The organism is Paenibacillus sp. O199, from assembly GCF_001636635.1.
Classification (GTDB): domain Bacteria; phylum Bacillota; class Bacilli; order Paenibacillales; family Paenibacillaceae; genus Paenibacillus; species Paenibacillus marchantiae.
In genome coordinates this window covers 285,941-343,179 of the sequence record NZ_LGRP01000006.1, presented here as the reverse complement: position 1 = coordinate 343,179, position 57,239 = coordinate 285,941, and the positions used below count along the sequence as shown (strand labels likewise).

Here is a 57,239-nt window from a genome sequence, read left to right as displayed (position 1 = left end):
TGTATACTGTTCTCCCCAGTCTCGCATGCTGTAAATAATCGGCTGGAGCGTTTCTCCAAACGGTGTAAGCGAATATTCCACTTTGGGTGGAACCTGAGGATAGATTTCCCTGTGAACAATTCCGCTGCTTTCCAGCTCTCTTAATTGGAGAGTTAACATCCGCTGAGTAATATCAGGGAATAACTTTCTAATCTCGTTGAATCTTAACGAGCCGGAGAATAGGTGATATAGAATCGCACCTTTCCATTTGCCTCCAATGACGCTCAGCGTGACTTCGACGGAACAGCCATAAGGCGAGGGGCACCCATCGGCCGGGTTTTTTCTCATTATAATTGCACCTCCAGTTCGTGGTGGTTATTTATAGTATCAATTTTAGTACTACAGCACATAAATGTACATATCACTCATCTATGAGCATATCACTTCTCCCTTGGATTATAAACCCCATCCCATACATCTGCATGAAGATAAAACAACAAAGAACCCCGGTTTCGTATCACGAAACACCGAGGTTCTCAGGAATGAAAGGCTTGATTAGAATAAAGTGTCCAGGGAGTAAGCTCCTGCACCCGCAAGTGCAACACCGATCAGTGATCCGAGCATAACCAGATTGTACTCGAATCCTCCGTTCAGATTCCAAAGTCCTTTACCTGCATGAACTTTTGCTATGGCAACAACCATAGGGATGATGAGCAAAATGACAGCAAAACCAGTCCACAGACCTGCTCCAAACAGGAATCCGCCGATCAACTCAATAAGGCCTCCACAGACAGCCATAACTCTTGCGGGCCTCAGACCAATCGCCCCGAAAAATTCGGCTGTTCCTGATATGCCTTCTCCACCAAACCAGCCAAACAGTTTCTTGCATGCATGACCCATCATAATGAAACCAATAACAAGTCGAATGATAAGTAATCCGGCGTCTAACATGTGCTTCTTTCCTCTTCTCTAGTTGTATAAAATGATTGGTCTTATATCGTATGAATGTCAGATCAGCGACGCCAGAATGGTATCACATAACGCCATGGTTTCAATATTATCCTTACCACTGGAATGTGGATCAGATTTGTTCTGACAGCATTCCATAAAATGAGCCATCTCCCCTACAAATCCTCGTAAGTAGAGGTCGCGATAAGCGCCTGACATAGGAGAGCCGGAGGGAGTGAAAACAGTATCCTGCTCCTCAAGGGATTTCCAGGGAAGGTTATCCCCTGTACGAGATTGATGAACCGTAAGTGTATTAATCTCATCTGCTAACGCAAATCCGTCGTCAAAGGTGACTAGTACACTTTCGCTTTCGCGTGACCATGCACTCATGCCAACAAAGTAGGCACTGCCCACCACACCATGATCAAATTTCAGGGAAATGCCCTGGTTAATATGTTCTCCGTCCTTAACCGTTGTGCCTGTGACCTGTACGGCTTCCCCGAACAGAAAACGCATCAGATCGACCATATGAATGGCAGCGAGCTTCATGAATTGTTCCTCATCCTTGCAGAATGGTGTGCTATCTACAGCAAATTTCATTTGGAAAGAACGTGCTCTCCCCAATGATCCACCATCAATCAGTTCCTTGAGTTTCATGTAGACCGGCGCATATCGTTTCATGAATCCAACCATAACAACCACACCGGCCTTTTGGGCAGCTTCAGCCACAGCAGCAGCTTCGGCAGCGTTCCATCCGAGGGGTTTATCCACGTATACATTTTTGCCAGCCCGGATGCATTCAAGGGCAAGTGCTGTCTGATCCTCTGGTTGCGCCACAACAACGACGCCGTCACAGTCTTCATTCTGCAGCATCAGCTGAGTATTGTCATAGGCTTTCCCTCTGCTCCCAAAACGAAGGAGAGCCGCCTCGGACCGTTCAATACTGCGGGTGGCGATGGCCTGAATGTCTGCTCCTGCTTCAACAGCAGATGGATATATATTCGTGGATGCATGGAATCCTGCACCGATAAAACAAAGTTTGGCTTTTCTCATACGGACCTCTCCTTTAAATTCATATCACCATTTTTAATGATTAGATTTTGTAGCTTAAATGCTTCAGCATCTGTCCGGCAATGGTGTTGTTAACGCTATGAGGAACCGGCTGTGGTCCGAGGGTGAGATGTTGGCGTTGCTGTACAAGATATAGGAGGGAGGCGGCTTGCAGGGACAAGCCTAGATCCATCGTTTCGGCAGGGTTGCCGCTGCCACCAGCCAGGTTCAGCATCTCGCCTTGAGTAAGTAGCATGAGTCGACGTCCGTTGGTTAATGTAAATTGTTCGATATCCGCTGTCAGTTGTTCCGTATGCTCCGCCTCCTGACGGAGACTTTCCAGATCCATCTCCCAAGAAAAATGTCCGGCATTGGCGAGGATCGTTCCATCATTCATTTGATTAAAATGTTCCTTCAGAATGGCGTTAGGACGGCCAGTGACAGTAATGTACACTTGGGCAAATGCAAATGTATCCTCCAATCGTGCCACTCTGAACCCATCCAGCGCCGCTTCCAGACCGGCAATCGGATCGGTTTCAACAACGACGACCTGACTGCCCAGATTCCGCAAATATCTGGCGATGCCTCGTCCACAGGTTCCATAACCTACGATGACGAAACGACGTGTAGGCAGAATCAGGTTTGTAGTACGCATGAAACCTTCAATAATGGTCTGTCCGACACCATGTTCATTTTCCATGATTCGTTTGAGTGGACTATCATTAATAACAATGATGGGGAAAGGAATGTTCTCATCCGTCTCTTCACGCAGAAGATTGGCCCCGGTCGTTGTCTCCTCCGTACCACCAATAAGAGAGTTAGTATCATACTGTTGAATGAAGGTACGCGCCAGATCAGCTCCATTATCCATGAGGAGATGGGGTTGGTGACCAAGTACACTTTGGATATTTTGCAGGTGCTCATTGCGCCTGTCCGCACGTTGACCATATACCGTGATGCCTTCTTCTTGCAGAGCTGCTGCGACGGCGTCTTTGGTTGTACCCGGGCTGCCACTCAATACAACGTTGGCTCCACCTGCTTGGAGTGTGCGGCATAATACAGCTGTTTTAGGTTCTACATGAATACATATACCGATGGTTAAACCAGCAAAAGGCAGCTCTTTGGCAAAATGGGATTTCAATTCCCCGAGCAGGGGCATATGCATTTCCGTCCAGTGAATGCTGCGTTTTCCTTCTTCAATACGTTCATGTGTTGTGTTCTTGATCGTCATGCAAAACTCCCCTTTTCTATGCAAGGTATAGCGTGTCCAACAGGACACTTGATCTGCTTAATGTCTACGATAGGGAGTTTGATGGGGTTAAAAAAGGACATATGTCCTATTCATTGCAGCTTGGAAAAAAGGTATTGCAAACTTATTACAGAGCATGTATACTCTTAATTACGGTAAAACAAGCAATTGCTTGACCGGAGTACTTTTCATCCATGATGAGAAGATACATATTATGCGGTCGTGGCGGAATTGGCAGACGCGCACGGTTCAGGTCCGTGTGGGCTAACCCCCGTGGAGGTTCGAGTCCTCTCGACCGCATCGAAGAAAAAAGCTCGCAAAATTGCTCTAAAGGCAATTCGCGAGCTTTTTTTGTTTTTTTTATTTATTGAAAATGAATTGTTGCACACATAGGCCTGCAATCGCTCCAGCAATACCAAAGAGCGCAACACTTGCCATCACCTCATATGCCTGGAAGCGAAACAAAAAGGCGATGCCGCTGCCAAATGTCGTTCCTGCGAGAAATCCGAGAGAAATTCCTATTTCTTTGGTTAATTTCATAGGTTCACCTGCTTGGGAATGTGAGTTTGGGGTTTGCAAATTTTTAATACAGGAAGTAAAGTGTGATCAGGAAAATACTCACATTTTATTTCCTTTTTTCATTTTGTGGTTTTAACCATGTAATTATGCATGATATTTCTTAAGGGAGGTTAAAAACGGATGAATATGAACAACCGAATTGCCGTATGGAACGAAGAAGCGCAAAATTGTACTTGTGGGCATGATCATCGGTTGGTGCAAATGCAGGTCTATCTGGAGCATGGAGCTATTCAGCGGTTACCTGGCTATTTGTCCGAGCAAGGGTACAGACATGTAACAGTGGTATATGATCGATTTACAGGTCCGGCAGCGGGACACGAGGTGGTAAAGAACATCCGAGAAGCGGGCGTTCATGTGGATGAGATATGCATGCCAGAGAACAAAGCAGGCGACGTGATCGCCGATGAGGGTGGGATTGTGCAGGTACTGCTCGGTGTGAAACAAGAAAGTCAGGCGATCATTGCTGCTGGTTCAGGGACCATTCATGATCTGGTGCGATTTGTTTGCTCCAAAATGAACAAGCCCTTTCTGTCAGTGCCTACAGCAGCTTCGGTTGACGGATTTACCTCAGCGGGTGCACCTCTTATTGTAAGCGGCGTCAAACAGACGTTCCAGGCGGTACCGCCTAAAGCTATTTTTGCGGACATCGATATTTTGGAGCAAGCCCCCCAAGAGATGAATGCAGCCGGATTCGGAGATATGCTTGGTAAATATACATCACTGGCGGACTGGGTGGTTTCCAGGGATCTGGGTGGAGAACCGTTCTGCCCCGTAGCTTATCGCATGACAGAAGAAGCACTAACTTCCTGTGTGGAGCATGTACAAGGGATCGCTGAAGGACGGGCCGATGGTGTGAGTGTATTGATGGATGCGCTGATTGCTTCCGGCATTTCCATGCTAATCATTGATCATTCTCGTCCGGCATCCGGTGGAGAACATCATCTGTCTCATCGGTGGGAGATGGATCTGATGGAGTCAGGGCACAAGCCTGTTTTGCATGGTGCCAAGGTGGGAGTGGCCTGTGCACTGCTTACCATAAAATACAAAGATCTTGCACAAAAATCCGACGAGCCGGTATTCCAGGTATACAATAATCTGCCGGATGCATCTCAGCTTATAGCTTGGCTTGAGCAAGTTGGGGGACCTACAACGACTGAACAACTAGGTGTATCCATGGAGATGGTGGAACATGCTTTCAACACAGCTCATTTGCTTCGTGATCGTTATACGGGACTGAAATATATCAACGAGATTCTAAACGTGGGTTCGAAATAAGGATGGGAAAAATAATATGAACAAGTGTTATCTTATGCATTTATTTGTACGTACAAATTATGAGTGGATCCTGTAATGTACGAGACAAGGAAGTGTTGTTGTTTGCGCTAGAGGTGCTTGTGCTTAATTCGATAGCAACAAATCACATGAATTTTTGGGAAACACAGTCATACAGCGAATAAGGATAGATCGAACCAAACGTTATACGAGCTGAATTAGAGTTTGAATTAAGCCTACTCCCTTAAGGGACAGGCTTTTTTTATACTTTATATAAAGTGTTGGGTTAAATTGTTCGTACAAATATATTATGAAAATGAAGCTAACGACGAAGTTATATTTCTTTAAATGATCCATAATTTAATGGACTGGTTGGTTATCATCAATGAGGTACATATGGGTATAAGTCGTCACGCATTTCGACAATGGGATTTTCGCCTCGTTCAGAGAGCACGCTGTACCGGCCCAGGTTAAGGAGTGACTGGGAATGAAGGAATGATGCATCCAAAGCTGTTTGGAGGGCAGGAGGGCCGCTTATCGCCCCTGAGAGACGATGCTGAGTACACCCGACTGGAGAAATGGTAACCTAATAAAATTTGTACGATGAAAGTGGTATTTTAAAAAGGCTCTGTCTTTCCCAATGGGGAGAGGACAGAGCCTTTTGGTAGTTCGCTAATTTAGTTATTGTGGCGATCTTTCAAGATGACATCTGCGAACAAAATAGTTTTCGGGATGCGGAAAAATTGTTCCGCTTGTTCCTGAAACGCAGCAGAAGGCAGCGTTCCCTGATGCAGCCATTTGCGGAAAGTGCCGGGGTGAACCCCGATCCAGTGGCTGACATCTGTCACCGACAAATCATGGACCATACACAAGCCTGTCAGAATACGGTTGCTAACCGGAGAACGGGTCACCGTACGCTTCATGAAGCGGGAAGGCTCGGGCTGACAAATGACAGGGCTTTTGCGTACCACTTCTTCATTAAAAAGAATGTGGCGCGGGTAGCCGAGCAATTGGCATGCCTTGTCCAAATTGGTACTGCCGGGTATCCGTCCTTCATACACCCACGCGCTGACGCTGCGTGAAGAGATGGATAGATCTTCGGCGAGCTGAGACAACTTGATATCATTGGCCATCAGCACGGCAAGAAGAACACGGTTGCGGATTTGACAGCGTGTCGGTTTTCGGAATCGTTTAACACGGACGCCTTTTCCCAAATATTTACGGTTGATCAGAGACCACGCCTGGATGGAATGTTGTTCTGGTTGATTAGGCATATTTCCTCCGATTTTTTTAACCAAATACTACAATAAGTACGGGGGTACTTTCAAGTGCCGGGTGCACCTGTTTCAAATGAGTGGATGCGCGAATCCGCTACAAAGGAGGAATTATGAACTAGACCAGACGCAATTCACATCCTAGTATATTCCTAGATTACAATGTTTCACTAAATTTAAGGGATCAAATAGATAATGAATAAAAATAAAATGAGTCTAATTACCTATTAGTGAGACTTTAGTACTTTTATCTATTTTTTGTTGATATGATGCGGTTTATTTCCCTGATTTACCCATAAATATTCGAATCCCGTTAAAGGAACCCATTTCCAATGTGCACAAATCTGAAATTAGAAATCCGCGTGTTCAGCAAGGCATGTGGACTGTCAAAATCTCTTATTCTTACATATCTTGTATGGAGATCAAGTGAGAGGGAGAGGTGAGAAACGTGAGTCCATCCGTAAGTACCTTTGCTGCCATTTCAGGGGCGTTCATGACGTTTGCTTTTGGTGGATGGGATCAGCTGCTTAGCTTGCTGGCGGTTGCAATGGCTGTGGATTATATTACGGGTCTCGCTGCGGCAGTAAGAACGGGTAAAGGATTGAATAGTAATGTTGGATTCTGGGGGCTCGCGCGCAAAGGTCTCATGCTAACAGTTATTCTGCTTGCCCACCGAATTGACATGCTCATGGGAACTGACATCATTAAAGGGGGAGCCATCTACTTTTATCTGGTGAATGAGCTGATATCCATTACCGAAAATTATGCCCGCATTGGGCTTCCATTGCCTGACAAGCTCAGACAGGCTATAGCGGTGCTGAAAAAACAGGAGGGGTTGTCTGACAGGGAGTGGCCTCAACCACAGCCGAACGTGGAGAATAAGGAGACAAAAGAACAAGCAGCAGAAGTCGTACCGGAAAAACAGACAAACCAAAGTGAACAGACGGATAATATGTCTCAGGAGAAATCCAAAGGGAATGAAAGCAGCACCGATTAGATTGTCTTTGAAGAGAACGTTTCCAAGTATCCTTTCGTAATAGAGGACGTTATGATATATTTTGGATACAAGAAAATTCATTCATACTAATTATTATACTTAAATGAGGTGCTTGTCTGATGATTAAACATATTGTTCTGTTTAAAATGAAAGATCGTTCTCCTGAAAGTATCGAAGCGGCTGCGAATGTTCTTCGCAATCTGCAAGGGAAAATTGATGTTCTGGTCTCGCTTGAAGTGGGTATCGACGTGCTTCGTTCGGACAGATCTTTTGACATCTCACTTACGGCAGAATTTGCATCACTGGAAGATCTTCAGGCATATCAGGTGCATCCGCTGCATCAAGAAGTCATCAAGTATATGAACGAGGTCAGAGAGCAGTCGATTGCAGTGGACTACGAAATCTAATCTGTTATTCATTCTACTTTGGATAGGGGACTCTGCATGAGCGATTTAAGAGACGTTATGGAATTTTTATATATTTTTGTCGTGTTTCTGATCGCTTGTCCTGTGATGTTATTTTGGCTGAAGCGAAGAGGAAAAAGGAACCGATAATTCACTGAACGGGAAGTGAACACATTGTATTACGTAAACAGAGAACAGATTGCCCGCCGGCTTGCTGCCGTACCGGAGGTGGCTGAAGGTCTTCGTCGCGCGTCACAAGCTTGGGATGGCAGTCTCATGCTGGGTCTGGTACAGGAACGCTGTCTTCATCTGGCGATTGAAATCGTTACGGATGTTGGGAGTTATCTCATTGATGGCTTCATCATGCGTGATGCGAGCAGTTATGACGATATTATTGAAATTAACCACGAAGAGAAAGTTTTTGATCATGCAACCTATGAGGTGCTTAGTCGCCTCGTATCGTTGCGCAAGCCGCTCGTTCAGGACTATTACAGCTGGGAGCGGTCTGAACTGCATCCGCTGAGCAGTGACTTGCCGGGCGTGCTTGAACATTTTTCCCATCAGGTCAATACCTATGTGGAAAAAGAACTCGGACCTTTCCAGACTGCACAGGCCGAGGGACAGAGCAAGGAATGAGGGGAAACAGCATGACGAACGAACGGAAAGAAGCTCGAGAAGTAAATAATGAAACGAATGACATACCTTCCGGGTTTCATCCGGTATATATGATTGAGCTGTTATTTCAGGAACGTCCCGTTATAGATCAGGGGCGTTTGCATGATGCACTGAGCCGTCATACCGGACAAGTCCGGCTTGACGTGAAGCAGGGTAATGAGGAGCATAATCCTGAGATGCTGGTTTTCTACCACCTGGATTATAAGGTTTCTTTTCAGGAAGGTAATATTCCAGCACAGACTTGCATGCTCCCCATTACTGAAATTGTAGATCGTGCCCGCTTTGGAGGGGCTTTACAGCAAGCCTGGCATTGGCCAGAAGCAGGACAAGCTATGGAAACGATCCAATATTCTATCCGACTTCATGATATGTTCACTGCTGCCATGCCGCGCAAACAACGACTCGAATTGTTCCAAAAGACGATTCAGGCTGTCATGGAAGTGTTGCCTTGTGAGGCGTTATACTGGTACGGCAGTGACAAATTAGTTGAACCAGAAGCCTATGTGCTGTCACAGGAGCGTGAGGAGCATCTCTACGCTGCGATGAATGTGCGCATGTATCAGGCTGGGGGCACGGAGGAACAGCGTCAGCTGGTTATGGACACGGTAGGTTTGTCGGCACTTGGTGTGCCTGATGTACAGTGTCATTTTATTGGACTCGATCCGGATACGGTAGCCCAGACATTACTGGGTGCCGCCTATTACATATTTGATCAGGGAGATGTTCTACAGGATGGACAGACGCTGGGATCTTCCGGCGGACGACGCTGGCGTTGTGAGCATCAGGCGGCGTTGATTGCACCAGGACGATATGTAATTGATCTGGACCCGGGTGATGAACATGCTGCTGCTCCGCTTGAGCCGGCGCGGCAGACCTGAGACATATCTCGATAACGTCAGAAGGTGCGAAGACGACATCCAGAATTTTTTTTGGTATCCGAGTGTCAGGTCAAGCCCTTGCTGCTTATACTGCATCAACAGAGTAGGCATTCGCCCGGATTGACGAGCAACAGGCCGTTGCTTAGTTATTCGGTACTTCATTTAAGGTAAAGGGAGAGATGAGACGTGAAGGATTCTAACAAAAGTTTGTTGTGGGGAGCATTAATCGGCTCGGTTGTAGGTTCAGTGACAGCTTTGCTGCTGGCGCCAAAATCCGGACGCGAACTTCGTCAAGATATTTCGGAAGGTGCACGTCAGGTGAGTGAGAAGGGTCAGGAACTGGCTAGCAAGGTAGGAGAACAAAGCGCACAGATCGTATCCAAAGTAAAAGAGACGGCAGATGTCGTTATCCAGGATATCCAATCGTGGCGCAATTGCGCTGAAGGTAAAGAAGTGCGCGTATCCGCCGTCATTACTGATTCCGATTCTTCCATCGATGCAGATGCAGCAAATGAGTCTGGCATTGAAGTCATTGCGAAGCTTCCTGCCGACGACTCCAAAGATAACATCTAAAGCTAAGCTTGAACGCGAGCAGGCTTTCCTCCATCTGGAGGGGAGCCTGCTTTGTTGTGCGTGGTCGTGCAGGAGTTGTACGATACGGCATTTTGTTTGAACCCTGCGATGAAATCGGGTAAGATGTAGGTACCTTTTTGCCTGAAAATTCATACGGTAGGAAGAAAGCTCTGGGAACCAATATGTTAACAGAACCAATTCAATGAAGAAGGAAGCGGTGTGTTCGTGCAGCAAGCAATCGCTATATTAGACTCCGGTGTAGGGGGATTGACGGTCGCCAAGGAAGTGATGCGTCAGCTCCCACGGGAAAAGATCATATATTTTGGAGATACTGCCCGGACACCGTACGGACCCCGTTCGTCCGAACAAGTTAAACAATTCACGGAACAAATCGTTGATTTCTTGATCCAGTTCGATCCGAAGGTTATCGTTATCGCCTGTAATACGGCTACGGCAGCAGCGCTCGACTATATTCGAGCCAAGGTGAATGTGCCTGTCATTGGTGTCATTCATCCTGGAGCACGAGCAGCCATCACTGCGACACGCACAGGACGCATCGGTGTCATTGGCACCGTGGGGACCATTGGAAGTGGTGCATATACGTCTGCACTCAAACAGTTGTCTCCCTATATTGATGTGGTCAGTCAGGCTTGTCCGGCACTTGTGCCACTGGTGGAGCAAGGCGAATTCCGTTCCGAGCAAACGACAAGTACGGTGGAGCAATCTCTAGGCCAGATTAAACAACAGCCGATTGATTGTCTTATTCTGGGTTGTACGCACTATCCTTTTCTCATGGATACCATTCAGGAGGTTATGGGGCAGGAAGTGAAGCTGATTAGTTCGGCAGATGAAACGGCAAGGGAAATCAGTACGATTTTGTATGATAAACGAAAGCTGGCCAGTGGGGATGAGACGCCGGTCCATCAGTTTTTTTGCACAGGGGACCCCCGCATGTTCCAGAATATTACCCGCCAATGGCTCGGAGAGCAGATCTCCAAAACGCCAGTTGTGTGGCAGGTTACCCAATTACCATAACTTTTTTTGATTTCAATGCTTATAAGAATCCCGGAACACTAAGTGTTCCGGGATTCTTTTGTTTATATCCGAAAGTTTAAGAAGCTCAGAAGTATCATAACGTTTTTCTTATGTTGGAGGGATTTACGCGATTCATGTCACATGACGGACAACCAGACCCGCATACATATTACATACAGTAAGGACACAGGCGAGAAAAGGACGGGAGATTACACAATTTCCTAAGGGAAAGGAGATCGACATGGAGCTGCAATGGATTATTGTTCAACAGGGAGATACCTTGTCGCGTATTGCGGCAGCGAACCATATGACGAAGGAGTTACTGGCTGCTCTCAACCCTGAAGCAGCGTCCCAGCCCTATTTGCTAACAGGACAGATGCTGCGCATTACGCCGGGAATGGGACGAAGGTATGCAGTGCAACCAGGGGAGAAAGTGGCTGTGATTGCATTACGTTTTGGAATGAATGAAGAAGAATTGCGCGAGGTCAACCCAGAAATAGCGAACATTCCGGACTGGTGCGGACGATGTATTCATATTCCAGATTCAAATGGAAAAACTATCGTCAAGTTGCAGGGAGAGTATGGTTATCGTGAAATGAGCCGTGATATCGGTTTGCTCGAAAAGAAGTATCCATTTATCGAGATTGGCTCCATTGGCAGCAGTGTCATGGGCAAGGATTTGCCTTATCTGCGTTTGGGTCAAGGCCCCAGACATATTCATGTCAACGCATCAGTTCATGCAAATGAGTGGCTGACAACGGCGGTTCTGATGCGGTTCATTGAAGAATATGCGAAGGCCTACAGTACACATACGCCATGGCATCAATTCCAGACGGAACGCTGGATGCAGGAAACTACGCTGTGGGGTGTGCCCATGGTCAACCCGGATGGAGTTGAATTGGTGCAAGAGGGCGTGGTCAATGATCATCCCCATGCAGAAGAATTGTTGGCATGGAATGCTGGACGCTCCCATTTTACGCATTGGAAGTCTAATATCAGGGGAGTAGACCTTAACGATCAATTCCCGGCTTATTGGGAGGAAGAAGCAGCTAGAAGAGGGATAACGACACCAGGGCCCAGAGATTATGCAGGAACCGCTCCCTTATCGGAACCGGAGGCATGGGCACTTGCACAGTGGACCGAGCAACATCATTTCGATGCTGTCGTTTCGCTGCACAGTCAGGGACAAGAAATTTATTGGAACTACCGAGATTTGGAGCCAAAGGAGAGTGCCCCGCTTTCACGCAGACTGGCAAGGGCTTCGGGGTACAAGGCAGTTAAGCTGGGTGGAAGTGATGCAGGGTACAAAGACTGGTTCATTCAGAAGTTTCGAAAGCCCGGCTTCACGGTAGAAGTGGGACTTGGGGTCAACCCGCTGCCCATGGATCAGTTCGATGACATCTGCGTAGAGGTTGGCATGCTGTTGGCTGAATTACTAACAGATCGAGAGCACTAACAGGGAAGACCGGGAATCCATGAAATCTGACTTCACATAATCTGGATGGGAAGACATGAAACTTAAAGGTTGTCCACTCGTATAACAGGAACGGGCGCTGTGACCGGCGTTCGTTTTTTTAATCTGCATATTGCATCATTCGTTCCGGATCGCTCTGGAACGGGTAATGATGGGTGTGAATATAACGTGTTCTGTTTTATTTCAGTGCAATAATCATACGGAGGGGTTCATATGAAGTGGAGAAGACTGCTGTCATTCAAACGATGGACACAAGTATTCAAACGGCTGCCGCGTCTGTTGCGGGCTCCTCAGATCCCTTTGGGTGAGAAGCTGCTGTTCATCATCCCGGCGCTGCTCTACTGGGTGCTTCCTGACGTGATGCCGTTTATGCCTATAGATGATATCGGGGTTACGTTGTTGCTGATGAACTGGTTTGTAAGTCGTGCGGAGCGCAAATATCCGGTACTTACAGCGGGTGCGTCGTCTTAATCCGACACAAAATGGGTGGTTTTAACATCGATTTTGCATCAATGTTATTGCGAAGCGCAGTAATTTTCTTTACAATAGATGCTGGAGTTTAGAAATACTGAAAATTGTTGGAACCAGCAATTACGATATAGGAGATGAATGAAATGAACTGCAAAATTACACGTAATGCCGCGAAAGTATTGAAACTTGAACTGGACAAGCCTGAGAACGAAGGTAAATTGCTGCGCGTTGTGATCACACATGCACATGGAGATCATGCCCACTACGGACTCGATATCGATACGCCAAAAGAAAATGATACGGTTGTATCTACCGATAAAGAGATCGACGTTATTCTTGAGAATGATCAGCCTTTGCTGGATGGCGTTAAAATTGATTACCTTTACTTCCCTGAAGAAGGCTTCGTTATTACGAACCCATCCCAAGGCAACCACGGCGACCACTAAGGGAGCGAAGAAGGGGAACTCATGGCTAACGATATCCGCGTATGCGAAAAATGTAATCATATCAGACTAAAATCGATTGTAGCCAAGTTGGAGAAAATGGCTCCGGATACGGAGATCAAAATTGGTTGCAAATCGTATTGCGGTCCCTGCGCGAAGCGTGCTTTTGTCTTCATCAACGGTAGGTACATCAGTGCTCCGTCAGAAGAAGAAGTGCTTGCAAAAGTAGCGAAATTCGTAAAGTAATTGTATGAATTTACATTGGGCAAACTTGTCCACGAACGGAAAAGAGAGGCCGCGGCCTCTCTTTTTTAGTTGTGATTAGGAACGGTACAGGGTTAGAACGTAAAGCCCTGCATCATTTCAAAAATCTTAAAGGTATCCTCTTGAATCTCAATGGCGATGATAGTATCGCTTTTTTTAAAATAATGAACATTCCCCATTCGCTCTTCTTCCACTTCAACCCATCCGGCTTCGGATAACTTCTCGAAATAATCGGAGGGTACATATAATCCCTGTTCTCCCCCGATATGTTTCAATTCATATTTAATGCCCGTTTTAATGTTTGGATTGTCTGAATATGTCGTTACGTTCAGCTGCTTTGCATTCACGGGGACCGGAATCTCGTTATTAATAGAGGAGCCTGTATATCCCGTTATTTCATACGTCGAAGGTGTACAGCCGCTGATGAGCAGCAATAAAGATAGCAGTATGAACATAATCCCAAAGTTCTTCAAACACACGCCTCCTTGTGAAAAGGTACTTATCAAATAAACGCAGTCAGACCGGAAAAGGTTATACACATCATGATATTTATCACTAATCGTTTAATGGGAACAGTGAAGCGATCCGTCATTGTTTTAGCAAAAGAAGAATAAGGAAGGCCGATGTCAACCATCCTAATGGGGTAACAGGAACATGATCCCAAGGAGGAATACTCATGCCGAAGCGTTATGATTCCAGTTTGCAAGCCGATACAACCGTATCCCAGGCGCAGAATGCAGTGAACAAACTTCATTATGCCGTTTCACAGGCAATGTCACATCCAACAGAACAGACCATTGAACAGGCAGAACGCCGTTTGGCGCATACCGAGCAGGCTATGCTTCAAGCTGAACGTTCGCTTGGAGGTCAGGGCGTTGAGCTGGCAGAAGAGATGTTCATTGAGGAGAAGAGAAGATTGAACTCGATCCAGAGTCAGAATGGGCAAGGGGATCTATAGGCGTTCCTGTCACACCAGAAACCCGCAGAGCAGCAGTGCTTTGCGGGTTATTCATGTCTCTTTTGAATGACCCCAAGAAGTGGATCTCAGTCAAACTGTGTGTAACGTGCCGCTTAAAATTTTGTGAGAAGGTTAATAGACCATGAGCAGGCAAATTTCACACAGGAGGTACAGAATGACAAAACATATTACAGATTGTACGATTCTGAACAACGGAGTGACGATGCCATGGCTGGGATTTGGGACTTATCGAGCAAAGGGTAAAGAAGTACAGCAAGCAGTGGAGACTGCATTGGAAGTTGGATATCGGAGCATTGATACGGCGTCCGTTTATGGAAATGAAGAGGAAGTGGGACAAGCCATTGCGAGCAGTGGTGTTGCTCGGAATGAGCTGTTTGTGACAACCAAGCTGTGGAACGAGGATCAAGGCTTTGATTCGACCTTGAGAGCATTTGAGGCCAGTCAAAAGGCGCTTGGATTAAATGTCATTGATCTATACTTAATTCACTGGCCTGGTAGAGACCAGTATAAGGAGACGTGGAGAGCTTTCGAACGTCTATATAGCGAAGGAAGTGTACGTGCCATTGGTGTAAGTAATTTCGAAGTACACCATCTGCGCGATATCATAGATGAAGGTGGAACGGTACCTGCGGTGAATCAGGTGGAACTGCATCCAGGTCTGATTCAACAGGAACTGCAGGATTTCTGCGGGGAGCAGGGCATTCAACTGGAGGCATGGAGCCCCATTATGAGAGGTAAACTGAACAAGGAATCGGCTTTGAAAAGTCTGGCCCAGAAATACGGAAAAACACCCGCACAGGTTATTCTGCGTTGGGATATTCAGAACCAGATCGTGACGATTCCGAAGTCGGTTACCCCGGAGCGAATTCGCGAGAATGCGGACATCTTTGATTTTGAATTGACTCCTGATGAGCTGAAACTGATTGATGCGCTGGATTCGGATAAACGGACGGGACCACATCCGGATCAGCTGTTTTGGGATTGAGCGTGTAGCTCAATTCCAAAATGAGTGTTTAATGATCTGCGTGGAGTTGTTCCGGATACGGATCATTCTTCGTGATATAAAATGAAAGCATAATCCTTTACAGTAGGCCACTACGTGTGCAGAACAATCTTTCGATCGCCGTTATCCCCGGATTTTTTGGAATTCCCTATCTTCAAAGGGTAAAATCCAGTGATAAATGCGAAGTATATGCTTCCGTTGCAGCTTTCTTTCAGAAAGCTTTTAGCGCCGCTTCTCCAGATTTGTTCTGCCCTCTCCGTTATAGTGTAAATTATGAGTTCATCTTAAGTGGATGGATTTAAAAGGGAAAAGTGAAAAAAAGCAGCAGGTTCAGGGGATAACCCTTGATCCTGCTGCTTTTGTGTTATTTGGATTGGTCCGGTTGCGGAATCTCGCAGCCGTCTTCGGTGCATACTCCACTGCCATCTGCGTCAGTGGTGTTGGACTCTACCATGGTGAAGGGGGAACGCTCGTCCCATGCTTTCTGGATAGCGTCAAGGAACACCTCATCCGGTTGAGCGCCAGATACAGCGAACTTGCGATCAAATACGAAGAACGGTACACCCCGGATGCCTAGCTGTTCGCCTTCTGCCTGGTCGGCACGCACTTGGTCTGCGAATTGATTACTGGACAACACTTCTGCTGCTGCATTGCGATCTAGACCTACTTCTTCAGCCAACTCGATCAGTACATCGGAATTGCCGACATGTTTACCTTCAATGAAGATCGCTTGAAATAGTCGTTCGCTCAACTCAAGCATTTTTCCTTGTGTTTCTGCCCAATGCGTCAGACGGTGAGCAGAGAAGGAGTTGGTAGGGATCATCTCATCAATGTTGTATTCCAGTCCAGCCGTACGAGCATTGGCATTCATTTGGGCATTCATGCCGCGTGCCTGCTCCACACTCATATTGTATTTGGCAGCCAGATATTCTGCGTTGGTTTTGCCACTATTCAATTCAGCATTTGGATCGAGCTCAAAACTTTTGAACTGTAATTTCACATCATCGCGGTGGGGGAATTGTGCGAGTACATTCTCAAGACGACGTTTGCCAATATAACAGAAAGGACACATAAAGTCGGACCATATTTCAATATTCATTCATTAAAACCTCCATCATCTATAAATGAAACCAATACAGTTACAATTATATAGCGACTTTCCATCATTCGCAAGGTTGTGGTTATTACCAGCCTCGAAAAAAGAAGTGCCGAAGCATGCAACGGATTGCAGCCTCAACACTTATAATTTAACTTCTTACTTATCCCGGTATGCCTTGGTCCAATGGTAAGGCTGAATTTCGTCCAACCTCTTGTAAATTAAAGCTCCATCCGGATCGTACACGGCAGCCTTCACGTCTTCTCCCCAGAAAAACAATCGTTCCTGGCACACACCACAAGGGGTGAGGACCTTGAATTCTGAGTGCTCATCGTCACGTGCCACACAGATCGAGTGGGTGACCCGCTCGTTTAATTTGTGTGCTTCCAGGTAGGCTCCTGTTTCCATACATAAGTGCGTGGCGTCGTTAATCACTTCTGGAGCTACGCTGATTAACAGCGATCCAGCTTCGGTATAAACAGCAGCTGCGCCGCCCCACCCTTGAGGGTAGCGATGTTTGACAAAGTTTGCAGCTTCTTCGAACAGCTTTTGTTCGATATTGAATTGGTCAGGATGTGACGTCATGGTCATGCACTAGCTCCATTTCATTGTAGTATCGGGTTAACTTTAAAAAATGAATTATACAGTTCCGTCAGCTACAGTTACATTCTGTTAGGATTCGGACGCAGGCGCTTGCTCCTCGCGAAAACGCGAGATCAGGTCAAACGTATTAACCGTATCTGACACATGCAGTCGCTTTGTTGCTTCATCATGACCAGATCGGCAAGCATTAATATCCGTTTTGGTACCAGTAGACAGATCGTAACAGGAGCCGCTGTCATAGATGTAATCATCCGAAGGGATATAGAACAGGGAGCCATCTGTAAATGCACCACTGCGCAATACCACCATACGGGAGGAACCGTCGTACACATCGTTGCCCATGTGGTAGTAGGATTGATCTGAAATACCGAGCAGATGCAGTACTGAAGGTGTAACATCCAGTTGTCCGGCAGGCTCGTCAATCGTTCCCGCTGCGGCTCCGTCAGGCAGATGCACCAGCAAAGGCACTTCGTTCATAATCTGCTCCATATCCAGATCAGTTAGTGAACGTCCGAGAAATTTCTCGTATTGTGGCTGCTCCTTAATGGAATTATCGTGATCCCCATAGAACATGAAGATCGTTTTGTCCCATAATCCCCGATTTTTCAGGTCTTCCACCATGTTACCGAGCGCAGAATCCACGTAATGAACGGATTGCAGATAGTTGCCAAACATCGTTCCTTTGAATTCACCCACATCCAGCTGCTGTTTATCTTGGGGTAACGCGTATGGATGATGACTGCTGAGCGTAATGAGGAATGAGTAGAAGGGCTCTGTAACCTCACTGCTCATTTTTTCAACCGATTGGCGGAAAAAGGACTCATCCGACAGCGACCAGCCAAGCGGGTCATCCTGTTCAAAATCATTTTTACTGTAAAACTTGTCATACTTCATATTCTGATACATCGTATAACGATTCCAAAATCCGCTCTCATAGGCATGAAATACATTCGTACTATAACCATGATCCTTCAAGATAGAAGGCAGAGAATCATAACTGTGGTCTGCGTAACGGACAAACGCGGATCCAACCGACAGTGGATGCAATGAAATATTGGCCCCAAAGTCAGCATCCGATGTTCGCCCCTGACCTGTCTGGTGATAAAAGTGACTGTAGTACTGGCTTTCCTTCATCAGCTCGTTAAAATGAGGCGTAATTTCCTGTCCGCCAATGCTCTGACCAATCATGAAATTCATGAAGGCTTCACCTTGGACAATGATCACATTGCTGTCTTTGTACTTGCCAAACATCTCATCCTTCAGTGGATCAGCCTGCTGTCTGCTGGCGAAATAAGCTTCCGCCTGTTCGAGATCGGCAGGATCGACCTCCGGTCCAGAGCCGAGCTGGTCTTTGGCATAGTTGTACAGATCATAGCCATGAAAAGCAAGAAGTCCGGTAACATTGTACATGGATACGTTCCACCAGTTGTTATCGAACAACCCTTTTGCCCAGGTTTTACTATAAAAATATATCGGACCAACCGCGAGCCCCAGACCCAATACCAGAGCAATGCTGCCTGCGGTGAGTCGACGACGCACACTTGATTTGCCTGAATTTGACGAGTAGGAGTTCAACCCGTTCGAATATGCGCTGGAACGTCCACGACGGTTACGTTTGCTGAACAGCAGGATCGCTGCGTATGGGATAATCACCAGCCAATCGACGAAGAACCACAGATCACTGGCATAAATAAGCGTAGCAATACTGTCTCCCAAAGCGTCAACCTGTCTGGCTTGCATCAGCACAGGGATTGTTAGGAAATCCTGAAAGTAGCGATAATAAACCATATCCGCATAGATCAGTGCAGTGAGCAGCAGATTGAGTATAACGAGTGATATAATCATGCCCCGGCGAGGCAGCCACCAGGTCCAGAAGGACAGAAGCAGCAGCGAACCGATGGCAATCACTTTGTCCAGAAGACCCATCGTAATGTTGTAAGCGTGCAGATTGTGGTGGAGCCACATTAATTTGAGCAGCATGAGTACAAGAAAAATAAGATATAACGTAAGTGGATGATTCAGAAGCCCACGCGGCGTAAGGCTGCGTGTTGGCTTAGTGACAAACATATATGTCTCCTCCCTGATGAATGGTTTTGTTAACGGAATGTAAAATAGGACTTTATCCATTATAGCGTGGTGTCATGGCTTTTCAACTATGCCCAGGGGAGAAAATCTTCATGCGGAAGCAATGTTAACAAGATCATCCATAAGTATCCCGAAATACATACAAAAAAACGCCCCAGCCGTGAACGGCAGGAGCGCTTGATCATTCCAATATTATTATTGTTGTGGTGTTTTATTACGTGGAGGCAGTGGGCCCAAATACTGATAATATTGGGTTTCAATGCGTCCATTGAACAACTTACGGCGCTTGTCTGCCTTGTGTCCAAAGTCTTCCTCGAAAGATTTGGTCGACGTGATGGCAAAAAAGGACCATGTCGGTAAATCGAGGTAACTGCGCCCTAAAGAACGTAGCAGCTTCTGCACTTCTTTCTCTTCACTCAAACGTTCACCATATGGAGGGTTGGTAATAATGACACCATATTCGCCCTGTGGTCTTGCACGATGAGCGGGCAGGACGCTGACTTCAATATCTTTGGCGAAGCCGGCACTCTTGATTGCTGCCTGTGCTACTTCAATAGCTTCCGGATCGATGTCGCTGCCCGAAATTTGCAATGGAATATCGTCGCGAACCGCGTCAAATGCTTCTTCGCGCGCCTGTTCCCACAATTCTTCAGGAATGACAGCCCAGTTCTCGGAGTTGAAGGTCCGACGAAGTCCAGGTGCAATGTTCCAGCCGATCATGGCGGCTTCAATCAGCATGGTGCCTGAACCGCAACATGGATCATAGAATGGACGGGAAACATTCCAGCGGCTGAGCTGAATAAGTGCCGCAGCAAGCGTTTCTTTGAGTGGTGCTTCGGTTACGAGTTTACGATAACCCCGTTTATGCAGACCTGGTCCCGTCGTATCTAAAGTAAGCAGGGCGCGATCGTTCAGCAGAATGACCTCAATCACATAACGAGACCCATCCTCTGGGAACCACTCCGTGTCATAAGTCAGCTTCAGTTTCTCTACGATTGCTTTCTTCACGATCCCTTGTGATGCAGGCACACTGCTCAACTGAGATTTTTGGGAGCGACCTTCAACCGGAAATTCGCCATCGGCTGGAATCCATTCCTCCCAAGGTAATGCTTTGGTACCTTCAAATAATTCATCGAAAGTTGTCGCCGGGAATTCACCCATTTTGACCAACACCCGGTCGGAACTTCTCAGCCACAGATTACACCGGCAAATATCAATATAATCTCCAGTGAAGAAAACCCGGCCATTGTCGATCGTAACATCCTCATACCCCAGTTGCTTCAGTTCCCGGGCGACAACAGCCTCGAGTCCCATCGCCGAGGTCGCAATCAATTGCAATTGAGCCATGTGATTCATTTCAACTCCATTTCAAGCTGGGGAAGGAATATCCTTCTCTCAGCTGTATAGTGACGGTGCGGCCTTGCCGCTTTCCGTGAAAAAACTTACAATGAGAAATGCGGTGAGCTAATGCATTCATCTTTCGAGCCGATGCAGCAGTTCAACCGCCTGTGTTTGACAACAAACATTTATTATAGAACATTGGCATCCATATGGAAAGCAGTCCAAGTGTCCAAGGAGGATTTTAGCGGTGAATCTGACCCCTGACGAATATGTAAATCAATTATTTCAAGAGGATGATCTCTTGTTAAAGGTAAAAGAAGCCATCCGATCGAACGGCATGCCGGAAGTTTCGGTTGCAGCGGCTTATGGCCGTTTGCTCACTTTTCTAGCGAAGACATCGAAAGCGGAGGCTGTACTCGAAATCGGCGTGCTGGGCGGATACAGCGGAATTTGTCTTGCTCGCGGTTTAAGTGACGGGGGAACCCTGACTTCGCTTGAATTAAAAGAGCAATACGCAGCGATGGCTCGTGGTCATCTGGAGGAAGCAGGCTTTGGGGATAAAGTCGAATATCGAATTGGCCCCGCAGCTGACAGTCTGGAGCAGCTGGCACAGGAAGGACGTACCTTCGATTTCTTCTTCATTGATGCAGACAAGGAGAATTATCCCGTATACCTCGATTACGCCATTAAGCTCGCGCGGCCCGGGGCGGTCATTGTGGGAGATAACTGTTTCCTGCGCGGCCGTACGCTGAATTCAGACAAGCAGGGTCCGGCTGTCCTCGCGGTTCGACGCTTCAACGAGCAGATGGCCAGTGACCCGCGCCTCGTAACGACGATGCTGCCGGATTATGATGGTCTGGCTCTGGCCTGGGTGAAGTAAGAAAAGATGCAGATCCGTTAAAACGGATGGAATGCGCATTCAATTCGAAAAGAAAGAGACGATAACACTCCTGAATCTCAGGGTATTATCGTCTCTTTCTGCTTATTGGAGTGAAGTGATGAGAGCCTTATTAAACTTCCGGCGTTCCGTAAGTCTCAAACCATTTTTGGATCGTGTCAAAATCGTCGCTAAAGGACAGGCCGAGCATCAACAAAATGCGTGCTTGCTGAGGACTAAGGTTGTCACCGGCAATAACGCCTTTCCCACCGCCATATACACTGCCTGAACCTGTCCGAGTGGTCGTTACGAAGATTACGCCATCCTCGACCGCTTTGGTACGTGCTTGTCCCATCGCTCTGGAGATACCGCCTGCTCCGGTACCGGACGTTACGATCCCCTTGGCGCCGCCCTTCACAAATCCTTCAATAGCTTCGCCGCCAGCTTCCTGATAGGAAATCGCAATTTCCACCTTGGCGAGATCTGCCTTCGTGATTTTGCTCAGGTCGAATGCCGGTTTCAATGTACCTTCAGGCTTCAAGGCACGTGCAGGAGCACGGTAAATTCGAATGTTTTCTTCATCAATGTAACCTACTGCACCAAGCATCGGAGTTTCGAACGTGTCTGTTCGATAATCATTCGTTTTGGTCACGCCGCGTGCCAATTGAATGGTATCGTTCAACATTAGCACGGTCCCAAATGAAGTGGTGCGCCCGCTGCCTGCGAGCTTGATGGCGTTGTACAGATTGGCTTGTGCATCTGAGCCGATAACTGTCCAAGGGCGCATGGACCCTGTAATGATGACGGGTTTATCACTTTGTACGGTCATGTCAAGGAAGTAGGCGATTTCCTCCATGGTATCTGTACCGGTGGTAACTACAACGCTGTCATACTGAGCCAGAGCCTTGTCTACGGTTTGAGATAAGTCATAGAGATCAGCCATGGTATAAGAACCTGAACCTGAATTTCCGAATTGGAGTGTGCTAACATCTGCAATCTTCTGTTTGTCCGGTAAGGCGTCGACCATTTCTCCAATCGGGAGTGTGCCAGCTTTATAGTTCTGGAAGCTGGTTGCATCCTCGGATTGACCTGCAATCGTACCACCCGTTCCAATGACCAGAACATTAGGCAGAGCGGATTGTTTGAACGAATCTGATAGAGCAGGGATGGTCGTATTGCGAGCCGGAGTGGATGATGCGGCCTGAACCGCACTAGTTGTACCGCTCACTTCTACCGTAGCCGCCTGAGCCGCATAGGTCCCGATGGGGGACAGGGAAATGGTCAGAGCTGTCAAAGCGGCTGTGCTCCATACAGCCCAAGGACGAAGATTTGAAGTTTTTTTCATGAATAGCACTCTCCTTCAGGTTAGTTTCGTGTGATGTTTGTTGAGGTTGATATGTATATGAATTCAAATTGATTGTATTTCATGTTAAATAATATGACAATTGTAGATATAGATAGAGTAATCGGTTACATTGATAGAAATGTAGAGTATATAGCGTATTTATGAGGTTTTATGGATAAATATGAGAAGGTAAAAAAGAGAATGAGGAATATGAAATCATAATAAATAAACTTTTGTGTCATATTTTATTACATTTGAGTCTTTTGACCTGATAGATTTAGAAGGAAACTTTGGGGAAAGTGTTGCAGTATCGTCCATAGCTGAAGTGATCTTATCCAAAACGAATAGCGGGGGTATTAGTTAGCAAGTCTTGACGATTTTTGTAATACGTTCTAGGAAAAGAGGCTCAATTATTGCCAAATATTTGTATGCCCGCAGTGTTGAGTCTATAATATATGGTGATTTCAATATGTAAATAAATATATATTAATGATTGGAGGAGAAACGATGAACCGAGCACCCAGAAAGTATGCCAATTACATTCCGATCCGGGAGCTGGAGGCGGTGGAGCAGCAATTATTTCCCTTCCAGGTGTACGCTGAACTTCGTGACAATACTCCAGTCCGCTATGACAACCATCGAGAATGCTGGGATGTTTTCCGTTATGAAGATGTGCAATATGTGTTAAAAAATCCTAAACTGTTCTCTTCTGAACGTGATCGCGCAAACGCCAGCATGCTTACTACAGATCCGCCGAAGCACAAACAACTACGGGATCTGGTTAATCAGGCGTTCACACCTAGAGCGATCGAAGCGTTAGCTCCGCGTATTCAGGAAATCGCTGATGAATTATTGACTCCGCATTTTTCAGAAGGTCGTATGCGTCTTATCGATGATCTTGCTACTCCACTTCCAGTTATCGTGATCGCTGAATTGATTGGAGTCCCTGCAACGGATCGCCAGAAGTTCAAAGACTGGTCTGATGCACTCGTGAAGGGGGCGCGGGATGACAGTGACGAAGCTTTCCAGGAATTGATGGAAGAAAAGAAACGGAACCAGCAGGAGTTGGCGAGCTACTTCACGGCCATAATGGAAGAAAGACGTCAGCGACCAGAGGATGATCTGATCTCTATACTGCTTGCTGCAGAGATTGAAGGGGAGAAGCTAACGGCAGAGGAAGTGGTCGGATTTTGCATCTTGTTACTTGCTGCCGGTAATGAAACCACAACCAATCTGATTACCAATGCCGTTCGTATTCTGTTAGAGCAGCCTGAGCTTCAACAGCAGCTGCGAGAACATCCTGAACTTATCCCCACTGCGGTAGAGGAAACGTTGCGTTATTATCCGCCAATTGTGGCTATAGGGCGTATTGCCAAAGAAAACGTAGAATTGAACGGACAAACGATTCAGGCGGGGGAACAGGTGATATCCTGGGTAGGATCGGCCAACCGGGATAGCGCTCAATTCGATCAGGCAGAGAAGTTCGTGCCCGACCGCAAGCCGAACAGACATATGGGTTTTGGTTTTGGTATTCATTTCTGTCTCGGTGCGCCGCTTGCACGACTTGAGGCGAGGGTTGTACTTCAGACGATGCTTCGGCAAATGGAAGACATTCAGCTTGTGCCGGAAACCGTTCTGCAGCCGATTCAAAGTGCTTTTGTATTTGGAGTTAAAGAATACCCGATTCAATTCACAAGCCATCTGACTTAATGACTCAATGAATCAATTTTAAGGTTTGAACAAATGAATGCCAAAAGCCGCTTTCATGCCTAATAGGCGCTGAAAGCGGCTTTTTATAAGAACAAATAACATTGAATCCAAGCGTCAGGATTCTCTGATCAGAGGGGGCTTTTTGTACAGCTTGAGTCTTACCCACACCATGTTGAGCAGCAGCAGCCCACCAGAGACGATGAACAGTCCTTCGATGCCAATGAACCCGGCCATAAAGCCACCGATTACGGCTCCAAGCATGTTACCGAGCGCGAGTGTACTCGTATTAAAGCTGAAGGCCCGACTAATCATGCTATCTGGCGTATAGGAGCGAATGAGCGCGTTGACACTCGGAAGCAGGCCGCCCATGAACACACCCATCATGAAACGGACGATGATGAGCTGCCATACCGTCTGCACGAAAGCTTGAGGTATAAGCATGAGCCCTGTTCCTATGAGAGAGAAGGTAAGTACCTTGTGTGAACCTACCCTGTCACTGAGTTTCCCGAGTATCGGGGACATGGCCATGTTAGATAGTCCCGTGACTGCACCGACAAGCCCTGCCCAGAAGGCGACGTTGACATCCGAACCGTGTAACTTCTGTACATACAGCGGCAAGAGTGACATCGGGCTGATCATGGCAAATTGCAATAGGAATGTTACAGCGAATAGCGCAGGTAACTGGGGAGACTTGTTCAGTTCCTTCAGACCGGACAATACGGATTGTTCCGGCAGTTTGGCCGCTTCCTTGCGGTCAAACTTCTCTCTGACCAGGAACATGGCGAGCATGGAAGCCGCAAAGATCAGTCCGCCAGTAATATAGAAGATAGGGCGGAAGCCCACTGCATCAGCAAGCAAACCGCCGATCAGCGGACCTAGAATCGTACCGGCCACTTGGCCGGATTGGCTGATGCCCATGGCAAAACCCATGCGATCCTTCGGCGTTGTACCCGAGATCAATGCAACTGCTGCCGGGTTGAATCCGGAGATCGTACCGTTGAGCAGTCGTAATAAAAGGAGCTGCCATGGGTTCTGTGCAAAACCCATCAAGGCAATAACAATCGCCATCCCGAATCCGGAACGCAGCAACATAATTTTCCGTCCGTACTTGTCAGACAATTTGCCCCACAAGGGCTGGAACAAAAATGAGGTGAGGAAGTTGGCAGCAAATATAAATCCCGCCCATATGCCAATTTCATGCTCACCAACCACGCCAAGATCCCTGGCGAGATAAAGGGACAAAAACGGGGTAATCATGGTCATGCCCGAGTTGACCAGAAATTGTCCAAACCAAAGCACAATGAGGTTTACTTTCCACGTTTTCAAAGTGCTTTCACTTCCTTTCCGATCGTTTCTGCAACGTTTCAAAAAAACACGATTCTTTCATTATAACATAATTTGCATATAGATGAGGGGATGTAAGGAATGTCATAGTATTGTCATCGGAACAGATCGACACGTGGTTGTTACCGCTCTTTAAAAAGGGCATAATGTTATTTATGAGTCCAAAAACTATTGGAGGCTTCTTACATGAGTTATAATGATCGTCTGATTCAGGCCAGTTTCAAACAGCAGGTGGACCGTGTTCCCGTGTGGTACATGCGTCAGGCTGGGCGTTATGATCCCGAATATCGCAAGATTAAGGAAAAGTATTCTTTGCTCGAAATTTGCCGTCAACCTGAGCTAGCAGCTGAAGTTACACTCATGCCGGTACGTAAACTCGGTGTGGATGCGGCTATTTTGTATTCCGATATTATGAATCCGGTTGCTTCCCTCGGTATAGATTTTGATATTGTTAAAAATATTGGACCTGTTATAGACAATCCAATCCGCACGGCGGCAGATGTGGATCGTTTGCGTCCCATTGATGTTGAAGGAGATCTGTCTCATATTCTGGAGACGATTCGAATTCTGGACAAGGAACTGGATGTACCCCTGATTACGTTTGCCGGTGCACCGTTTACCATTGCCAGCTATTTGATTGAAGGCCGACCTTCCAAAGGGTACATACGGACCAAAACGATGATGTACAGTGAACCGGAAGTGTGGCATAAATTGATGCAAAAACTGGGCGATATGGTGATTACATATGTCCGTGCTCACATTGCGAACGGCGGCAAGGCATTCCAACTGTTCGACAGCTGGGTGGGCGCACTTTCGCCAAACGACTTTAGAACGTATGTGTTGCCGACGATTACTCGTATCTTTACCGAATTATCGGATTTGAATGTACCGAAAATTTATTTCCCGGGTGTGGCTTCTGGTGAATTGCTGCCAACCCTGCATGATCTGCAAGCTGATGTGATTGGGCTGGATTGGAGAGTATCGATCTCCGAGGGACGTAAACGACTGGGCGGAAAATTTGCTGTGCAAGGTAACTTGGACCCTTATGTGCTGACTGCACCGATGGATCTGATCAAGCAGCATGCCAAATTGATTATTGACGAAGGTATCAAGGAGCCAGGGTATATTTTCAATCTGGGGCACGGACTATTTCCTGAAGCGTCTTTGGATAAATTAAGAGAACTCACGGCGTATATTCATGAATATTCCGCTGAAGCATTGAAGACTGGGGTGACGGTTACTAATGACTAATACGGTAGGTGTACTGGTGATGTCGTATGGCACACCTGAGAATATGGAAAGTATCGAAGCGTACTACACACATATCCGGAGAGGACGTCCGCCTGAACCGGAACAACTGAAGGAATTAACCGACCGTTATGAAGCGATCGTTGGGGGTGTATTCCCTCTTCGAGAAAACACGGATAATCAGGTTAAGGCCCTCCAGGAGACGTTAAACAAGGATGACCGTTCCAATGAGGTTGAATTCCGTTGTTATCAAGGGTTGAAGCATGCGTATCCGTTCATTGAGGATGGCGTGGAACAGATGGCGAAGGACGGAATTCAGACTGCAATAGGCATCGTACTGGCACCACATTTCTCCACGATGAGTGTAGGGAGCTACATCAAGCGTGCTCGTGAGAAAGCGGAAGAACTCGGTATCCAGATGTCATTCATTGAGAGTTATCATCTGCATCCGAAATTGATTCAGGCTCTCTCCACACGTGTTAGCGCCAAATTGGATGCTTTTGAGGAAGCGGGGGCCAAGCGCGGGGATGTACGAGTGCTGTTCAGTGCACACAGTCTGCCTGCGCGAATTGTAGATATCGGTGATCCATATCCGCAGCAACTGCTGGAGACTTCGGAAGTCATTGCTTCCCGTTTAGGAATTACGAACTGGCAGTTCACGTGGCAAAGTGCGGGGCGGACGGCGGAGCCGTGGCTGGGCCCTGATATTCTGGACACACTTCAGGATCTTGCTCGTGAACAGGTGGAAGATGTGCTTGTAGCACCGATTGGATTCGTATCGGACCATCTGGAAGTGCTCTATGATCTTGATATTGAAGCTAAAGCGATTGCCAAAGAGATCGACATGCGCCTTATGCGTATCGATTCTCTCAATAGTGACCCACTTTACATGGAAACGTTAAGTGACGTCATTATTAGCAAGTGGCAGCAAGGAACGGATGAGTAATGGAAGACCATAAACGTCGTGTCGTTGTTGTCGGCGGAGGTCTGACCGGCCTAAGCGCGGCATTTTATATTCGGAAGCATTACCGGGAAGCAGGGGTTGAACCTGTCATCACCTTGGTTGAGAAGAGTTCTTCCATGGGTGGCATGATTGAAACGCTGCACCGGGATGGGTTCGTCATTGAGAAGGGACCAGATTCTTTCCTTGCCCGCAAAACGGCGATGATTGATTTGGCTAAAGAGCTGGAAATTGACCATGAACTGGTCAGCCAAAATCCGGAATCCAAAAAAACGTACATCATGCAGCGTGGCAAGCTGCATCCTATGCCGGCAGGACTCATTCTCGGTATTCCGACGGAGTTGAGACCTTTTCTGAGAAGTGGTCTTGTATCTCCGGCAGGCAAGCTGCGCGCATTAATGGATTTTGTCATCCCTCCCCGTCGTACAACAGAGGATGAATCGCTTGGTTATATGATTGAGCGCCGCCTTGGAGCGGAAGTGCTGGAAAACCTGACTGAACCGTTGCTCGCAGGCATCTATGCAGGTGATATGCGGCGATTGAGTCTTCAGGCAACCTTTCCGCAATTCGGTGAAGTGGAGCGGGATTATGGTAGTTTGATCCGAGGAATGATGACGGGCCGCAAACCGACAGAGACCCATACGGGAACGAAGAAAAGTGCTTTTCTGAACTTCCGTCAGGGCTTGCAGAGCCTGGTTCATGCGCTTGTACATGAGTTGCAGGACGTGGATCAACGGCTGAACACTTCCGTGAAATCTCTGGAGGTTCAGACTGGAGATGCGGCCAAGTATAGCATTCAACTGGATAACGGAGAACGTCTTGAAGCAGATGATGTAGTCATTACCGTGCCTACGTATGTTGCATCTGAACTGCTGCAACCACATGTGGATACAGCGGCTCTGGATGCAATCAATTACGTATCGGTAGCGAATGTGGTGCTGGCTTTTGAGAAAAAGGATATCGAACATGTATTTGATGGGTCTGGTTTCCTCGTTCCGCGTAAGGAAGGTCGAAATATTACAGCATGTACTTGGACATCAACCAAGTGGCTGCACACCAGCCCAGATGACAAAGTACTGCTTCGCTGTTATGTTGGCCGTTCCGGAGACGAACAGAATGTGGAGCTCCCGGATGATGCACTAACAGATCTGGTACTCAAGGACTTGCGTGAAACAATGGGCGTTGAGGCCGTTCCGATCTTCTCGGAAATTACTCGGCTCCGCAAATCCATGCCACAGTATCCGGTAGGTCATCTGCAGCAGATTGCAGCACTGCGCGAACAACTTGGCAGCAAATTGCCGGGGGTATACATTGCCGGCGCTGGTTATGAAGGGGTAGGCTTGCCTGACTGTATCAAACAGGCTAAGGAAATGTCAGTTCAAGCTACGCAATTGATTGCTGCAAAGTAATTAACGTATTTGGCTGTCTCGAACGTAGATTTTTTCTACAGGGAGACGGCCTTTTTTGCACCATAAAGCGAAAAGGGGAGAGGTCTGAACTCTTTCAATATTTGCAGTTCCAAGGAATGATGGAAATCCAGAATATGCCTGATATAATATGATAAGGATTGCTGTGAAGAAGAGGAGCTGCCTATGTATCCCCCAAGATCAAAACGAAGTGTACAAAAGAAAAAAGTGAAACGTGCCCGAAAACGCCGGATTTGGATCATTAATCTGGTATTGATTGCTGCAATTGGACTCGTCGGCATCTATTACGCAGTAGGCATGCAGGAGCAGCAAATAGACCCGGCGGTGACAGAAACGGCTGTGAATCAGGAACCTGTGAATGAAGAAAGCCCTCAGGGCGGTGATCAGGTGAATTCACCTGACACGGATTCGGAGGCAAGTAATACCCCGGATGAAGAATCGGAGGATTCTGATAAACAGGTAACTGAAAATTCCGGCGCTACGTCGGGTGAGAAAAAGCCTGATGCTACAGGCTCCGAGGCAAATGGAAAGACGGATACAGGAACGAAAAAACCGACGGATACTCCCGCTTCTTCCGGCTCAAAGGGAAGCGAAGGTGCCGGAACTGGGGCGACACAGCCATCTCATTCGGCGAAGGATGTAACCATTAACTTTGTTGGGGATATTCAGTTTTCCGGCAAAGTGGCTGAATTGTTGGAGAAGAACGGTTATGACTATCCCTTTGCAAAGCTTGGCAACTTGTTCAAGGAAGATGATTTGACCATTGGAAACCTTGAAACTCCCGTAACCCTTGGTGGAACTGGTGCTGTAGACAAAACCTATGTATACAAGTCTTCGCCAAAAGCGCTCGAAGCAATGGCTTCAGCAGGATTTGATGCTGTGAATTTGGCCAACAATCATATTTTGGATCAAGGTGTAGAAGGTTTGGTCGATACGTTAACTTACCTTGAGCAATATGGTATAGCGCATACAGGAGCCGGTATGAACAGGGATGAGGCTTATGCACCTGCATATCTGGAACGCAAAGGCATGAAGATTGCACTGCTTGGATTCAGCCGGGTTGTACCTGAAACAAGCTGGAAAGCGGAAGGGAATCGGGCCGGTGTTGCCGAAGCTTACGATTCTACAGGTGCAGTAAAGGCGATTCAGGAAGCCCGTGAAAAAGCTGATCTGGTTATCGTTGTTGCACATTGGGGAGAGGAACGGGTCAGCACTCCAAATAATGATCAGACTCGACTGTCTCATGAATTTGTAGATGCCGGAGCGGATCTGGTCATAGGTGGGCATCCCCATGTCTTGCAAGGGGTAGAGTACTACAAAGGCAAATGGATTGCATATAGTACAGGCAACTTTATTTTCTCGAAATCAACGACAGAGGAAACGTGGAAAACAGCGGTTTTTCAGGCGAGCTGTAGTAAGGATGCCAAATGCAGCATGAAGGTTATCCCTTATGAAGCGGGGTTGGGTCAGGCCATTCCGATGGTGGATCAAGCCAACAAATTGTTACTGGAGCAGATGGCCCAACTCTCGCCAGGTATTCGTTTTGATGCGAACGGATTCGCATCGCCAAATTAAGATGCATTTTTTTGAGGAGGGGATGGAATGAACAACCTTTGTGTAGCGCACCGTGGATTTTCGTCCATTGCACCAGAAAATACGATGGCTGCATTTCTGCTTGCCATGGAACAGCCAGAGGTTCAGTGGATGGAACTGGATGTACAGTTATCACGTGATGGTGTGCCGGTTGTTATTCATGATTTTACGTTAAATCGGACCACGAACGGTGAAGGCTTCGTACGAGAGACGGACTGGGCGGATATACAGCAGCTTGATGCGGGATCATGGAAAGGAAAAGCCTATAAAGGGGAACGTGTTCCTGCGCTTAGTGAAGTGCTGGACCGCACCTGTGGCAAAGTGAGATTGAATATCGAATTGAAAACGCAAGGTAATATGTATCCCGGTCTGCCGGCAGCGGTTATTCATGAGGTGAGGAAGAGACATATGCAGCATGATGTGGTCATCACTTCGTTTGAACCTGCGGCTCTGGTTGAAGTGAAGAAACTGGCCCCTGAGTTCAAAACAGGTTTGATTATTGATGCACGGCCAGGGGATCTGGCAGCAGTGCTGCGGCAGATGAATTGCAGTTTTCTTTCCATCGGGTACACCAATGTGGACAAATCGCTGATGCGTGAGATGCGTATGGAAGGCATTCAGGTAATGGCTTGGACAGTGGACGACAAAATCATCATGAAGCGGCTTGCGGCGATTGATCCGGAGCTGATGTTATGTACAAACCGGCCTGATGTGTGGGAACAGGCTTTTCAGGAAACGAGCAGCCGATTTTTCAGACCATAAACTCCAATTTTTTGAATAGCGAAAATATGATATGTACTTATATAATAAAAAGATGAACATGATCCATATACGCTAATGAATCCGATAAAGGTGGTCGTAAACCCATGCTGACAAACATTCGAAATGTATACTGTGTAGGACGAAATTATAAACTTCATGCAGAAGAATTGGGTAACGCGGTTCCGGATGAACCGATGATCTTTATGAAGCCTACCCATGCGGTTGTGGCCTTGAATAGTGAAACGCTGCAATTGCCTGCGACAAAGGGCGAAGTTCATTATGAGGCTGAACTAGTAATCCAAATCGGGCGCAGTTATGAGCCGGGTATGGCAGTGGATGAATTGGTTGACTCGTATGCGTTTGGCATTGATTTTACATTACGTGACGTACAGACGGTTATTAAAAAAAAGGGCCATCCGTGGACAGCGGCCAAAGGGTTCAAGAACTCGGCTCCGGTTACTGCATTCCAGCCATTTCCGGGGGCCCAGGCTCTACTTGAGAAAGACTTTACGCTCACCAAGAACGGTGCCGAGGTTCAACGTGGCAATATTCGTAACATGATCTTCAGTCTACAGGACATTGTGGATTATGTAGGTCATCATTACGGCCTGGGACCTGGAGATGTCATCTTTACAGGTACACCAGAAGGGGTTGGACCAACGGCAGCAGGAGATGTGCTTGAACTGGCCTGGGACGGAGAACCTTTGGGTAAATGCACGATTGCAGCAGCAGTTCAGTAAGTATCATGCATCATCAATCTGCTTACTTAGAGTAAATATGAAACAGATAAAAGGGGCGCTTCGACGCTCCTTTTTGCCATGCCCTCATTCTCTGCCATAGCACATGGGAGACTTTTCATTTACGCCAAGTTGTATGCTGTATTGGCACTCTCCGTGACCAACTCCTCCAGTTCACTGCTTTGCACTGCGTGTTGCTCCGCGCTAATACTTCCACTTGCAAGTCGTTGATCTAATTGCTCCTTGAGATGCCTTATTTGCAATGCGACAACCTCGTTGAAATCACCATCATTTTCATCTGCAATCATCCTCAGCGATTTACCCGCGTAGAGATCCTGAGCTAAGTCATCTTCCGATTGTTGATTCAGAGCACTCAACAACTCATCTCCGCTCTCGTCTTTGGTATCGATGTTAACGATGGACCATTTCGTCAAAGGTATAGGGGATATCGCTGATCTGCCCCAGGCTGTTCCGGCGAAGGACATGGTAACAATCATTGTTCCGACAATGATTACGCGCTTCATATTCATATGTGTTATCCTCATTTCTATGGTTAAGTACGAACTGAATCGTAGCTGGTTTGATGTAACGCTCTGAGGATAGTGTAACCGGGAAAGCTGAAGTGAAACTTAAAACCGGATAAGTTATCTAAATATGAGGGACATCTGGCTACGAAAAAACAAATTTAAATTCACACTTGACAGGTTGGGTTAGTGGGTTATATGATGAACTCAATTATTTTAACACTAATTAAATGAACAGTGAAATAATTTGAACTGAAGCGAGCTGATTGGACCACCAAAGGCTCCCGGGACTACTCCACTATGGAATGTCCACGGGAGCCTTTTTTTCGTATTTGCTGTCGTTTCAGTTAGACAGGGAGGATGAAATGAGCAATAACGACTGGGAAGCGTTGGAGAAGACAGATTGGTTGTTTCGTAAAATGGTCAGACGATTCGTGAAAGAACGAGATCGCATATCGGTAGAGGGGGTCAGTTTACCGGGTATGCTCATCCTGCACAAAATCATTCGTGAAGGGGAACAGCGGTTGGGGGATTTGGCCGAACAACTGGATTTCACTTCAGGTGCCATCACAGCTTTAACAGACAAGTTGGAGAAAAAGGGACTTACGATCCGCAGACGCAAGGAAGATGACCGTCGGACGGTTTTGCTCGACATTACTGCAAGTGGACGGGAGATGTTTGCGCGGAACAGCAATATCGGTGCCCGATGTATCACGCTTCTGTTTGAGGGCTTTACGACGGAGGAACTGGAGCAGCAAAGCCAATTTTATGAGCGAGTGATAGCGAATCTGGAGGGGTTCTCGGATACGCTGCTGGAATTGGCAGAGAACAACGGGAAGCAGGGACCCGATCCGTCCATCAAAAGTGACCCTGAACAGAAGCAGAGGGAGAATACCGGAAAGAGCAATTATCTCAGTTATTAACGTTTGATCCGATGTGAAAACAAACAAACCAAGGGAGAGATGATCAATGGGGCATTCAACAATTTATCCAACCGGGGCAACCGTATATAACCCTGATAAGGCTTGGGGCGGTTATACCGTCTATCAGGCAGGCGAGGAAGGTGTTGTACTGATTGATATGAATGGTAAGGAGGTTCACCTGTGGAAGGGGCTGCTGGGCTTTCCGGCCAAAGTTTTCCCCGGTGGCTTCGTATTGGGAAGCACGGGGCGAAGAGATCCGAAGTTTGGTATCCAGGACAACGTCGATTTGGTTCAGGTGGATTGGGAAGGCAATATTGTATGGAAATACAACAGCTACGAACACATTGAAGATCCAGGATATGAACCATTGTGGTACGCACGTCAGCACCATGATTTCCAACGTGAAGGCAATCCTGTCGGATATTACGCCCCCGGGCTTGCACCAAAGACACAGAGCGGGAAGACTTTGATTCTTGCTCATAAAAATGTGAACAACCCGTCCATTTCGGATAAGCCTTTGCTCGATGATGCGATTATAGAAGTGGATTGGGAGGGCAATGTATTATGGGAATGGCTGCCGAACGAGCACTTTGAGGAACTTGGATTCGATGAGGCCGCCCGTAATGTTCTGTTCCGTGACCCGAACACACGCTCATTTGGACATCTCGGTGGTGGGGTGGGGGATTGGCTACATATTAATTCAGCTTCTTATGTTGGTCCAAACCATTTCTATGAACATGGAGACGAGCGGTTCCATCCCGACAATATTATCTGGGATGCCAGAGAAGCAAATATTATCGCAATAACCGACAGACAGAGTGGAAAGATCGTATGGAGACTAGGGCCGGATTACTCTTTGCCTGAAGTGAAGCATATTGGCACCATTATTGGACAGCACCATGCACATATCATTCCCAAAGGTTTGCCTGGAGAGGGGAATCTGCTGGTATTCGACAATGGCGGCTGGGCCGGTTATGGCCTGCCCAATCCGGCTTCTCCATACGGCTTGAAACACGCCGTTCGCGATCATTCACGCGTACTGGAGATCAATCCGGTGACCCTGGAGATCGTTTGGCAATATACATCCGCAGAAGCCGGATTTTCCGTTCCGACAGATTCCTATAAATTTTATAGTCCGTATATCAGCTCCGCTCAGCGCTTGCCTAATGGAAACACGCTAATTACGGAAGGTTCCAATGGCAGACTGTTCGAGGTTACATCCGAGTATGAGCTAGTGTGGGAATATGTATCCCCTTATAAGGATGGACGGAACACCAATATGGTCTATCGTTCGTATCGCGTGCCTTATCACTGGGTACCACAGCTGGAGAAGCCGCAAGAGGTTGCTATTGAAGCCATTGATGTTTCCGCCTACAGAGTGCCGGGAGCAGCGCCCAAAGGTTCTTCATCCGTTGTAAGTGTTGAAGTAACACTGCCGTTTGTTGAAGGTGCAGCCTGTGTGGCAACGTCAGGTGAAGGCAAGTAAGGTGGCGAAGAGCGATGAACAATGATTAGAACGAATGGGGTGCATATTGTGAGAAAACCATCCACCTTAACTGGTGCGTTATTAATGCTCTTATCCATGTTATTGATATTATCGGGATGTTCTGCAAACGAATCGGTATCCGAAGCAAAGGGTGCCTCCGGCACAGAGGCCCAAAAAGTGAAAGTCCGGATCGCAGATACAAGTACGAACCCAACATTCAGGGTAGCCATTGCCAAAGGTTTCTTTGCAAACCACGGCATTGATGCAGAGAGCATTACGTTTGGTTCGCCAGCGGAAGGTGTAAATGCACTGTTTATCAAGCAGGTGGATATTGCGTACGGAGCTGACTTTCCTGTATTGAATGCTTTGGCAAAAGGGGATTACTCTGTCATTGCTTCCGCAGGTCAGGCTACGAATGAAGCGGCAGCTGCGTGGAAGTTGTATGCCAAGAATGATATACAGAGTGGAGCCGATCTGAAAGGTAAAAAAGTAAGTTTCATCCGCGGTACGTTTATTCCTTATCTGTGGTATGAATATTTGAAGGACCAGGGACTGGAACTAACTGATGTAACCCAGGTGGGTCAGGGAGCATTTGACGAAGCCTACATTGCACTAAAGCAGGGTGATCTAGATGCAACCTGGGTCATTGGTTCCGCCTTGACTGATAAATTCGATGCGCTTGAAGGCGTGCATCAGCTCACCGATATGTCCCAAACCCCTGTACGTCTTGGAATGGGACTCGTAGCAAGCAATGAATTCATCCAGGGGAACCCTGAGACGGTGAGTGGTTTTCTCGCGGCGCTGAATGAAGCCTCCGTGTATGCCCAGGCACATCCTGAAGAGGTTGCAGACCTGATGTATAAGGAAACCAAGCAGCCTAAGGAGGCCACATTGAAGGATCTGCCAATCAATCCATGGGAAGTTGGATTTACCCAGGCAGCTTATGACAGTCTGGCAGGGCAGAAGCAATATATGATGGATAACGGGATCATCGAACACGATTTCGATCTCGATAACAAACTGAACCTGGAGCTCCTGAAGCAGGCACTGCCAGATAAAGTGACTTATAGCAAATAACTCGCAAATTGCATTGGAGGTGTTCTCATGTCCTTACCTGCAGATCAGCATACGATTCGTATTGAGCAGCTTCGTAAAACATACAATGCCCCCACCCATGGGGATGTACACTATATTATCAAGGATGTCGATCTGGTCATCAAGGGAGGGGAATTCTTTGTCCTGCTTGGTCCCAGCGGATGTGGCAAGTCCACGCTTCTAAATATGATTGCAGGCTTTATCTCTAAGTCGGGCGGTCAGCTCAAGGTGGATAATAAGGAGATTGATAGGCCAGGCAAGGATCGGGCCGTGGTATTCCAGCAGGCGGATTCTTCTCTTTTCCCGTGGCTTACCGTAAGGGAGAATGTGGAGTTTGGACTTCGGATGTCCAAGGTGCCAAAATCTCAGCGGCGTACGATATCAGACCGATACATCGAGCTTGTTGGACTGGGTAGTCATGAAGCCAAATTTCCGAAGGAGCTGTCAGGTGGCATGAAGCAGCGGGTGCAATTGGCCCGGGTGCTAGCCAACGATTCGGCCATCCTGTTGATGGATGAACCCTTTGGAGCATTGGATGCAATGACTCGGCGTACGATGCAGAAAGAGCTGGTCAATATTTGGCAGGAAACCCACAAGACCGTTATTTTTGTCACTCATGATATTCAGGAGGCGCTCTTGCTGGGTCAGCGGATAGGAATTATGTCAGTAGGGCCTTCTTCCAAGATAACGGATATTTACGACAATACTCTGTCTTATCCAAGGAACATTGCCTCCTCTGAGTTCAACACGCTATATGATCAGATTCAAAGCCATTTTGAAGAATAATTGAGGTGATAGCAAGATGAGATGGTTGGAGAAGAAGTGGGTGTCTATCCCTCTATTGTGGGTGACGGTTATTCTGATTTGGCAGCTTGGAGCCATGCTCTATGGACCCGACGTGATTCCCGGTCCTTGGGATACGATTCTTGGTGCTCGCGAACTGATTGCTGACGGTACACTGATGCAGTATATCGGAATTAGCTTTACACGTGTGCTTGCAGGTTGGGTACTTGGCAGTGTGATAGCGATCCCGGTAGGGCTGATTATCGGCAAGGTTCATATGATCCGGCTGTTTGCCGAACCTTTCCTTAATTTTATCCGCTTTATTCCGCCGATTGCATTCATTACTCTATTCCTGGTCTGGTTCGGAATCGGGGAGCAATCGAAGATTGCACTCATCATGTATGCAACGTTCTTCATCGTTGTGTTAAACACGCTGACAGGTGTACTCTCCATTGAAGAAGACAAGGTCCGGTCAGCCCGCAGTATGGGAGCCAACGAATGGCAGATTTTGCTGCATGTCGTTGTTCCGGCGACGACTCCGTATATCTTCACGGGGGTACGACTGGCAATGGGCACTTCCTATATGGCTATTATCGGCGCAGAGATGATTGCTGCGAATGAAGGCGTGGGTTATCTGATCTGGAATTCCCGATTATTCTTTCGCACAGATTGGATCTTTGTCGGCCTGATTTCTCTGGGCTTTATGGGCTTCCTCACCGATCGGTTGTTCAATTGGTTTGGTCGCAGCGTGCTCTACCGTTATGGTGTAATTGGTGGGACGAAGCGGGTCTGAACTGGAACTTGAGGTGATGTAATCCTCGAATTCTTGGTCAAACGGAAGAAGGATCACTCATCTCAGTTTTATCGCAATATCATAGACCTGATTTGGTAGCTTTCAAAGCTGCTGAATCAGGTTTTTTGTATGCGGGGCTAGGGAGTTTCGGCATTGGGATCAAACCGTGGTATAATTGAATTTCAAAAATATAAAACGTCATGTGGGCCATGGATGCTGCCACATGCAGGAGAACTTATGGACTGGATTATTGGCGCCGTATGCGCTTTTATTGTGGCGGGTGCTGCCTACGCGAAGAAGTCGCTAACCCTGTCCGGCTGCCTCGCGGCTGTGATCATGGGTACGATATATTACGGAGCGGGCAACCTGTTCTGGTTTGGAACACTGCTGTTGTTTTTTATTACCTCAACGCTGTTCTCCAAATTTCGCAAGGATCGCAAGCAGGAGCTTGAGAAATCGTATGCCAAGACGGGTAATCGTGATGCTGGACAGGTTATGGCTAACGGTGGAATCGGCATGTTTCTTGTTCTGGGGAACTGGGTCCTCCCACACCCAGCCTGGATGTATGCTTTTATCGGTGTCATGGCTACAGTTACTTCAGATACATGGGCAACCGAGTGGGGAAGTCTCAGCCGTAAGCCACCACGCTCTGTCGTGACGTGGAAGGTGCTGACTCCAGGTACCTCTGGAGGTGTTTCATTACTTGGGACACTAGCTGCTGCCATAGGCGGAGCTCTAATTGGGGCAGGAGCGTTCTTCTTTTCCTCGATTGCCGGGATCGAAGGCTTGAGTCTGCTTAGCTGGACGTGTGTCGGCCTTATCGGCGGATTGGCTGGAGCTTTTGCCGATTCCTATCTGGGCGCAACGGTTCAGTATATGTATCGTTGTACTGTGTGCGGCCGTGAGGTCGAGGTAAGTGAGCATTGTGGACACAAAACCGTTCGATCGCGTGGCTGGTCTTGGATGAGTAATGATCTGGTAAACGTGCTCAGTTCATTGATCGGCGGATGTTTGGCGATCGGTTTGGGTATCATTTTGGCGTCGTAGGGAGGGAGTGCGTTTGAGCACTGTGCAAGGAGACAAATCGGAGGCTATTCTGGATGCAGCTTACGGTATTTTCGGTTCAAAAGGATTCTATGAGACGAAAATGTCCGATATTGCGGACGAAGCGGGCATCGCGAAAGGCACCATTTATTTATATTTTAAAAATAAGGAACAATTATTTGTTGCTGTATCCAAGCGTGACTGCGACAATTTTATCAGTCGCCTGGTTTATGCGTTAAACTCACATCAGAGTACGGGGGATAAGCTCGGTGCGATAGCCAAGACTCACCTGACGTATTATTATGAGCGTCGCAATCATACCAAGATGTTTTTCATGGCACCCAATAATGATCCGGATCTGATGAAATTCATGAAGGCATTTATGAATGAATATATGAGCATGGTGCGTGAGGTGTTAGAGAATGCTGGCGTACCTGAGCCTGTGCTGCTTGCAGAAGCTTATATCGGGATTCTCGATCGGCTAAAGATGGATATTATGCTGAATCCAGAGTTTAACGAGGAACATCTGAACAAACGAATTGCCTTTGCAGCAGCTCTGTTTCTGGACGGATGTCGTTCCTTTTTGCAAGTATAGCGTGAGTGAGCGTAGTTGCATTGCATCTTAAGTGCAGCTTCATATTGAATTTATTTTACAGAGAAGTAGGTTACGACCAATGAACATAATGACGGTAGAGCAAGTTGCGAAAAGCTATGGCGAGAAAATATTGTTTAAAGACGCCTCATTCGGTATGGGCGATCAGGACAAGATTGGTGTCGTTGGTGTCAATGGAACCGGGAAGTCCACATTCTTGCGTGTCATTGCAGGTATGGAGCCAGCGGATGAGGGACAGATCTCGATTGGTAATGACGTGCGTATACAGTTCCTGGCACAGAATCCGCAGTTTAACCCGGATAATACGGTCTTGCAACAAGTATTCGAGGGCGACAGCCCGGAGATGAAAACGGTACGTGAGTATACAGAAACAATGGAGCTACTGGAACTTAATCCTTCCGATCCGGCGCTGCAAGAGCGTTTGCTGCGCTTGAACCAGGAGATGGAGCAGCTTCAGGTCTGGCAGATGGAAAGTGAAGCGAAGAGCATTCTGTCCAAACTGGGCATTCGTCAATTCGATGCGCTGATGGGTACGTTGTCTGGTGGACAGCGCAAACGGGTAGCGCTTGCCTCTGCACTGATTCATCCCTGCGAACTGCTCATTCTGGATGAGCCTACGAACCATATTGATAATGATTCCGTAGTTTGGCTGGAACAGTATTTGCAAAAACGACGCGGCGCCCTGCTCATGATCACGCATGATCGGTATTTCCTGGATCGTGTAGCAAATGTGATGCTGGAGCTGGATCATGGACGTTTATTCCGATATGAGGCCAACTATACTCGCTTCCTGGAACTGAAGGCTGAGCGTGAAGAGCGTGAATCCGCATCTGAACAAAAGCGGCAAAATCTGCTGCGTACGGAGCTCGCCTGGATTCGTCGCGGTGCAAAAGCACGGACCACGAAACAAAAAGCGAGAATTGATCGTTTCGAAGAGTTAAAGGATCAACAAGGACCAAATCGGTCAGGCTCTTTGGAGGTATCGGTAGGTTCCACTCGTTTGGGTAAAAAAATACTGGAGATCGAGCATCTGTGCAAATCGGCAGATGGCCGCAAATTGATTGAAGATCTCAGTTACATTGCGGTACCTGGTGACCGGGTAGGTATTGTCGGTCCGAATGGCAGTGGTAAATCAACCTTACTGCAAATGATCTCCGGCAAGCTTGAACCTGATGCCGGGGAGGTTGTTGTGGGCCCGACGGTTAATCTGGGCTACTTCACTCAGGAGCATCAGGAGATGAATGAATCTCTGCGGGTTATTGAGTACATCAAGGAAGTGGCTGAGAATGTGAAAACGGCCGATGGATCTCTCATTACTGCAGCTCAGATGCTGGAACGTTTCCTCTTCACCCCTGCGTCACAGTGGACACCAATCTCCCGTCTGTCTGGCGGAGAAAAGCGTCGTCTATACCTGCTGCGTGTACTGATGGCTGCACCGAATGTTCTGCTACTGGATGAGCCGACAAACGACCTGGACATTCAGACACTCGCTGTACTCGAAGATTACCTGGATGATTTCCCGGGTGTTGTATTTGTCGTATCCCATGACCGGTACTTCCTGGATCGGACGGTGGATAAAGTACTGTCTTTTGAAGGTGGCGGTGCTGTGCGTGTACATGTCGGGGACTATAGTGAATATGCAGAATGGATGCTGAAAAATGCCCCTGGATCTTCTCAGGAAAGTGCGACGGGAACAGCAGCTAAAGTGAAACCGGCTACGGTGGAAAGTAAACCTGCTGCCTCGGCGGCGAAACCTAAGCTGAAGTTCAGCTTCAAGGAACAGCGTGAATATGACCAGATTGATGAGAATATCGAGAAGGCTGAAGCCAATCTCGCCCGAATTAATAAAGAGATGGAAGAATCGTTCAGCGATTCAGCTCGTCTGCAGGAGTTAATGGCAGAGCAGGCGGAGGCGGAGCGTCATTTGGATGAACTGATGGAACGCTGGACCGTTCTGAATGAGCTTGCGGAACAGATTGAAAACAGCAAGTCTTAAAGTATATTTTATTGAATCGTCCTCTCTTCAAAAGCGACTTGCAGTTGTCTTTTGGGGGAGGGCGATTTTTTTTGAATTGATGTAAATGAATTTATATGAAACGTTAACCATATTCAAACCGTTTATTAAATAAAGAATTCCATAGAAGGGGGAGAACTCCACATCCATGTACAGAGAACTGAATGAACAATTGGCAGTGATCAAGGAAAAGGGAAGAATGTACGAGAAATGGAATGATCGGCTGGAGACGCTGAATCAGGAGGAAGCGGAATGGAAAACGAAAGTACAGCAGCGTCTGGAGCACCTACAGAAGGAACAAAACGATGTTGATCGACTCAACAGCATGACTTTATCAGCATTCTTTTATCATTTAATCGGCAAAAAAGAGGATCGACTGGAGAAAGAAGAACTGGAGTTGATGGAAAGTAAGGCAGAGTACGATACAGCAAGCCAGATGTTAACGGATATCCAGGAGCAGCGTTCGCGTGTGCAACAGGAGCTGGACGGACAGCGGCAATATCAATTCTGGCAAAGTGATTACAAGGTGTTATGGGGCAAAAAGGAAAACGATCTGCTGGAGAAAGATGCAGAATTGCAGCAAATGGCTGAGGATCGGGAACATCTCTCAGGAGAGCTTCAGGAGCTGAATGAGGCGGATCGAGAGGGGCAGTATCTGCTCGATGCACTTGAACGCGCTGAAAAGGCTTTGTCCTCTGCGGGAAATTGGGGAGTATACGACATGATGGGTGGGGGTATGATCTCGACTCATATTAAGCGCAGCAGAATGGATGATGCTCAGGTTGCCATTATGGATGCCGGAAGACGTCTTCGCCGATTTCAGAAGGAGCTAGAGGATGTGAAGATGGCTGTAAACACGGAATTACACCTTGGAGGCCTGCTTTCATTCGCAGACTATTTCTTCGATAATCTCTTTGTAGACTGGATGGTTCAAGACAAAATTCGCAAAGCAGAAACACAGGTGAAGGATGGACTGAGTGCAGTGCGAAGCACGATGCGTGTACTGAAGAATCAGATTCGGGAGCACAAGGTGATGTTGGAACTTCTGGAACGTAGGTATTGCGAACATATTGAACGAGCGAATTAAGCCATCTCAAAGAAGAAGGACACTTCCAGCTTGCCTCTAAACGGAGAAGCTGAAGTGTCCTTTTTTATATGATATAGGTGAATTATAGATGATCCATGTCGGCATGCTCAACAAGATCGAGATCACAACTCTGATCATTTATTCAAATGCTGTATTGCCATTCTACTTGTCCATGTGTGTGTTCACAATTTACTTGGTTGTAATATATGCAGCGAGCAGTCTCGCTGTATTCAGGACAGCGTCTTTATGCGTGCGTTCCATGGAGTGAGAAGCGTGAACGCCCGGCCCAATCAATGCAGCGCGAATGTTATTTCCTCCACGTAATGCTGCACTGCCATCGGAGCCGTATTGTGGATAAATATCAACGACATAATCAAGACTTGCTTGTTTGGCCAGTTCAATCAGCCGAGTGGTCATATCGTAGTCATATGGTCCGGACGAATCCTTGGCACAGATGGATACATCCGTCTCTTTGCAGCTAAGGTCGTCACCCATTGCGCCCATGTCTACAGCAATCAATTCGCTGATTTCGGCAGGAATATAAGAAGCTCCGTGTCCAACTTCTTCGTAGTTCGAGATAAGTAGCGAAACGTTATGTATTGGTTTCCAGTTTTCTCGATGTGCAGATTCCAGTATACCGAACAAGGCAGCTACGCTGGCTTTATCATCAAGGTGACGCGATTTGATATATCCGCTGGGGGTAATGACCGCACGGGCATCGAAGGAAATAAAGTCCCCTACAGAGATACCCAATGCTAGAACATCTTCCTTGGAAGAGACCACTTCATCAATACGCACTTCCATATGGCTCTCGCTTCTCTCAAACGTGCGTGCATCTGGATAGACGTGTACAGATGGGTGCAGGGAGAGGATGGTGCCTGTATAGGTCTTTCCATCACGTGTGTGGATGTTGCAATACTCATTCTCGATACTGTTCATGGTAAACCCACCGACAGAAGTGAGCTTCAGTGTGCCGTAGGAAGTGATGGAACGCACCATGGCTCCCAATGTATCCACATGTGCGCTCAGTCCGATCGTTCTGGAAGAATCCTGCCCAGGCAATGTGAGCACAGCTCCGCCTTTGTTGTTCAATTCAAAAGCGATATTAAGTGATTCAGCTTCCTTGCGGATCATCTCAATAATATCGTGGGTATAGCCACTAGGGCTGGGAGTATCGAGTAACTTTTTCAGAAAAGATAGGACATAGGATTCGTCAATGGTAAAACTCATATAGAAATTTCCTCCTCGTTAATAAATATGCAGAAAGTTGTTCTAAAAAGAGAATACAGCCTGTCTGGCAGAATGTACAATTCCATTCTCGATAGCCAGCAGGCTGCCTCTGATGTGTTACAGCGTACCCGAAGGATTTCCTTTTCGTTGACTCTGAATGGAATCGGACTCCACAGAAGCGTTGTCCGAATCGGTCGTTCCGAATGTATCCATCGATTTAAACGAATCCAGAGAGGAGGAAGAGCTGCTTGCTGCGGAGCTTTCCAATTCGGATACACGCAGCTTCAATTGCTTGTTCTCGCGTTGCAGTCGATATTGGCGGAAGATGCCATAAGACCCTACAATGATTCCACCGATTAGGGTGCAGCCAAGAATGAGCAGAATCAGCGGGATTTGAACCGTGTTAAATAGCAGGTTGACTTGAACGGAATCCACATTAATGACCGCAAAAATTCCGGTAAGTAATGCAAAAACGAGACCTGCGATGAGTGCCCATTGCATTTTCATGGTGGTGCCTCCTTGTTGAACAATTCAGAACTATGTAAGCAATTACCCTAATTCATGGAGCTTGCATCTTGCTTGATTATAAAATCCCTTGCCCATTTGGGCAAGGGATCAGGTCACATGGACGAGAAAGCAACCTTATTTCGTTAGTTGTTCCATTTGCTCAATCAGTTCCTTGAACACACTCATAGCTTCGCGAATCGGCTCTGGCGTAGACATATCCACTCCTGCTTTTTTCAGGATGTTGATGGAATAGTCACTGCCACCGCTCTTGAGGAATCCAAGATAACGGTCCACGGCAGGTTGGCCTTCTTCCAGAATTTGCTTGGAGAAACTGGTCGCTGCTGAGAAGCCGGTCGCATATTTGTACACGTAGAAGCTGTTATAGAAGTGGGGAATTCGAGCCCATTCCATCTCAATATCTTTGTCCACAACCATGCTGTTTCCATGGTATTTGACGTTAAGGTCATAATAAATTTCCGAAAGCAACTGAGGTGTAAGAGCTTCACCCTGTTCAGCACGCTCGTGAATAATTTTTTCGAATTCTGCAAACATGGTTTGACGGAATACGGTGGTACGGAACTGATCTGCATAATACGTCAGCAAGTACAGCTTTTCCTTCGGATCCGTCGATTTATTGAGCAGATAATCCATCAACAAGGCTTCATTCGTTGTTGATGCAACCTCAGCCAGGAAAATGGTGTACTGTGCATCACGATACGGAAGTGTAGTGTCTGAATAGTGGGAATGTAGTGCGTGGCCCATTTCATGTGCCAATGTAAACATGCTATTCAGGTTATCTTTGTGATTCAACAAGACGTAAGGGTGGGTGCCGTAGGCTCCCCAACTGTATGCGCCTGAACGTTTATTCTCATTTTCGTATACATCAATCCAGCGATCATCATAGCCGGCCTGTAATGCGTCTGCATAATCCTTGCCAAGCGGCTTCAAGCCATCTTTAACCGTTTGTTTTGCTTCCTCGTAGGTAATGTCCATTTTGTATTCATCCACCAATGGGGCGAAAAGGTCATACATATGCAACTTATCTACGCCGAGCAATTTTTTGCGAAGGTCCATATAACGGTGTAACAGCGGAAGGCTCTCATGAATCGTATCCACAAGATTGGTATAGACATCCTTCGGAATGTTGTCGCCGTAAAGGGACATTTCCATGACGGAAGGGTATTTCCGAACATCGGCATAAAACATGTTTTTAGTTACGTTAGCGTTCAGAGCTGCAGCAATGGTGTTCTTTTGCTTAGCATAGGTTTCATACACCGCTTTGAAGGCACGTTCGCGAACTTCCCGATTCGGATTTTCCAAGAACTGAATATAGCTGCCATGAGTCAGTTCCACTTCGTTTCCATGCTCATCCTTGATTTTCGGGAACTTGAGATCTGCGTTGTTCAACATGCTAAAGATGGTCTGTGGTGCCTGGGACAGGTTACCCACCTGTGCGAGCAATGCTTCCTCGGCTTGGCTCAGTACATGAGCCTTTTCACGTTTCATCTCTTCCAATGTGAACTTATAGGCAGAGAGTTTCTCGTTGGAGATGAGGGCATCCAACTGATCATCCGGAAGGGACAAGATTTCGGGTGTAACATAAGATAGTGCTTCACCAACCTGCACGCTTAACTTTTGTGCTTTTTGGGACAGGTTTTGATATGTAGGGTTAGCTGTGTCTTCATCTTGATGCATCCGTGCATACACAAAGAGGCGTTCGGTTTTGAGACTGATCTCATCTTCGAGTTCAAAACAGCTTTTGAGTGTCTCAGGTTTGTTCAGTTTGCCCTTGAATTCGGAGGCTTTCTTGGTCAAAGACGATACTTCTTCATATTCCTGATCCCAAGCTTTCTGATCGGCAAATAGATCTTCCAGTTTCCATGTTTGTTCAGTAGGTACCTCGGAACGTTTCAATAGTTGACTCATGGGAATCCTCCTTTGATGAAGTGAAGAATATATAGACGAAGCTGCCTTCGTCCCACTCGCTTGTGCGGAGAGAGACGAAGGAATCAGACTAAGTACCAGCAGAATGAACAGCGATTTGCGGTATTTCAACGGCCTTCCTCCTCACTATACGAATAATCCCGTATAGTATGACCTGAGGGGCATTGAAATATTTGAAGAAGCTAGGCTCCCATATTGACCAAAAAGTAAACGATCAGGAAAAATGCGAAACAAATCAGCAGGGTGGCAATCAGAGCCATGCCCCGTCTTAAACGATCCGGGATGGAGTTGCGTCCCAGAATCAGCACGATTCCTAGGGAAAAAGCAAGAATAATAAAGATGACAACATTGCTTGAGTCAAGCTGCATGGGCTAGACCCCTTTGAAGGCAGCCATCAGTTGACGCCATTCGTCCTCGCGGTTCTCAAAATCTTCTTTTGGGAAGCGACGTTCAGCCCAGTGCATCAACGCAGGACGGCTGAGGAATGTATGGCATTCTTCTCCCCATTCTTCCGAGATTTCACGAAGCACCAGATATTTGCCTTGAACTTCTACGGTCATCATATTCCACTTGTCTGTTTTGTATATTTCATGTTTTTTTATCATAGGTAGTCTCCAAACTAACGGTTTTGGTAAAATGATACCGTACCCTTGGATTCAAAGCAAATTTTTTCGACTTTTATGGAAAAGATAAATTGCAATGTAGAAGGTCATACAGTATAATAAGGGTATTCGCCATAGATGGCGATATTTTTAGGAGGTTGTTCATTTGAAAGGTACAGTTAAATGGTTTAACGCAGAAAAAGGCTATGGCTTTATTTCAGTTGAAGGCGGCGAGGACGTATTCGTACATTTCTCCGCAATCCAAGGCGACGGCTTTAAAACATTGGAAGAAGGTCAAGCGGTAGAATTCGAAATTACTGATGGAAACCGTGGTCCTCAAGCAGCTAACGTAAACAAATTGTAAGAATATTTCCGGTTAAACGGATTTCTTATAAATGATTGGCTTCTAGCTGAATATATGAACCCAAGCGCAGTCCCCCCCATGGGAGGCTGTGCTTTTTTTGATATGTTTTGATATGTTGAGATCCATAAGGGAAATCCTTGTTGGATGCTTATGTGCGGCTAGTCATGCTTGACCAAAGCTTCATGGAAAATCCAACAAGTGCGGCCAGGGAAAACGCCATCGCAGTGAGATAGAAGGTGTTTCTGTTGGTATGCTCCAGCAGCAATCCTCCCAGTGTTCCGCTGAGCAGACCGGAAGCGCTGGACCACACAATGGTGAACAGGGCCATACCAGTGGCGCGATAGCCATCCGGAACAAGGCGGGTAATATAACGGACTGCAGTCACGTAGAAGATGCCAAAGGTCACGCTATGCATCGTCTGAATAGCAACGACTGCCGCGGGTGTATCTGAGATGGACATCAGAAATAAGCGAATCGTATACATCAGTGCAGCGATCGTGAGCAAAGGAAGTTCTTTGTAGCGATTGCCGTATCTGCTTAGCAGCAAAAACACTGGAATCTCACTGACCGAAGAGATCAACAGGGACCAGCCGATCAGCCCTTCACTGGCACCTAGATCTTTCAGCGTAATGGTAAGAAAGGCTTCATTCATCCGGTGACCCAGAGCGAGCAGGAAAACGCAACCGAAAAAGGTGAGGACATCCCTTCGTTTCAAGATGGACCACAGACCCGAAAGATCCATTTTAGTGCTGCTGCCCGAAGGCTGCTCTTTTAATCGAAAACCGATCAGAAGAGTAGTCGCGGCCAGGGCGATACATACCCACATCGTCCATCCCGGTCCGAAAGATCCGAGAAAATATCCAATGCTTAACGCAAAGAACGCATATCCGATCGAGCCAAATACACGAATGGAAGTGAAATTACGTCCATACTTGCTCGCGGTTGTAATCGCCATCGTATCGGAAAGTGGATAAACCGGGTAGTAGAAAAAGTAAAACAGGGCCACCAGTACAAACACCTGACCAAAGGTTGTGGCATTGGCAAGCATGACACCTGTGATCAGTTGCCCGGCAAGCAAGATGATCATCACTTTGCGTACAGTTTTGTAGCGGTCACTGGCCATACTCCAGAACATGTTGGAGAATACGGAGACGAGAGGACCGATTCCGTAGAGGTAACCGATTTCGGCCCGACTGAATCCCAGATGACTGAAGTAAAGCTGGAAATACGATACCACCAGTACAGTGGAACCGAAGATGGTGAACATAAGTGCCCGCAGCCAGTTTTGATCTGGCCGGGCGGTATGACTTGATTTCATGATGAAAGCTCCATTCTTGATTACAGTTCAAATTTATTATCCCTTGAGGGAAGATGATTTTCCGGATGAGGGTACAGACATGGTAGGTTCCTTCTGTGTACGCCGGATGACAAGCCAGACAATGACAAGCTCGGCAAGCAGTCCGAGGGATTGAGCCACTGCACCGATCATGCCGTTCCACGCAGGGAATATGCTGACCAGAATGAGCAGGACGATCACCGTACATATGGCATTGGCCGTCTGGGAGCGGAACATCGTTTTGGTCTGTCCGCGCAGCAGAATCAAACCATTGCTGAAGTCGAGAAAAGGTGAAATCAGCGGAAACAGTACAAACGCACGCAGCGTCCACAAACTTTGCTGTAGCAGATTGCCCTGAACGCTCATTACATTTTCCAATACCCACGGTCCAATCGGGGTGTAAGCAATCGATACGGTCATGGCAAAAGGAACAAATCCGGTGACCAGTGCGAACTTCTTCACCAATTTTGCATCAACAAGATAGAAATTCAGCACGATTTGGTGGATGTATGTAAAAAAGCTTAGCATCAGCTGCATTAGGCTACTCGCAACGGCAAAGGAAGAGATGGCCAGGGCAATCCCGGTCGTTTTGCCAAGTACGATATTAATAACGGGTCCGATAAACAGGGCCACGAAACTGGATAATAACAGCGGCTTGTAAAAGCGAAAGACGTCTGCCTTGTTTTCAACAGGATGATCCTCCAACTTGGCTGGCATCTTGCGTTTGATGCTGTTACCTTCAAGAAAACTGACCAAAGCCTCAATCATCATACCCGCGGCGAAAATGATAGCGCCTACACGTCCACTGTCAATGCTGTCTGTATATATGAAATACAAGGACAGGCCATACATGCCGGCAAGACGGAATAACATGCCGATCGTCAGCCATTTTGTACGGTTATTCGTAATAATGATGCCCTGATAGATATTGCGGATGACCGAAAAGATGCTGACATACATGAGAATCTCGTAGACGTCGATCACTTTGGATAACAGATCCGGGCTTACGCCGAACAGATATTTGAATACACCTGTACCAATGGGAGAATATACGATGAGAAATCCGATCAGAAGTACACAAGCGAGAAATATTTTGGTCACAAACGTGAGGGCCTGAAAGGAAAGGCGGTCCCGAACCAGCGCTGAACAGGTTTGACGCAGCAGGGTTGAAGGGCGCTCGGTGAGAGTTAGCAGGCTACCGGCGATAGCGTAGCTGGCAATGACCGTCTCGGGATGAGCGGAACGTGCGAGTGTGCTGTTAATGATCACGTGCGAGATGGTAACGAGAGAGGCGGATATGCCAAGCGGCACAAAAAATGCAAATAACCGTCTCCACGAAAGTGGTTCACTTGACGTCATGTCAACGACTCCTTTGATGGATGAAATATGCCTAGTATATTTCATAAACTTGATTGCACTCTATGAAATACCTTATGGAATAGGCTTTTTTACTTTTAATGATCATTCCTATGCGGGAAAATCACAAAAAAAATCACATTTCCTGCAATATAACTAAATCTGAATAATTCCAGCATAGTGAATTTTGATTTTTTCAGTAGCGTTCTTCTTCATTTTCTTAGTGACGTGCGTGTATATCTTTAAAGTTGTTTTAGCATCTTCATGTCCAACTCTATCCATGATTGTTTTCAGATCGACCTCCGCTTCCGCAAGCATGGATACATGCGTATGGCGAAAAATATGAGGGGTTGCCTTTTTCTTGATTGAAGTCTTTTTTAATAATCTTTGCATGCGGGTCATAATATTGGCTGGTAAAACTGGATATCCATTTGGACGAGCGAAAACAAAAGTGTTGTCATGATAATCTGGAATGCTTTTTTTATTTAAATCTCTGAACTTCTCCAAAGAACTAATGTGTTTCTCTAATGCAGCCATAATAGTATCAATAACATCGAATCTGCGAACAGACCCTGTTGTTTTAGGAGGAGTTAAAGACGCCAAACGCATATTATTCTTAGGGTAATAGAGAGTTTTTGTCACTCTAATTTCATTTGTCTCAAAAAAAAAGTCGCTATCTTTGAGGGCGCATAATTCCCCAGGTCTAAGTCCAGAAAAGGCTAACAAATGGAAGATTTCATTGTCCAAGTATAAACCATGCTCTTTTGCTGTCAACAGAAACTCTGCCAATTCCTCGTTTTCAAAAAAATTCTCTTCTATGGGGTCATTTTCAATTTCCTCAACAGTCAACAATTTGGCAGGGAGTTTAACTTCTGAAAAGGGATTCTCTGTTATCCACTTATTTTTTATTGCATATTTCATTACCATGTTTGCAACTGAATGAGCTCCTTTAATCGTACTTATTGAGTAACCATTATCATGCATATCATTTACGAGGTCTTCATGGATTTTATAAGTCAATTTGTTAATCAATTTTTTATCATAGTAACGGAGTAAAATGTTAACCGAATTTTGCCTTGTCTCTATGGTTTTCTTTTTAACCTTAGTTTTGGAGTATGCTCTTAACCAGTCCCTAGATGCATCTTTAAAATAAATCTTATTATTTTTAACAGTTGGATCGTGTTGAGACTTAATATATTCTTTAAGAGATTCTTGAGCACGAGCTAATGCTTCTTTTTGTGTATCTGCCCTTCGAGGTATTTGCTTTCGTTTACCTGTTAATGGATCAGGAGGGCCCTCCAATGTACAAATCCACTTATATCCTTGTTTATTGTTTGCTTTGATTTTTGTGTACGATGCCATGTTGGTCAGCTCCTTAGAGTGCACTAGTCTGATTTTTTAATTGTAGGAGAAGTCGTAATGACTCGGTTGATGGTTGATTTGGTCTTGATGAACGAAATAAGGCAACAGCACTTTGAATTTTAAGCTTCATAAAATCGATATCTTCCCGGTAGGTGTGATATTCTTTGTGCAACCTAGATGCGATTTGTTCAGCGCGATCTGCAGCCAACTAAATCGGCACTCTAAACTCTTTCGCCAGAAGTCCGATATATTCACTCTCGGTCATTTCTAAGGTCGTAGGGAGAAGGTAAAAGGGCATAGAGGCGATCAATCTAAGGTTCACTGTGTACTCCTGAAGATCAACAAAAAGCCCAGGTAGCTCATCCTGATGGCCCTCGTGACGAACGATGTGAGCAAGCTCGTGAAAGAAGTCTGCTCTCTGTTGTGCCACTGAATTTTTTTTCAGAAATATTACGCCTCCCCAATCCTCCCAATGAGATTTTGGTTTGCTATTGTAGTAAATGATATCTGCCCCCAAAGAGCAGCGATTTGATCAATATCCAGTTCATGCTGATGGTTAATTTCAAGGAGCTGATATAAATCGCAGATCAACAGTTCTGTATTTGTTGGATCATAATATGGCAACATTATCCTATCTCTCCTTATGTAACAGCACATATGTTCGGTTGAATGTGTGAAAGAAAAGCCCCGAAGGGCTATACAACACTGAAAATATGTAAAACGAATCTTACAATGAATCTATAACTTCCTTATATTTATTGAACTGATCTTCAGGCAATGCACCAGGGATTTGTAGAAGTATGTTATCTTTTGCATACGTCCATGAACGAAATAATTCAGAGGTTTGTCCCATTTCTTCGTAAAATTTCTGTAATTCAACAAGATCAGCGTTGTTATTGAAAATAAAGATATGCCCTGAAGGTGCGTCCTTATAGACTAAGCCATTCTCTCCGCTACCTTCTTGTACGGAAGAACCGTTCATCGAAGGTAATTTAAATCTAACTACTTCACCGTCCTCAGGATTTAACTTAATGCTATCTTCTTGAAGGATCTTCTCTGGGTTTTCCGCTTCCACACTTGAAGTCTTCAATTTTGAAATAACGTCGTCAGCAGTTACTGAACCCCCACTACTACACCCTGCAATAAGAAGTAATGCTCCTAAAAAAATGAGGATTGGCAACCCCTTTCTCATGCTTGTTATCTCCTCTCGTATGTTTTAGTAGTATATGTATATATGAACATCACTCCGATAATCGTAGCTACACGAGGTGATGAGACTGCTACTATTAGTCAGCCCAATTGGCAGTATGATAGTTGTAGATTTGGACGAGACAAGCAGAAATGTCTATAAATTTAAAGGCTTTTGACTACTCAAAAGGGGTAAACGGTCATTTTTATTTGATAGCATTCGTATTATAATTATGGTGAAATCAGGGCGGTAAAATTAATACATAAGTTGTTAAATGTTAGGAGTGGTATATATCAAAGGTAGCAGAAAAGTGCGACATAAACTTTAGTATCTACTAAAGTTTTGGCCGGATCGGGAGGATATCAATCCTCCATGCCGCAAGAATCACAATCAATCAGGAATTTCACGCCAAGTATAAAGTAAATCTGAATTTGGCAATCTCATCGCTTTAGCAATGGTATAGGCAGTGGCTTTAGTCATCATTGATTTATTGTTTGCATATTGACTGAGTTGACTCTCAGCTATGCCAGTAATGATGTGAACCATACGCTGTGAAACTCCTGTTTGGATATACAATTCTTTCAAGCGGCAACGATCCGGTTCATACCGCATCGCGCTGCTCCTTAAAAGTCTAAAATTATTAAGGGAATTATTTACCTTGTATACGAACACATGTTACTATAATAGATACAAACACTTGTTCTCATAATGGGAACAAATTCAAGAACGGAAGTGACATCATGGATGATGAGTTTAAGCAGATCATTGAAACTATAGAGCAATTGCATGATGCAAATGATGAAGAGATTTACGATTACATCAAATCAAGATTAAAGGAAGAACTAAAAAATGATCACAGGTCCTTATAAACCAACTTAATCATAGCTTCCAATTTTTCTGCCACAGTGGGATCTGTTAAGTCGAGATTGTATTTCTCAACTAGATCCCCTATGATCTTTTCTGTTACTTTCTGAGGCATATCTTCTTTGTCATTTACAATGGAATATTTTCTATTGTTCGTTCTGCCTAAAAGATAATCTGTTGAAGTATTGAAGAGTTCAGCAATCTTCATCAAAGTTTTATCTCGGGGAATTCTGCTTTTGCTCTTTGACTCGTATCCTGCCACTGTTGGGCGTTGTACACCCAAATGATTAGCCAATTCATCTTGGCTCCATCCTTTTTCTTCTCTTAATTCCTTTAAACGCATTGAAAAAGTCGCCACTGTATCACCACCGGAACATTATATGTTCATTCTATATTTATTTGTTCCTAAAAGAAACGTAGATTAAAGGAACAATACTATTGACAATGTTCCGTAAAGGAACTATAATCCATTTATAAGTTGTTCCTAAACGGAACGAAAAGAGGTGATCTCAATGAGAACAGCATTGTGCAAGAGACGTGAGAAGCTTAATCTTACTCATGATAAAGTTGCCAATAAGGCAGAAATATCAAGAGCTTATTACAGCAATATAGAAGCAGGCCGAAAAGATCCATCATTGAAAGTTATGAAAAGAATAGCTGATGCTCTTGGTGCAAAGGTAGACGTCCTTTTTTTTGACCAGAAAGTTCCGAAAAGGAACGAAAGGGGAGCTGGTTAAAATGTCTATGACACTTATTGACACTATGGAACTCCAACAAATGATTACTTCAGCTGTGCAGGCAGCGGTTGAACAAACGAAGATAACCAATAAATATCCTGCTCTCATGGATAAGAGTCAAATGATGGAATTTCTCGGAATAGGAGCGACCAAAGCGTCTGAACTTCTCAATAGAGAAGACTTCCCAGTGATTCGTGAATTTGGTCGCCCAAAAATACCGTTCCATTCATTAATGCTCTGGATTGATGAACACACAGAATGGATTCGGACAAATGCTACAGATTATCCCAATCGGCAGGGAGGAATTGCCTAATGCCATTACATTGGCACCGGAAATCTTCACCAGCCGCTTGTGCTGCAGGAGCTGCCGTAAGGGTTCTGCTTCAAGGATTGGAGCCTGATACGGCACTACAGCAGACCTTATATAACGGTCGTCATACAGACAATCCGGAAGATATTACGTTGGATGAAATAGTTTCACTGAAGGAAACAACCCGCGCTCACCTTGAGCAAATAAGAAAATCCGCCGGAGCTGTACCGGCTGCCGGCGGACGATGAAGGGATCAGGGGAAGACCTTACAAAACAATATTACATCAGCCCTCTGTCCAAAATCATCTAAACGAATTGGACAAAGGAGACCTAAAAAATATGTCAATTGGACACTTTCCCGGTGCATTAGAAGAAGTTATGAAACGTACGGGTGACACTCTGGCAAAGGCTGGACAAGCAGTGCATATGGATGGCTCACAGATTGGAAAGGTCATCAAGGGGACACGTAATCCTTCGAAAGAACTAATGCGTAGTGCAGCTGAACATTACGATGACGGCCAGTTATACATTGCAGCAGCTGGGGAAGTCACAGGCGGTGCGTTTGCTCCCTGGCTGGACAATGTGGATCTACATAGGGCATCGGTGCTGTTCAAGACAGTTGAAGAAATGAAAGAAGTGTTGGAGCTGACGTCTGAAGCGCCCATCAGCAAAACAGTTGATCAACTAACTGAAGCGGATCGCATCATTATGAAGCGGCTGCTGATGGAGACGGTCGAAGCAATCACGGCGCTAACGCATTTCGCTGCTGTGTTGTGTAAGGAATATTCGTTTTCATGGTTTGGGACGTGGAAAGAACATCGTGCGGATCTGAAAGCTAAAAAATATATGAAATGAGGTAGATTGAATGACTCGTGAACAGTTGGCATACGAAGCGCTACAGGCTGGAAAGAATTCAATGCACAATTTGGAAGTGATCCGGAAGCAACCCGAAAAAATGTTGCCTGGACAAATGGAGAACGCAGAAGAATATCTGAACCGAATGATCCGGTTCGCGGAAGTGGAAATGAAAAATGCCCGCCTGGCACGGCGGACACTCACGTTGAGAACTTGGTTGAAGTCTCTTCTGCTGCTCATTTTAACCGCTCCCTCTGATAAACGCAAGGGGGAATCGGTATGAAAGATCAATTATACATCCAAATCATCATCAATTACGTTGAGTCAGCCAAGGCCCTACGCGAGAACACGGCAGCAGTAACATCTTTTAATGGATCAATTCAAACATCTGATTTCGAGTCCCTTTGGCAGGAGAGGGAACTAATCTTTCATCGCTGGCACAATGCGGCTGAAAGCTTAAGAAAATTACCACCGGAATACATGGCGCAGGCTGTGGTGGAGATTGAAAAGATTTAACACGATTCAAGTTATGGACAAGCCATTGTCGGCCTTGTCTCACTGCTTGCGGGACGGGTTTCATAACCAACTCCCGTTCCGTTGGCGGTGAGATGCGGCTGACGCATCAATACATATGAAGGGAGGATAACCCGTGCAAATCATTCATCGGCTGACCGTTGTCAGCAATCCCACTCGTGTTTTTGAAGTGGGTACCGAGATTGACGGTCGTGAAGTGATCGAAATCAAACAAGTTGGTTCTGAATACGAGGATCATGTTCATTCGGAATATTATGTACTTGATGAAAACGGCCAACTGATCACCAGCATTGAGAATGCCCCGGTGATTATCGATTGGAAGACGATCGCAGAAGATGGGGAAGCACCCCGCAGTATCTTCACAAAAGAAAAATAGCCCGTTGCAGCGGGCTATCTCAGAACATTGAAAATTAAATATGGATACACGGTCATCTTACCATGGGTGGCCGTGCCAAACAAGGAGGACGTTATGAGTAAAACGACTGCAATTACTGTCGACTTATCCGCTCAAACCATTGACGCTGCTGTAAAGCCAGCGATGCACTACACGCCAGCAATACTTTCTGTCTCGGGCACATTTGGTTCCGTTGAACTGATGGCCGATGACGATCAACTTGCGGCTGTAGCGGATGCAATCAGCCAGCACTTCAAATCAAAGGAGAAGAGCGCATGAGACAAATTACATTGATTTCTCTGACCCTTCGCAATTTTAAAGGGTTACGGGATTTTGTATTGGAAGCTGACGGTCGCAGTATTGCTGCTTACGGTGACAATGCCACTGGAAAGACAACGTTGTTCGATGGGTTCCTGTGGGCATTGTTCCATAAGGACAGTCAGAATCGGACGACCTTTGAAATTAAGGGCCTGGACGAACAGGGGCGCGTAGCTGAACACGGCTTGCAACATGAAGTCGAAGCGGTTCTGATGGTTGACCGTCGTCGGCGTTCTTTCAAAAAGGTGTACTACGAAAAATTCACCAAGAAACGCGGTGCTGCTATTGCTGAATCCAGT

General features: G+C 46.3%; 66 protein-coding genes, 1 tRNA gene and 1 pseudogene (2 of these 68 running past the window's edge). 41 read left to right on the top strand and 27 right to left on the bottom strand.

Annotated features, from left to right (window positions below; translation table 11 throughout):
• The 4 genes from A6049_RS12360 to A6049_RS12345 all read right to left on the bottom strand — a co-directional run.
• On the bottom strand, positions 1–327 hold the 5' portion of the coding sequence (locus tag A6049_RS12360) for a winged helix-turn-helix transcriptional regulator (protein WP_063564912.1). Its footprint begins 33 nt before the window's first position; the window shows 327 of its 360 coding nt (coding positions 1–327); it begins with the start codon at positions 325–327; its stop codon lies off the left edge, out of view.
• A 207-nt stretch (positions 328–534) separates the two neighbouring features.
• The gene (locus A6049_RS12355; protein ID WP_063564911.1) at positions 535–930 is read right to left on the bottom strand and encodes a DoxX family protein; all 396 of its coding nucleotides are present in this window, start codon (positions 928–930) and stop codon (positions 535–537) included.
• Positions 931–987: 57 nt separating this feature from the next.
• The gene (locus tag A6049_RS12350; protein WP_063564910.1) at positions 988–1,980 is read right to left on the bottom strand and encodes a Gfo/Idh/MocA family protein; all 993 of its coding nucleotides are present in this window, start codon (positions 1,978–1,980) and stop codon (positions 988–990) included.
• A gap of 40 nt (positions 1,981–2,020) precedes the next feature.
• The gene (locus tag A6049_RS12345; RefSeq protein WP_095206066.1) at positions 2,021–3,208 is read right to left on the bottom strand and encodes an adenosylhomocysteinase; all 1,188 of its coding nucleotides are present in this window, start codon (positions 3,206–3,208) and stop codon (positions 2,021–2,023) included.
• A 234-nt stretch (positions 3,209–3,442) separates the two neighbouring features.
• Between A6049_RS12345 and A6049_RS12340 the strand changes: the two genes are divergently transcribed.
• Positions 3,443–3,526: transfer RNA gene (locus A6049_RS12340), tRNA-Leu, on the top strand.
• A 60-nt stretch (positions 3,527–3,586) separates the two neighbouring features.
• Here the strand turns inward: A6049_RS12340 and A6049_RS12335 are convergent.
• Entirely contained in the window at positions 3,587–3,766 is a 180-nt protein-coding gene (locus A6049_RS12335; protein WP_063564909.1) for a hypothetical protein, read from the bottom strand.
• A 159-nt stretch (positions 3,767–3,925) separates the two neighbouring features.
• Here A6049_RS12335 and A6049_RS12330 point away from each other — a divergent pair, with 159 nt between their 5' ends.
• Positions 3,926–5,080: a sn-glycerol-1-phosphate dehydrogenase gene (locus tag A6049_RS12330; protein ID WP_063564908.1), complete on the top strand. Its 1,155-nt coding sequence runs from the start codon at positions 3,926–3,928 to the stop codon at positions 5,078–5,080.
• Positions 5,081–5,754: 674 nt separating this feature from the next.
• Here A6049_RS12330 and A6049_RS12325 read toward each other — a convergent pair.
• Positions 5,755–6,351, bottom strand: coding sequence for a helix-turn-helix domain-containing protein (locus A6049_RS12325; RefSeq protein ID WP_024629188.1), 597 nt, complete (start codon positions 6,349–6,351; stop codon positions 5,755–5,757).
• A gap of 439 nt (positions 6,352–6,790) precedes the next feature.
• Between A6049_RS12325 and A6049_RS12320 the strand changes: the two are divergent.
• The 10 genes and pseudogenes from A6049_RS12320 to A6049_RS12275 form a co-directional block, all read left to right on the top strand.
• A pseudogene (locus A6049_RS12320) lies at positions 6,791–7,183 on the top strand (phage holin family protein); the annotation flags it as partial.
• Positions 7,184–7,467: 284 nt separating this feature from the next.
• Positions 7,468–7,755: a Dabb family protein gene (locus A6049_RS12315; protein WP_063564906.1), complete on the top strand. Its 288-nt coding sequence runs from the start codon at positions 7,468–7,470 to the stop codon at positions 7,753–7,755.
• Between the two features lie 171 nt (positions 7,756–7,926).
• Positions 7,927–8,388, top strand: a complete 462-nt coding sequence (locus tag A6049_RS12310) for a DUF86 domain-containing protein (protein WP_063564905.1) — start codon at positions 7,927–7,929, stop codon at positions 8,386–8,388.
• A gap of 11 nt (positions 8,389–8,399) precedes the next feature.
• Positions 8,400–9,305 carry a DUF4261 domain-containing protein gene (locus A6049_RS12305; protein ID WP_063564904.1) on the top strand — a complete coding sequence of 302 codons (906 nt, stop codon included), beginning with the start codon at positions 8,400–8,402 and terminating at the stop codon, positions 9,303–9,305.
• Positions 9,306–9,491: 186 nt separating this feature from the next.
• A complete protein-coding gene (locus A6049_RS12300) occupies positions 9,492–9,878 on the top strand; it encodes a YtxH domain-containing protein (protein ID WP_063564903.1) in 387 nt (128 codons plus the stop codon).
• 225 nt (positions 9,879–10,103) lie between these two features.
• A complete protein-coding gene (racE, locus tag A6049_RS12295) occupies positions 10,104–10,913 on the top strand; it encodes a glutamate racemase (RefSeq protein ID WP_063564957.1) in 810 nt (269 codons plus the stop codon).
• Positions 10,914–11,154: 241 nt separating this feature from the next.
• Complete coding sequence (locus A6049_RS12290) at positions 11,155–12,369, top strand: M14 family metallopeptidase (protein WP_481852680.1); 1,215 nt, start codon at positions 11,155–11,157, stop codon at positions 12,367–12,369.
• Between the two features lie 231 nt (positions 12,370–12,600).
• On the top strand, positions 12,601–12,858 hold the full coding sequence (locus A6049_RS12285; RefSeq protein WP_062322197.1) for a hypothetical protein: 258 nt from the start codon (positions 12,601–12,603) through the stop codon (positions 12,856–12,858).
• A gap of 143 nt (positions 12,859–13,001) precedes the next feature.
• A complete protein-coding gene (locus tag A6049_RS12280; protein ID WP_063564902.1) occupies positions 13,002–13,304 on the top strand; it encodes a hypothetical protein in 303 nt (100 codons plus the stop codon).
• 21 nt (positions 13,305–13,325) lie between these two features.
• Positions 13,326–13,547: a YuzB family protein gene (locus A6049_RS12275; RefSeq protein WP_024629198.1), complete on the top strand. Its 222-nt coding sequence runs from the start codon at positions 13,326–13,328 to the stop codon at positions 13,545–13,547.
• Positions 13,548–13,639: 92 nt separating this feature from the next.
• Here A6049_RS12275 and A6049_RS12270 read toward each other — a convergent pair whose 3' ends face one another.
• Complete coding sequence (locus A6049_RS12270) at positions 13,640–14,038, bottom strand: hypothetical protein (RefSeq protein WP_063564901.1); 399 nt, start codon at positions 14,036–14,038, stop codon at positions 13,640–13,642.
• 203 nt (positions 14,039–14,241) lie between these two features.
• Here A6049_RS12270 and A6049_RS12265 point away from each other — a divergent pair, with 203 nt between their 5' ends.
• Positions 14,242–14,523, top strand: a complete 282-nt coding sequence (locus tag A6049_RS12265) for a hypothetical protein (protein ID WP_063564900.1) — start codon at positions 14,242–14,244, stop codon at positions 14,521–14,523.
• A gap of 175 nt (positions 14,524–14,698) precedes the next feature.
• Positions 14,699–15,529 (top strand): aldo/keto reductase, encoded by an 831-nt coding sequence (locus tag A6049_RS12260; RefSeq protein ID WP_063564899.1) that lies wholly within the window; start codon positions 14,699–14,701, stop codon positions 15,527–15,529.
• A 382-nt stretch (positions 15,530–15,911) separates the two neighbouring features.
• Here A6049_RS12260 and A6049_RS12255 read toward each other — a convergent pair whose 3' ends face one another.
• The 4 genes from A6049_RS12255 to A6049_RS12240 form a co-directional block, all read right to left on the bottom strand.
• Positions 15,912–16,646 (bottom strand): DsbA family oxidoreductase, encoded by a 735-nt coding sequence (locus A6049_RS12255; protein ID WP_063564898.1) that lies wholly within the window; start codon positions 16,644–16,646, stop codon positions 15,912–15,914.
• A gap of 156 nt (positions 16,647–16,802) precedes the next feature.
• Positions 16,803–17,228 (bottom strand): cytidine deaminase, encoded by a 426-nt coding sequence (locus A6049_RS12250; protein WP_063564955.1) that lies wholly within the window; start codon positions 17,226–17,228, stop codon positions 16,803–16,805.
• Positions 17,229–17,315: 87 nt separating this feature from the next.
• The gene (locus A6049_RS12245) at positions 17,316–19,313 is read right to left on the bottom strand and encodes an LTA synthase family protein (protein ID WP_063564897.1); all 1,998 of its coding nucleotides are present in this window, start codon (positions 19,311–19,313) and stop codon (positions 17,316–17,318) included.
• Between the two features lie 213 nt (positions 19,314–19,526).
• Entirely contained in the window at positions 19,527–20,678 is a 1,152-nt protein-coding gene (locus A6049_RS12240) for a THUMP domain-containing class I SAM-dependent RNA methyltransferase (RefSeq protein WP_063564896.1), read from the bottom strand.
• A 241-nt stretch (positions 20,679–20,919) separates the two neighbouring features.
• Here A6049_RS12240 and A6049_RS12235 point away from each other — a divergent pair, with 241 nt between their 5' ends.
• Positions 20,920–21,552, top strand: a complete 633-nt coding sequence (locus A6049_RS12235; protein WP_063564895.1) for an O-methyltransferase — start codon at positions 20,920–20,922, stop codon at positions 21,550–21,552.
• Between the two features lie 130 nt (positions 21,553–21,682).
• On the opposite strand, the gene A6049_RS12230 is transcribed toward A6049_RS12235, so the two are convergent.
• Positions 21,683–22,894, bottom strand: coding sequence for an asparaginase (locus A6049_RS12230; RefSeq protein ID WP_063564894.1), 1,212 nt, complete (start codon positions 22,892–22,894; stop codon positions 21,683–21,685).
• A 507-nt stretch (positions 22,895–23,401) separates the two neighbouring features.
• Here A6049_RS12230 and A6049_RS12225 point away from each other — a divergent pair.
• On the top strand, positions 23,402–24,604 hold the full coding sequence (locus tag A6049_RS12225; protein ID WP_063564893.1) for a cytochrome P450: 1,203 nt from the start codon (positions 23,402–23,404) through the stop codon (positions 24,602–24,604).
• A 114-nt stretch (positions 24,605–24,718) separates the two neighbouring features.
• On the opposite strand, the gene A6049_RS12220 is transcribed toward A6049_RS12225, so the two are convergent.
• Complete coding sequence (locus tag A6049_RS12220) at positions 24,719–25,930, bottom strand: MFS transporter (RefSeq protein WP_063564892.1); 1,212 nt, start codon at positions 25,928–25,930, stop codon at positions 24,719–24,721.
• Between the two features lie 204 nt (positions 25,931–26,134).
• On the opposite strand from A6049_RS12220, the gene hemE reads away from it, so the two are divergent.
• The 6 genes from hemE (at position 26,135) to A6049_RS12190 (ending at position 32,679) form a co-directional block, all read left to right on the top strand.
• The gene (gene hemE, locus A6049_RS12215; protein WP_063564891.1) at positions 26,135–27,199 is read left to right on the top strand and encodes a uroporphyrinogen decarboxylase; all 1,065 of its coding nucleotides are present in this window, start codon (positions 26,135–26,137) and stop codon (positions 27,197–27,199) included.
• The gene (gene hemH, locus A6049_RS12210; RefSeq protein ID WP_063564890.1) at positions 27,192–28,142 is read left to right on the top strand and encodes a ferrochelatase; all 951 of its coding nucleotides are present in this window, start codon (positions 27,192–27,194) and stop codon (positions 28,140–28,142) included. Before hemE ends, hemH begins: the two co-directional genes overlap by 8 nt.
• Entirely contained in the window at positions 28,142–29,566 is a 1,425-nt protein-coding gene (gene hemY, locus A6049_RS12205) for a protoporphyrinogen oxidase (RefSeq protein ID WP_063564889.1), read from the top strand. The genes hemH and hemY overlap by 1 nt, the downstream gene beginning before the upstream one ends.
• Positions 29,567–29,749: 183 nt before the next feature.
• A complete protein-coding gene (locus tag A6049_RS12200; protein ID WP_063564888.1) occupies positions 29,750–31,159 on the top strand; it encodes a CapA family protein in 1,410 nt (469 codons plus the stop codon).
• A 27-nt stretch (positions 31,160–31,186) separates the two neighbouring features.
• Positions 31,187–31,939 (top strand): glycerophosphodiester phosphodiesterase, encoded by a 753-nt coding sequence (locus A6049_RS12195; RefSeq protein ID WP_063564887.1) that lies wholly within the window; start codon positions 31,187–31,189, stop codon positions 31,937–31,939.
• Between the two features lie 104 nt (positions 31,940–32,043).
• A complete protein-coding gene (locus tag A6049_RS12190) occupies positions 32,044–32,679 on the top strand; it encodes a fumarylacetoacetate hydrolase family protein (protein ID WP_063564886.1) in 636 nt (211 codons plus the stop codon).
• A gap of 119 nt (positions 32,680–32,798) precedes the next feature.
• Here A6049_RS12190 and A6049_RS12185 read toward each other — a convergent pair whose 3' ends face one another.
• Positions 32,799–33,206, bottom strand: coding sequence for a hypothetical protein (locus A6049_RS12185; protein WP_063564885.1), 408 nt, complete (start codon positions 33,204–33,206; stop codon positions 32,799–32,801).
• A 359-nt stretch (positions 33,207–33,565) separates the two neighbouring features.
• Between A6049_RS12185 and A6049_RS12180 the strand changes: the two genes are divergently transcribed.
• The 9 genes from A6049_RS12180 (at position 33,566) to A6049_RS12140 (ending at position 43,038) form a co-directional block, all read left to right on the top strand.
• Entirely contained in the window at positions 33,566–34,123 is a 558-nt protein-coding gene (locus tag A6049_RS12180) for a MarR family winged helix-turn-helix transcriptional regulator (protein WP_063564884.1), read from the top strand.
• Between the two features lie 46 nt (positions 34,124–34,169).
• Positions 34,170–35,609, top strand: coding sequence for an aryl-sulfate sulfotransferase (locus tag A6049_RS12175; RefSeq protein ID WP_063564883.1), 1,440 nt, complete (start codon positions 34,170–34,172; stop codon positions 35,607–35,609).
• Positions 35,610–35,630: 21 nt separating this feature from the next.
• The gene (locus tag A6049_RS12170; protein ID WP_095206065.1) at positions 35,631–36,686 is read left to right on the top strand and encodes an ABC transporter substrate-binding protein; all 1,056 of its coding nucleotides are present in this window, start codon (positions 35,631–35,633) and stop codon (positions 36,684–36,686) included.
• Positions 36,687–36,713: 27 nt separating this feature from the next.
• A complete protein-coding gene (locus tag A6049_RS12165; protein WP_063564882.1) occupies positions 36,714–37,490 on the top strand; it encodes an ABC transporter ATP-binding protein in 777 nt (258 codons plus the stop codon).
• Positions 37,491–37,506: 16 nt separating this feature from the next.
• Positions 37,507–38,280, top strand: coding sequence for an ABC transporter permease (locus A6049_RS12160; RefSeq protein ID WP_063564881.1), 774 nt, complete (start codon positions 37,507–37,509; stop codon positions 38,278–38,280).
• Positions 38,281–38,517: 237 nt separating this feature from the next.
• Complete coding sequence (locus tag A6049_RS12155; RefSeq protein WP_063564953.1) at positions 38,518–39,327, top strand: DUF92 domain-containing protein; 810 nt, start codon at positions 38,518–38,520, stop codon at positions 39,325–39,327.
• A 13-nt stretch (positions 39,328–39,340) separates the two neighbouring features.
• Entirely contained in the window at positions 39,341–39,919 is a 579-nt protein-coding gene (locus A6049_RS12150; protein WP_063564880.1) for a TetR/AcrR family transcriptional regulator, read from the top strand.
• A gap of 79 nt (positions 39,920–39,998) precedes the next feature.
• Positions 39,999–41,933, top strand: a complete 1,935-nt coding sequence (locus A6049_RS12145; RefSeq protein WP_063564879.1) for an ABC-F family ATP-binding cassette domain-containing protein — start codon at positions 39,999–40,001, stop codon at positions 41,931–41,933.
• Between the two features lie 166 nt (positions 41,934–42,099).
• Entirely contained in the window at positions 42,100–43,038 is a 939-nt protein-coding gene (locus A6049_RS12140) for a hypothetical protein (protein ID WP_063564878.1), read from the top strand.
• Between the two features lie 189 nt (positions 43,039–43,227).
• On the opposite strand, the gene A6049_RS12135 is transcribed toward A6049_RS12140, so the two are convergent.
• From A6049_RS12135 to A6049_RS12115, 5 genes are all read right to left on the bottom strand, one after another.
• Positions 43,228–44,268, bottom strand: a complete 1,041-nt coding sequence (locus tag A6049_RS12135; protein WP_063564877.1) for a M42 family metallopeptidase — start codon at positions 44,266–44,268, stop codon at positions 43,228–43,230.
• A 117-nt stretch (positions 44,269–44,385) separates the two neighbouring features.
• Positions 44,386–44,775 carry a LapA family protein gene (locus A6049_RS12130; RefSeq protein ID WP_063564876.1) on the bottom strand — a complete coding sequence of 130 codons (390 nt, stop codon included), beginning with the start codon at positions 44,773–44,775 and terminating at the stop codon, positions 44,386–44,388.
• A 135-nt stretch (positions 44,776–44,910) separates the two neighbouring features.
• Positions 44,911–46,701 (bottom strand): oligoendopeptidase F, encoded by a 1,791-nt coding sequence (pepF, locus tag A6049_RS12125; RefSeq protein ID WP_063564875.1) that lies wholly within the window; start codon positions 46,699–46,701, stop codon positions 44,911–44,913.
• A gap of 200 nt (positions 46,702–46,901) precedes the next feature.
• The gene (locus A6049_RS12120; RefSeq protein ID WP_024629224.1) at positions 46,902–47,087 is read right to left on the bottom strand and encodes a hypothetical protein; all 186 of its coding nucleotides are present in this window, start codon (positions 47,085–47,087) and stop codon (positions 46,902–46,904) included.
• 3 nt (positions 47,088–47,090) lie between these two features.
• Complete coding sequence (locus A6049_RS12115; protein ID WP_024629225.1) at positions 47,091–47,324, bottom strand: hypothetical protein; 234 nt, start codon at positions 47,322–47,324, stop codon at positions 47,091–47,093.
• A 163-nt stretch (positions 47,325–47,487) separates the two neighbouring features.
• Here A6049_RS12115 and A6049_RS12110 point away from each other — a divergent pair, with 163 nt between their 5' ends.
• The gene (locus A6049_RS12110) at positions 47,488–47,685 is read left to right on the top strand and encodes a cold shock domain-containing protein (RefSeq protein ID WP_017689394.1); all 198 of its coding nucleotides are present in this window, start codon (positions 47,488–47,490) and stop codon (positions 47,683–47,685) included.
• Between the two features lie 148 nt (positions 47,686–47,833).
• On the opposite strand, the gene A6049_RS12105 is transcribed toward A6049_RS12110, so the two are convergent.
• The 8 genes from A6049_RS12105 to A6049_RS12075 all read right to left on the bottom strand — a co-directional run bounded on the left by A6049_RS12105 (position 47,834) and on the right by A6049_RS12075 (position 54,150).
• Positions 47,834–49,003: an MFS transporter gene (locus tag A6049_RS12105; RefSeq protein ID WP_063564874.1), complete on the bottom strand. Its 1,170-nt coding sequence runs from the start codon at positions 49,001–49,003 to the stop codon at positions 47,834–47,836.
• Positions 49,004–49,039: 36 nt separating this feature from the next.
• Positions 49,040–50,380: a hypothetical protein gene (locus A6049_RS12100; RefSeq protein ID WP_063564873.1), complete on the bottom strand. Its 1,341-nt coding sequence runs from the start codon at positions 50,378–50,380 to the stop codon at positions 49,040–49,042.
• A 153-nt stretch (positions 50,381–50,533) separates the two neighbouring features.
• Positions 50,534–51,739 carry a tyrosine-type recombinase/integrase gene (locus A6049_RS12095; RefSeq protein WP_063564872.1) on the bottom strand — a complete coding sequence of 402 codons (1,206 nt, stop codon included), beginning with the start codon at positions 51,737–51,739 and terminating at the stop codon, positions 50,534–50,536.
• Positions 51,740–51,947: 208 nt separating this feature from the next.
• The gene (locus tag A6049_RS34490; protein WP_063564871.1) at positions 51,948–52,169 is read right to left on the bottom strand and encodes a M78 family metallopeptidase domain-containing protein; all 222 of its coding nucleotides are present in this window, start codon (positions 52,167–52,169) and stop codon (positions 51,948–51,950) included.
• A 20-nt stretch (positions 52,170–52,189) separates the two neighbouring features.
• Entirely contained in the window at positions 52,190–52,366 is a 177-nt protein-coding gene (locus tag A6049_RS33740; protein ID WP_205412010.1) for a hypothetical protein, read from the bottom strand.
• Between the two features lie 100 nt (positions 52,367–52,466).
• Positions 52,467–52,931: a hypothetical protein gene (locus A6049_RS12085; protein WP_063564870.1), complete on the bottom strand. Its 465-nt coding sequence runs from the start codon at positions 52,929–52,931 to the stop codon at positions 52,467–52,469.
• 387 nt (positions 52,932–53,318) lie between these two features.
• Positions 53,319–53,540, bottom strand: a complete 222-nt coding sequence (locus A6049_RS12080; RefSeq protein ID WP_063564869.1) for a helix-turn-helix domain-containing protein — start codon at positions 53,538–53,540, stop codon at positions 53,319–53,321.
• Between the two features lie 241 nt (positions 53,541–53,781).
• Positions 53,782–54,150, bottom strand: coding sequence for a helix-turn-helix domain-containing protein (locus A6049_RS12075; protein ID WP_063564868.1), 369 nt, complete (start codon positions 54,148–54,150; stop codon positions 53,782–53,784).
• A 154-nt stretch (positions 54,151–54,304) separates the two neighbouring features.
• On the opposite strand from A6049_RS12075, the gene A6049_RS12070 reads away from it, so the two are divergent.
• The 9 genes from A6049_RS12070 to A6049_RS12030 all read left to right on the top strand — a co-directional run.
• Positions 54,305–54,529 carry a helix-turn-helix transcriptional regulator gene (locus A6049_RS12070; protein WP_063564867.1) on the top strand — a complete coding sequence of 75 codons (225 nt, stop codon included), beginning with the start codon at positions 54,305–54,307 and terminating at the stop codon, positions 54,527–54,529.
• Between the two features lies 1 nt (position 54,530).
• On the top strand, positions 54,531–54,842 hold the full coding sequence (locus A6049_RS12065) for a hypothetical protein (protein ID WP_095206064.1): 312 nt from the start codon (positions 54,531–54,533) through the stop codon (positions 54,840–54,842).
• Positions 54,842–55,087, top strand: a complete 246-nt coding sequence (locus A6049_RS12060; protein WP_063564866.1) for a hypothetical protein — start codon at positions 54,842–54,844, stop codon at positions 55,085–55,087. Before A6049_RS12065 ends, A6049_RS12060 begins: the two co-directional genes overlap by 1 nt.
• A gap of 91 nt (positions 55,088–55,178) precedes the next feature.
• On the top strand, positions 55,179–55,694 hold the full coding sequence (locus A6049_RS12055; protein WP_063564865.1) for a helix-turn-helix domain-containing protein: 516 nt from the start codon (positions 55,179–55,181) through the stop codon (positions 55,692–55,694).
• 10 nt (positions 55,695–55,704) lie between these two features.
• Positions 55,705–55,977 (top strand): hypothetical protein, encoded by a 273-nt coding sequence (locus A6049_RS12050; RefSeq protein WP_063564864.1) that lies wholly within the window; start codon positions 55,705–55,707, stop codon positions 55,975–55,977.
• Positions 55,974–56,210 carry a hypothetical protein gene (locus A6049_RS12045; protein ID WP_063564863.1) on the top strand — a complete coding sequence of 79 codons (237 nt, stop codon included), beginning with the start codon at positions 55,974–55,976 and terminating at the stop codon, positions 56,208–56,210. The genes A6049_RS12050 and A6049_RS12045 overlap by 4 nt, the downstream gene beginning before the upstream one ends.
• Positions 56,211–56,343: 133 nt before the next feature.
• Positions 56,344–56,604, top strand: coding sequence for a hypothetical protein (locus A6049_RS12040; RefSeq protein WP_063564862.1), 261 nt, complete (start codon positions 56,344–56,346; stop codon positions 56,602–56,604).
• A 72-nt stretch (positions 56,605–56,676) separates the two neighbouring features.
• Positions 56,677–56,901 (top strand): hypothetical protein, encoded by a 225-nt coding sequence (locus tag A6049_RS12035; protein WP_145921920.1) that lies wholly within the window; start codon positions 56,677–56,679, stop codon positions 56,899–56,901.
• Positions 56,898–57,239, top strand: partial view of an AAA family ATPase gene (locus tag A6049_RS12030; RefSeq protein ID WP_063564861.1) — the 5' end (the start) only. The gene runs 1,647 nt beyond the window's last position; the window shows 342 of its 1,989 coding nt (coding positions 1–342); its start codon is at positions 56,898–56,900; the stop codon falls past the right edge of the window. The genes A6049_RS12035 and A6049_RS12030 overlap by 4 nt, the downstream gene beginning before the upstream one ends.

Coding starts and splice junctions, on each gene's coding strand:
- A6049_RS12275 (WP_024629198.1), top strand. CDS start 13,326: ATGGCTAACGATATCCGCGTATGCGAAAAATGTAATCATATCAGACTA.
- A6049_RS12305 (WP_063564904.1), top strand. CDS start 8,400: ATGACGAACGAACGGAAAGAAGCTCGAGAAGTAAATAATGAAACGAAT.
- A6049_RS12120 (WP_024629224.1), bottom strand. CDS start 47,087: ATGCAGCTTGACTCAAGCAATGTTGTCATCTTTATTATTCTTGCTTTT.
- A6049_RS12290 (WP_481852680.1), top strand. CDS start 11,155: ATGGAGCTGCAATGGATTATTGTTCAACAGGGAGATACCTTGTCGCGT.
- A6049_RS12230 (WP_063564894.1), bottom strand. CDS start 22,894: ATGAAAAAAACTTCAAATCTTCGTCCTTGGGCTGTATGGAGCACAGCC.
- A6049_RS12060 (WP_063564866.1), top strand. CDS start 54,842: ATGCCATTACATTGGCACCGGAAATCTTCACCAGCCGCTTGTGCTGCA.
- A6049_RS12225 (WP_063564893.1), top strand. CDS start 23,402: ATGAACCGAGCACCCAGAAAGTATGCCAATTACATTCCGATCCGGGAG.
- A6049_RS12085 (WP_063564870.1), bottom strand. CDS start 52,931: ATGAGAAAGGGGTTGCCAATCCTCATTTTTTTAGGAGCATTACTTCTT.
- A6049_RS12280 (WP_063564902.1), top strand. CDS start 13,002: ATGAACTGCAAAATTACACGTAATGCCGCGAAAGTATTGAAACTTGAA.
- A6049_RS12330 (WP_063564908.1), top strand. CDS start 3,926: ATGAATATGAACAACCGAATTGCCGTATGGAACGAAGAAGCGCAAAAT.
- A6049_RS12165 (WP_063564882.1), top strand. CDS start 36,714: ATGTCCTTACCTGCAGATCAGCATACGATTCGTATTGAGCAGCTTCGT.
- A6049_RS12160 (WP_063564881.1), top strand. CDS start 37,507: ATGAGATGGTTGGAGAAGAAGTGGGTGTCTATCCCTCTATTGTGGGTG.
- hemH (WP_063564890.1), top strand. CDS start 27,192: ATGACTAATACGGTAGGTGTACTGGTGATGTCGTATGGCACACCTGAG.
- A6049_RS12350 (WP_063564910.1), bottom strand. CDS start 1,980: ATGAGAAAAGCCAAACTTTGTTTTATCGGTGCAGGATTCCATGCATCC.
- A6049_RS12285 (WP_062322197.1), top strand. CDS start 12,601: ATGAAGTGGAGAAGACTGCTGTCATTCAAACGATGGACACAAGTATTC.
- A6049_RS33740 (WP_205412010.1), bottom strand. CDS start 52,366: ATGTTGCCATATTATGATCCAACAAATACAGAACTGTTGATCTGCGAT.
- A6049_RS12335 (WP_063564909.1), bottom strand. CDS start 3,766: ATGAAATTAACCAAAGAAATAGGAATTTCTCTCGGATTTCTCGCAGGA.
- hemY (WP_063564889.1), top strand. CDS start 28,142: ATGGAAGACCATAAACGTCGTGTCGTTGTTGTCGGCGGAGGTCTGACC.
- A6049_RS12055 (WP_063564865.1), top strand. CDS start 55,179: ATGTCAATTGGACACTTTCCCGGTGCATTAGAAGAAGTTATGAAACGT.
- A6049_RS12265 (WP_063564900.1), top strand. CDS start 14,242: ATGCCGAAGCGTTATGATTCCAGTTTGCAAGCCGATACAACCGTATCC.
- A6049_RS12240 (WP_063564896.1), bottom strand. CDS start 20,678: ATGGCTCAATTGCAATTGATTGCGACCTCGGCGATGGGACTCGAGGCT.
- A6049_RS12050 (WP_063564864.1), top strand. CDS start 55,705: ATGACTCGTGAACAGTTGGCATACGAAGCGCTACAGGCTGGAAAGAAT.
- A6049_RS12245 (WP_063564897.1), bottom strand. CDS start 19,313: ATGTTTGTCACTAAGCCAACACGCAGCCTTACGCCGCGTGGGCTTCTG.
- A6049_RS12170 (WP_095206065.1), top strand. CDS start 35,631: ATGATTAGAACGAATGGGGTGCATATTGTGAGAAAACCATCCACCTTA.
- A6049_RS12185 (WP_063564885.1), bottom strand. CDS start 33,206: ATGAATATGAAGCGCGTAATCATTGTCGGAACAATGATTGTTACCATG.
- A6049_RS12115 (WP_024629225.1), bottom strand. CDS start 47,324: ATGATAAAAAAACATGAAATATACAAAACAGACAAGTGGAATATGATG.
- A6049_RS12175 (WP_063564883.1), top strand. CDS start 34,170: ATGGGGCATTCAACAATTTATCCAACCGGGGCAACCGTATATAACCCT.
- A6049_RS12145 (WP_063564879.1), top strand. CDS start 39,999: ATGAACATAATGACGGTAGAGCAAGTTGCGAAAAGCTATGGCGAGAAA.
- A6049_RS12250 (WP_063564955.1), bottom strand. CDS start 17,228: ATGACGTCACATCCTGACCAATTCAATATCGAACAAAAGCTGTTCGAA.
- A6049_RS12080 (WP_063564869.1), bottom strand. CDS start 53,540: ATGCGGTATGAACCGGATCGTTGCCGCTTGAAAGAATTGTATATCCAA.
- A6049_RS12100 (WP_063564873.1), bottom strand. CDS start 50,380: ATGACGTCAAGTGAACCACTTTCGTGGAGACGGTTATTTGCATTTTTT.
- A6049_RS12140 (WP_063564878.1), top strand. CDS start 42,100: ATGTACAGAGAACTGAATGAACAATTGGCAGTGATCAAGGAAAAGGGA.
- A6049_RS12190 (WP_063564886.1), top strand. CDS start 32,044: ATGCTGACAAACATTCGAAATGTATACTGTGTAGGACGAAATTATAAA.
- A6049_RS12315 (WP_063564906.1), top strand. CDS start 7,468: ATGATTAAACATATTGTTCTGTTTAAAATGAAAGATCGTTCTCCTGAA.
- A6049_RS12105 (WP_063564874.1), bottom strand. CDS start 49,003: ATGAAATCAAGTCATACCGCCCGGCCAGATCAAAACTGGCTGCGGGCA.
- A6049_RS12180 (WP_063564884.1), top strand. CDS start 33,566: ATGAGCAATAACGACTGGGAAGCGTTGGAGAAGACAGATTGGTTGTTT.
- A6049_RS12345 (WP_095206066.1), bottom strand. CDS start 3,208: ATGACGATCAAGAACACAACACATGAACGTATTGAAGAAGGAAAACGC.
- A6049_RS12355 (WP_063564911.1), bottom strand. CDS start 930: ATGTTAGACGCCGGATTACTTATCATTCGACTTGTTATTGGTTTCATT.
- A6049_RS12195 (WP_063564887.1), top strand. CDS start 31,187: ATGAACAACCTTTGTGTAGCGCACCGTGGATTTTCGTCCATTGCACCA.
- A6049_RS12045 (WP_063564863.1), top strand. CDS start 55,974: ATGAAAGATCAATTATACATCCAAATCATCATCAATTACGTTGAGTCA.
- A6049_RS12095 (WP_063564872.1), bottom strand. CDS start 51,739: ATGGCATCGTACACAAAAATCAAAGCAAACAATAAACAAGGATATAAG.
- hemE (WP_063564891.1), top strand. CDS start 26,135: ATGAGTTATAATGATCGTCTGATTCAGGCCAGTTTCAAACAGCAGGTG.
- A6049_RS12155 (WP_063564953.1), top strand. CDS start 38,518: ATGGACTGGATTATTGGCGCCGTATGCGCTTTTATTGTGGCGGGTGCT.
- A6049_RS12130 (WP_063564876.1), bottom strand. CDS start 44,775: ATGAAAATGCAATGGGCACTCATCGCAGGTCTCGTTTTTGCATTACTT.
- A6049_RS12325 (WP_024629188.1), bottom strand. CDS start 6,351: ATGCCTAATCAACCAGAACAACATTCCATCCAGGCGTGGTCTCTGATC.
- A6049_RS12065 (WP_095206064.1), top strand. CDS start 54,531: ATGTCTATGACACTTATTGACACTATGGAACTCCAACAAATGATTACT.
- A6049_RS12200 (WP_063564888.1), top strand. CDS start 29,750: ATGTATCCCCCAAGATCAAAACGAAGTGTACAAAAGAAAAAAGTGAAA.
- A6049_RS12255 (WP_063564898.1), bottom strand. CDS start 16,646: ATGAATATTGAAATATGGTCCGACTTTATGTGTCCTTTCTGTTATATT.
- A6049_RS12070 (WP_063564867.1), top strand. CDS start 54,305: ATGAGAACAGCATTGTGCAAGAGACGTGAGAAGCTTAATCTTACTCAT.
- A6049_RS12135 (WP_063564877.1), bottom strand. CDS start 44,268: ATGAGTTTTACCATTGACGAATCCTATGTCCTATCTTTTCTGAAAAAG.
- pepF (WP_063564875.1), bottom strand. CDS start 46,701: ATGAGTCAACTATTGAAACGTTCCGAGGTACCTACTGAACAAACATGG.
- A6049_RS12260 (WP_063564899.1), top strand. CDS start 14,699: ATGACAAAACATATTACAGATTGTACGATTCTGAACAACGGAGTGACG.